The sequence below is a fragment of the Absicoccus sp. genome, from assembly GCF_034090965.1.
Classification (GTDB): domain Bacteria; phylum Bacillota_I; class Bacilli_A; order Erysipelotrichales; family Erysipelotrichaceae; genus Absicoccus; species Absicoccus intestinalis.
In genome coordinates this window covers 1-54161 of sequence record NZ_JAXDRQ010000047.1, presented here as the reverse complement: position 1 = coordinate 54161, position 54161 = coordinate 1, and the positions used below count along the sequence as shown (strand labels likewise).

Here is a 54161-nt window from a genome sequence, read left to right as displayed (position 1 = left end):
CCTGACATCGTTTGTTTCTTTCTCGAAATTGACGTGTTTCTTGGTTTCCTGTTCAGTTTTCAAAGATCGTCGCTCTCTCAAGCGCTTTTTAATTTAATCATATTTCTTACCTTTTGACAAGTATTTTTTTAAAAAAATTGTTTTTTTTCTTATAAACACCTTTTACAAACTGTTCCTTTTACAAAAATAGATATTGAATATCGTAAACTATTTCAATAACGTATCATCAACTTGTAAACAAAGATAAGATATTTCATCAAAAGTATAATGTTGAATGACACAAGCTTTCAAACATTTTGTTTGTTCTTCCTTTTCAAGCGAAAGGTTCATAAATGTTTCAAATGTTGGAGGATTGCTCATACCTACTTTGGCTCTTTGTACGATCCAAGTTCCCATATGCTTCTTTTTCGCAATCGTATAGGGCAATACACTTTTCATTTCATCATAACCTATGAGAATATTCATCACATGCTTATTTTGTATAGACCAAAATGCTGGATCTAAACAAATCGGAAAGTCCGGTTTTGTTTCTAATACTACTGGTTCATACGTTCCCCAAAATGCAAAGCTATAAACAGGATGCTTAGAACGTCGTACTTTGGGATTGCGTAAAAATTGGATGCCAAACGCATCACAACCCGTTAAACGACTTCGATAGCCCGGCTGGTCTTTACGCATTTCTTTCCATTGATCATAATTCAACCCATCCAAACAGCTAGGATCTAAGCATGAATCATCAAAAGTTGGAACAAAAATACATCCGGAATCGGTCACGACATGCATCAGAGCTTCGATACATGTTTGTCCTTTTCCTAAAATAGAGTCCATTGCATCTGTATTTGCTTGTAAACAAACGATGGACCCCTCTTGAATACCCATTTTTTGATAAATTTTGATCATGTCTTTCTTTGTTTGCATGCAAATATCTTAACATAGAAAAGGCACGTATTGAAATCATACGTGCCCATTGGTTATTTTCTTAATTGTGCGCCAAAATCTTTTTCTAACATATCGAGGATCTTATCAAATAATGTATTGATATCTTCATCTTTCAATGTTTCTTTGTTCGACTGGAATAAGATCGAGAAAGCCACCGATTTCAAATTCTTTGGCATTGGTGCACCTTGATATACATCAAAAACTTCTACATTTTGAATGATATTTTCTTTATGTAATCGGCCATTTCTTTGAATTGCTGTCACAATGTCACCAACTGGAATCTTTCGCTCGATCACACAAGCTACATCGCGTGTAACGCTTTGATATTTACTTATTGGTGTAAATTTAATTTTCGATTTTTTTACGTTTATGATAGCGTCTAGATCCAATTCAGCCATAACAACATCATCGCATTTTGTATCTTTGCCATATTGTGGATGAATTTGACCAATATATCCAATCATTTCTTTATCGATCCAAACTTCGCAAGAACGATATGGATGAAAATGCGTCATATCCGTATGATTTTCTTTATATTGAATTCGTTGATTGGACACTCCCACATGATCGAGTAATTCTTCTACCAGTCCCTTCGCAGTATAAAAATCAGCTGGAATGGAAAAAGAATCCCATCGCGTTTCTTGTAAGTTTCCCGATAAAATAAATGCTAAGTGTTTCTTGTACGTATCGATATTTTCTACATCACTTAACTCAAAGACATTGATATTTGGGATTGAATGTGCCTTATTATAAGCCACAACATCTAATAAACTAGGTAGAATGCTTGTACGGATCCAATGTCGTTCTTCACTAATTGGTAATGCTAATTCGGTTGCTGCACCAACTGGCAAAATGGCATTATCTTTCTTTTCAGTTGAAATCAAAGTATAGGTGATTGCTTCTTGCAGACCTCGTTGTGTCATCATGGTACGTACATAACGAACCAATTGTTGTTTTGGATTCAATTTTCCCTCGGTCATTTCCATCATTGGCAAGGTACTAGGTAAACGATCATATCCTAAAATACGAATGATCTCTTCGCTTAAATCTGCCATACCTTCCATATCGGTACGTGAACTTGGAATAGCACAAACAAATACATCGTTTTCTTTTTTGGGATCAAAATGTAATCGACGGAAAACATCAAAAACCTCATCGTCCGTAAAATCTGTGCCTAATCGATTATTGATTTGATTCAATGTACAAGTCAATGTTTTGGGCTCATAACCATTGTTCCCAAATATAACAGTTTCTTCAATTTCGGTTGCATCCGCGTATTCAATCAATAATTGTACCGCTCGATCCAGTGCCTTCTGACTAGCCAATGGTTCAATACCTTTTTGATAACGAATCGAAGCTTCCGTATTTAAATTTAATCGACGTGCAGTGTTTCGTATCGAAACATGATCAAACTGTGCACATTCGATGATTAATCCTTTGGTATCCTCTTCAATTTTGGAATCATCTCCACCCATGATACCGGCAATACCAATGGGCTTCCCTTGATTGGTGATTACGATGTCTTCTGGTTGTAAATGATAGGTAATGCCATCCAATGCGGTATACTCTTCATCAAAGCCATCAGCAACGGTAATTTCTTGATCATGAATGGCTTCCTTATTGTAAAAGTGCATAGGCTGCCCCGTTTCCAACATGACAATATTAGAAATATCAACCACATTATTGATGCTGTGTACACCACTCGCACGCAATAAGTTTTTCATCCATTGTGGACTTTCTTTAATGGTGATGGAACCAATGACTTTCCCTAAAAAAGAAGGACATTTTGGTGTTAAACTATCAATTTTTAATTGTGTAGCCATTCCCTGATCGGCAACGTGATCAAATTCAGGGAGTTGAACAGGGCGATCCAATATGGCACCTACTTCCAAAGCCATATTAAAAGCTGCTTGGCAATCGTTTCGATTTGGTGTCAACCCAATATCTAAGATCACATCATCCAAACCTAAATATTTGAGTGGATTGGTATTTCCAACCGGTGCATCCGATGGTAAAACTTCGATTCCATGGATTTGTTCTTCACTCAAACTATGTTTATCTACGCCTAATTCAGTTAAGGAACAAATCATACCGTTGCTTTTTTGTCCACGAATGATTCCGGCTTTAATTTCTCCATCTGGTAATTGTGCGCCAACACGAGCAACAATAACTTTTTGTCCAGCTGCTACATTGGGTGCTCCACAAACAATATCCAGAACTTCTTCGCCTACATTTACTGTAGTGCAATGTAAATGGTCACTGTCCGGATGTGGCTGACAAGTTAAAACCTCTCCAATGACAAGGTTTGTTCCTTGGCTCATGGGATACATAGCTTCCACTTCAAAACCTGCACTTGTTACTTTATCCGCAATTTCTTCCATAGAAAGGTCGGATATATCCATGTACTGTTCTAACCATTTTCTACTTATTAACATATCTTATATCCTCCCCATCTTATTCAAAACGATCAAACAAGTCACTAAAACGTTGATCATTCGTATAGAAATGACGAATATCATCAATGCCATATTTTAACATGGCAATTCGTTCAATTCCTACACCAAAAGCAAAGCCTGAACATTCATTAGGATCATAACCGGCCATTTTCAACACGTTTGGATGTACTTCGCCAGCACCTAAGATTTCGATCCATCCAGTTCCTTTGCATGTTGGACATCCTTTTCCATTACAAATATGGCAGCTAACATCAACTTCTACACTTGGCTCTGTAAATGGGAAATAACTTGGACGAAACCGTATCTGACGATCTTGGCCAAACATCTTTTTTGCCAAAAATTCCAATGTTCCTTTTAAGTCGGACAAGGTAACGTGCTTACCAACGACCAACCCTTCCATTTGCATGAATTGATGTGAATGCGTCGCATCATCATCATCGCGACGATATACTTTTCCTGGACATACGACTTTAATGGGTAGATTCGGTGCATTTTGTTCTAAAACCGCCATTTGTATAGCCGTTGTGTGCGTACGCAATAAGTAATTTTCATCAATATACAGAGAATCTTGCATAGCTCGGGCTGGATGATCCTTTGGGATATTCGCTCGTTCAAAACAATATTCATCATCTGTGATATCTGCTCCTTCGATGACTTGATACCCTAAACCAATGAATAAATCTTCTAATTGTTCAGTTACTAACGTTAATGGATGAAGATTGGCAGATCGTGTACGACGACCTGGTAAAGTGATATCAATTTTTTCTTTTTCAATTTTGTGATTCATTTCCAAGATGGTCAATTCATCACGTTTGGCTTCAATTCGTTGATTCAAATCTTGCTTCAGTTCATTGACTTTTTTTCCAAAAGCCGGTTTTTCTGCTTTTGGAAGATCTTTCATGTTTTTCATCAAGGCTTGAACAGGACCTTTTTTTCCTAAATAATACACACGTAGATCATTGAGATCTTTTAAATCTTTCGCATCAAGTATTTTCTTCTTCGCTTCTTGATGCAAGTCATCAAAATTCATCATCTTATGTTCCTTTCTAAAATAAAAAAAAGACGTTACAGGAACGAATTTGATTCGCGGTACCATCCTGTTTCGTCTTTTGCGCACTTAATTGCCATGATAACCGTATGAAACGGAGAAGGTTTTAACTTCTACTCCAAGGTGAATTCATTGCCGACTCATGATCAAAACTTCCAGCCAAGGTCTTGACTCTCTTCCATGGTAGAGACAATTACTACTCCTTTTCATCGTTTTAACGTATAAAATTATACAAAATTTTAAACAACGTTTCAATAAAATGCTAGAATTATTTTATGCAGATCATTACTTCAACACAAAACAAACGAATCAAAGAACGAGCAAAATTACTGAAAAAGAAAGAAAGAGATCAAACGGGCTGTTTCTTGATTGAAGGAAGTCACATGATCCAGGAAGCTTTACGCGCCCAAGTCCTGGATGAATTGTATGTTGTCGAAGGTTCTTCTCTAAGCATCGACTTTCCGCAAATCATTTGTACGCAGCCCGTTATCAATCGGTTAAGTCAACAAAAATCCGATGCGAAATATATTGGGGTTTGCCACAAAAAAATCAATACTGAAAAAGATGTGAAACGTGTTCTTTTATTAGATGATGTACAAGATCCAGGTAATGTGGGGACCATATTTCGGACTGCCTATAGTTTTGGATATGATAAGATATTTCTTTCCAAACATTGTGCAGATGTCTATAACCCTAAAACCATTCAATCCACACAAGGTTCTTTGTTTCATCTGGATTTTGCTTATGTAGATCTTGTGGATACCATTCAAAAATTACAGAAACAAAACATGCAAATATTTGGTTCGGCGCTCCACAAAAATTCGCAAAGCTTACAAGACATTACCGTTCCCAAAACATTTGGAATCGTCTTAGGACATGAAGGCCATGGCATACATGAAGCAATTTTAGATCTTTGTGATCAATGGGTCCATATCGAGATGGACCAATTTGAAAGTTTGAATGTAGCTGTTGCAGCTGCTATTCTTTGTTATGAAATGCGATACAATAAATAAGGCACTTTACGAAAAAGTGCCTTATTTATTAATTGGTTTTTTATTGGTTCGACCTAAAATATAATCCACGCTTAGATCATAATAATCTGCCAAACGAATGAGTTGTTCTAATGGGATAGAGCGCTCCCCACTTTCATAACGTGCATAAGTTCGCGCACTGACATGGATCAGTTTAGCGATATCTGCTTGCGTTAAATCGTGGTCTTCTCTCAGATCCCTTAATCGTTTGAGTTTCATACTGACCACCCTCATTTATTATCTGATGCACAACATCATTCTCTTCCTATAACTATTTTAGCATTCCTTTTCATAAAATTCAGGATAGTGGCATAATTGTATAATTTAATGTAATAAATGGAAAGATGTTGCAAAAAAAATCGATTAGGCTTCCCTAGTCGATTTCATGAATATAAATATTATTGACACGATCGGGACCAACCGATACCATCGAAATCCGCACACCGACAAATGACTCAATGAAAGAAAGATAATCTTTGGCTGCTTGTGGCAATTCATCGTAGCTACTCATTTTAGATATATCTTCGGTCCAACCTTTAAATTCTTTATATACTGGTTTTGCTTTCGCAACATCCGCTTGATCACTTGGGATATACTCATAAACTTTGCCATCGATTTCATAACCAACACAAGCTTTTATGATATCCAGTCCGGTCAATACATCAATTTTTGTGATCACAATATCGGTTAAACCATTCATCATATGCGCATGTTTGACAACTAATAAGTCCAACCAGCCACAACGTCTAGGTCTTCCTGTTGTAGCACCAAATTCAAAACCGTGCTGACGAATCCATTCGCCTTGTTCGTCTAACAATTCGGTCACAAATGGCCCTTCTCCTACACGTGTCGAGTACGCTTTAACAACACCAACAACGGTTTTAATTTTACTTGGAGCCACACCAGCACCTGTTGTTACCCCACCAGCTGTTGGGCTTGAAGAAGTAACAAATGGGTAGGTTCCATAATTAATATCCAACATGGCTGCTTGAGCACCTTCAAATAGCACACGCTTGTTTGCATCGATAGCTTCATTGACCATATGTGTTGTTTCTTTAATTCTTGGTACGATCAAATCATGGATTTTTTCAAAAGAGGCAACCATCTCATCATAATCCAAAGGCTCTGCTCCGTAAATTTTTGTAAAGAGCTTATTTTTAAAGGTCAAACATTCTTTTAGGCGGGCTTTAAAAGTTTCAAAATTGATAAATTCATGAAAGCGAATTCCTGTACGTGCGTATTTATCTGCATAACAAGGACCAATTCCACGTTGTGTCGTACCAATTCGATTACCACTGGCTTCTTCTTCTAATTTGTCTTGATATTTATGATAAGGCATTAACATCTGGGCACGATCACTAATGATTATATGATCCGTTGACAAACCAGATGCTTCTAATGTTTTCATTTCTTCTAATAATACAAAAGGGTTACAAACGACGCCTGGCCCAATAATACAGATTGCATCTTCATGCAAAACACCACTAGGTAATAAATGCAAAACATGCTTTTTGCCATTGACTACAACTGTATGACCGGCATTATCACCGCCTTGGAAACGAACGATCATATCTGCTTTTTCAGCTAATACATCGACGATTTTTCCCTTTCCTTCATCTCCCCATTGGGTACCTACTACGACTTGGCTCTTCATAGAATAGCCTCCTTTTTCTGACAAATTAAAGTATACGGTATAAATAAGTTCTGTCAACCAAATCAAGATTTACTTTCCAATTCAAAAGAATACTTTTCTTCATAATGATGGATCATGTCACGATATCCATCTTTGTTTTGTTCTATATATTTATGTAAAAATCGATGAACATTAAAATCTTGCTCTGCTTCTTTGATCACATCCAAAGCCAAAGAGGCACAATGCTCACTCATTCGCAACATACAATTTAATAAATCATATAATTCATACCCTTTGGATTGGTCGCATTCACCACTCTTGATTCGCAATACATGCTGCTTTTTGGCTTCGTTACAATCCAATGTGATCAATTCTCGTAGAGGAAATACTTTCTTCATAGATTCATCATCATTTTCCAAAAAACCATCCACAGTAATTGTAACAATTTCTTTTGTAGCTTCCATGATCACCGTAACTTCATCCATTGCTTGTAAAGAAAAAGTTCTTTTCGTATTGTGCAAATGACGAACAACTTGTGCAAAATCTAAAGCATAATCCGAAATTTTCTCAAAATCACTGATTGCTTGTAATGATTTGTTGATCATTTTGCTTTGTTCTAAATTCACACCAGCAGACATGAGCTTGACGAGATAATTTCCTAGTTTATCTTCATATTTATTCAAAGAGGATTCCAGTTCTACCGTACGTGTATAATTATGTTCATCATAATGATGCATTAATGAAAACGAACGATTCACATTTTTTCGCGTATCATTGGCCATGTCCGCCATCACGATCATGCTTTGTTCATAAGCAACGTCTGGATTGGATAAAAACCGTTCTTCCAATAAATCAAAATTGGCACGACTTTCTTTTTCCTCATCTGTAATTGGAATTATTTTATAAATCAAATATTCAATTCCTTTCACAAATGGTAACATCATCGTCATGACAACCATTCGATATATCGTATTGAGTGCAGCAATTGAAAATGGATTCATGATGGCCGTATACATTTCAAAATGCATAAATGCATCCACAGGATAATAGAGGCATCCCAAGAGCATACCAATTGTACAAACGAGCAAATATACCAATGATGTCCGATGGCCGTTTCGATTGGCACCAATCGCAGCTAATAAGATAGGAGTGGAAGCCCCTATTCCCATTCCTAAAATCATGGGGAATGCTGCTTGAAAGGAAATGGCACCAGTTACACTTAGAGCTTGTAAAACACCAACCGATGCGGATACACTTTGTAGGAGTGCAGCAAAGGCTATGCCAAATAAAATACCAAGTATCGGATTGGTTAATGAAGTCATCATAGAGATAAAAACCGGATTGGTTTTTAGTGGTGTAACAGCGCTTGACATCATCGACATACCTGTCATTAGAACAGCAAATCCTAACAGGATGGTTCCTAAATGGACGAGGGTTTCGCGTTTTGCGAACATATGCAAAAGAATGCCAACAATCGCAGCCACAGCAGCAATTGTTGCACTTGATATCAATGCTGCAATGCCATTTCCTGCATCAATATAAGATAAGCAAACAACCCAACCGGTAATGGCAGTACCGATATTTGCCCCCAAGATGACACCAATGGCTTGTGACACTTTCATCATTCCTGAATTCACAAATCCGACAACCATAACTGTAGTCGCCGATGAAGATTGAATCACACAAGTAACGGCCGTTCCTAATAAAAAGCCTTTCCATGGAGAATTGGTCAAATGATATAAAATCAACTCCAATTGATTACCAGCAACTTTTTTTAGGCCATCTCCCATCTCACTCATGCCATAGAGAAATAAGGCCACGCCACACAAAAGGCTTAAAATCATAGTTACATTTTCCATACATATCTCCTGTAATTTAATTCGATTTTACATTGATTTTATATTTACTTTATATTAAGAATAGCATACTTTCGCAGATCCCGAATAAAAAAATCAAGATACAATAAAATAAGCAGTTTCTATTTGCACTCATTTCTAATCTATGATAAAATAAACAAGCACTTAGGGGTATAGTTCAATGGTAGAACAGCGGTCTCCAAAACCGTTGATGTGGGTTCAACTCCTGCTACCCCTGCCATTTTATGGTCATCTTGTCCAGAAATGCTTTATGTAAAGTATTTCTGGTTTTTTTATACAATGTACTTCATCGTGTTGAATTGGACATATTTTATTATGGAAATGAATTCAAAAAAGAGCGGATGAATGCCGCCCTCAATCGATCTTTGAATAAAAATCGTCTTTTAAAAATTTGTTAAATACGTTTCTTTATGATAACGCCTCCCAAAGCAGCCAAAGCTGTCATCATTTCGCTCATAAATAGATTCATCTCAACACCAGTATCTACACTTCTCTGTTTCTGAGATATTTTCGAAACGGGCGGTTGCTCAGATGTAATCGTTGTTTCCACCTCATATTTTGGAACGGATACTTCTATTTCTGGCGGTGTTACAACACCCTTTTCAAAAGCCAATTTGATTTCTTCCGGTTGCATCGCAATCATGGAATCTTCACCAAAAATACCAGCTACTATGGATGAATTATTTCCCGATGTGGAATGACTTCCCACAAAGGATCGCTTTGCAGATTGATTCCAACTCCAACGAACACTATTTGAATCTAAGATATTCCCTGAAGATTGTGATACATCTCCACTACCCGCAGAATAACCAGCATTCGTATGTTTGACATTTTTTCCTGCTTCTATATTTTTTGCACTTTCCATACCACCTAGATTGGAAACTAACTGATCATTATCTATGTCATTAAAAGTAAAGGTTGCAACTTCACCAGTTGTTTCTACTTTAAAATCATAAGAACGCACAAAGTCTAAGATACGGCCCGATCCAGACCATCCTCCACTTGTATTTCCACCTTCTCCAGTATTACCACTGCTTCCTGTTCCCGAATAGGTTGCAAACACGCCCCAAGCAATGGCACCATTATTTTTGCCCCATATCGCAACATACGTTCCAGTATTGTTTGGTGCTTGAATATTACTAAACGTTAATTGAACATCGCCATTGGATGTATTGCGAACCATTACGGAACCACTGCCATTGATCTTGAAAATGTTATTGAATTCAGCATCTGTATTTTGATTCAAAGCATTGGATTGAATCGCATATCGCGCTGCATCTTTTAATGATCCACTCGCAAAATCAACAACATTTTCATTTCCTGTCATCTTTTGAGCGGTCTTGGCCACGACTGTTGTGTTATCTGTCCATTGAACTCCACTTTTCTTTGCGGATTCACCCGATTCATAGTCGGCTAATGCTTGACGATACGTCTCCAACTGTTGTCGTAAGCTTGCTGCCAATTTATCTTGATTTGCGATTGCTTGTGAAACAGCTGCTGAATAGGCCAATTGATTTTGATGAATGGCATCTCGCAAAGCCTGGCCGGTCAATCCTTCTAAACTTACATATTCCGGTGTATAGTCTTTGTCAGGTAGATTCAAAAGTACGATCTTCGCCTGTAGATTGTTTGCTTTACCTTTGTTTTCTTCAATCAACTTTAACGCATCATGACGTATCGTATCCATTTGTTCGGTTGACTCTTGTAAAGCTTTTTGATCAGCATGGATAATATCCATAGCTTCTTTTGCTTCCTTTACGCTAAGAGCTGCATCATTCAATTCCTTCAACATTTCGTTTGTCTTTTTTGTCGCATTTTGATCATTGATGGTTACCTTCTCTGTATCTTTTTGATGAATGATGACATCACTCTTTTTGGCAACTTCTACATCTTTGGCCAGTGTATCCTGCGCATCGTCTATCGTGGATACAGCCTGATCTTGGGTAACATGATCGACAGAGGCTGGAATCTTGGTATCTTGTTTTTCAGTTGTCTCTATCGTAGTATTGCTTTCTAGATCTAAATTTTCTTCTAATGGAACCGGTGCCTGATTAACTTCATCTGCATGTACCATGACATTGGTTCCTAGCCCAATTGCAGCAAAAGCACCAGCAATGGCCAGCATTCTTGTACAAGCTTCTACATTTGATTTTCGAATTTCCCAATTTTGTTGTGTATACATTTCTTTTTCTCTCTTTCTATCTTACTTTTCGCTTCTTTGAAAGTAAGTAGAGGTCCGCACCTTATTTCGTTTCATTTTCTTCCTCCTCTATATTCATTTACGTGAGCTTTTTTAAAAAGACAAAAAAAACCGTATAAGTATTTAACCCATACGGTAGAATCGTCCATTTTCTATATACAAATTCATGTCAGCCCGAAAAGAATGATGAGAAACCACTTCTATATTGTATTTATCACTCTTTTCATAAAATTTTATAGCTTCTGCTTTTCCCAATCCTCCTTGGATTTTTCTTTGAATCAATCTTTGCTTCAAAATATTGGCATCTTCTTGCAGTAACATGCTTGTATCACATAAGGAATATAATTTATTCCAAGGCTTTTGATCCAGCAACAAATAATTTCCCTCAATAATGATGATATCTTTGGTCACATGAATCTGGTCATTGATCACATCATGAACCTGACGATCATAAATTGGCCATAGTACGTCTTGTGTTTTCATTTGTTTAATTTTTTCAAACAAAGCATCGACATCAAAAGTTTCTGGTCCACCTTTAATGGATCGTAATAAAAGAGATTTTCCATTTCGTTTGGTCGTGTGTGTTTCTAAATAATGATTAGGATAATGAAAACCATCCATTCCTAAACCTTGGATATGACTTGATAAGTGTTCAAATAAGAACATTAAAGTGGATTTACCAGCTCCTGGAGGAGCTGCTAAAAAAACTATCGTTTTCCCTGATCTTGATTCTAAACTTTGAATCCAAGGTTTCCAAATTGTTTCAATATCGTTTTGATCATATTGAGCATGAACCGGTAATCCATTGACCATCCAATCAAACTGTATGATCGTCAATTTTGTTCCTCCATCATTGTGTTTTACTAAAAAATATCACAAATCGAATTTCCTTTCCATAAATAACCATCCATGATTTTTTCAAATTATTCGTGTCACAATGACCTTGTTTAGAAAAACATAATAAAAGGGCATATCAACAATAGATATACCCATGTACATTAATTAGAAGAAGTTTGAATAAATGGTTGAATAGCTTGTGCTAAGTTATGAATATTTCGCGTTTGGATCAAGACTTTGCCCTTGCCATGAAATTCATTGACCAAGCCTTCACCGGTAGTGAATCCAAACGCACCACTTGCAATACGAATTGCATATTCTAAAGAAGTATCCCAAGCTACGACATGTTCATTATCAATCGTTAGCGGACAATCGAAAGTGACATCTAAAACCAAAAGATCACCAAATGCATTGACCATGACATCGCCGTATCCTTCGGTTTCCATGATGAAAAATCCTCCAGTGCCACCTAATAAAGCCTTACCAACCGATTGTTTTTTCATCACATAGGAAACGCTATCATCACAACAAAGAAAAGCACCTGTATTTAAACAATATTGATGGTTCTGATCAACTGTTAAACATTGTATTTTTCCAGGCGTCGAAGGTGCAACGCCAATACAAGCATCATCGCTTAGTCCTTTCGCGTGTGTCATAAATAAACTTTCGCCACTGGTCAAGCTACGTCCCATGGCGCTGATCAAACCGCCAACACCCTTCTTTTTGGAATTCATCTTACCACTTAATTCAACATTTGAAAGATAGGCCATGGCCCCTCGTTCAATTTTTATTACCTCATCTCGATCCAAATGGATATGAACCAACGGACAATCCGAATCACCTTGAATTTGATATTTCATATTTTCCTCCACTGCCTGTCTTCTAAATTATTATATCATGTAAATGCTTTCATCCGCATTCTTCTTTTTCTTTTTTATAGAAGCGATTATAATATAAAAACAGGAGGATATTTAATGAATCTAAATATAATACAAAAACAAGTCGAACAAGCTGTTAAAGAAGTTTGTGATGCCGCTCATTTACACGAAGGGCAACTTTTTGTCGTTGGTTGTTCTTCTTCTGAAGTATTAGGTGAAATGATTGGCACACACACAAGTGTGGATGTAGCAAAAGTGGTTTATGAAGGAATCATTCAGGTATTAGAGCCAAGAAAAATCGATCTGGCCGTTCAATGTTGTGAACATTTAAATCGTGCGCTTGTTGTTGATCAAGCCGTCATGAAAAAATATAATTTAGAACAAGTCAATGCAATTCCTCAACCCAATCATGCTGGTGGTGCTTTAGGGACTGTTGCATATAAAGAAATGAAAGAGGCTGTTGTTGTCGAAGACATTCATGCCCAAGCCGATGCAGGAATCGATATTGGTAGTACCCTCATTGGTATGCACATTCATCCGGTTGTCGTTCCTTTACGAATTTCCATAGATACCATTGGACAAGCTCGTCTGACTTGTGCACGACGTCGGCCTAAATATGTTGGTGGTGCGCGGGCCATCTATGATGAAAGATTAATGTAGAAAATTTTCGCATCTAAACAAAAAATTCACTTTGTATTGATAAGCTATCAATCGAGGTGATTTTTTTATGCCAAATTTTATTTACTATGATTATATGACCAGCCGTGTTTGTCTTGTTAAAGAAGATCAAACGACCTATGAAACAGACAAAAATATCAAAAAATATCTGGATCGTATTTGTTTGGAAAATGGCTCCACCCTGAAAGGGCGAATCGAGGCTTATAAATACAATATGTCTCGTTTTCGTCGTGTTCCGATCCTTGTCAGTCCGCATTTACTGTATTTCCCCGTTTCTACGGTCGAACATATGGAAGATACATATGTCAATATGTATGCCATTTCCCATATTGAATATCAAGAAAAAAAGTGTACGATCCACTTTTTAGATCATACACAATTACAATGTAAGAATCCCAAACAAATCGAGAAAACCTACTTCTATTCACAACAATATGCTTTACATTTTTAGCATCCGCCACAATCTGAACAATGCGAATCTTTCATGGATTTCTCATAGCGCAATGTATTCAAGGCAAATGCCTCAATTTGTACTAATGCATCTTCTTGAAGATGGTCCACGCCAATGATCGTACAAGCTGGATAAGGTGCCTCAAAAAATTGTTTATAAACTTGCAAGAAAACCTCACGATCTTCTAAATGTTTCAAGTAAATGGTTGTCTTTACAATGTGGCGCATTTCCAAATGCATCAAAGATAGTTGTCCATCCAGTTTTTCACAAGCGGTTCGTGCTTGCTGCTCAATTGTCTGTCCTTGGCCAGTTTGTCCACTCACAAAAACAAAGTCGCCCAAGCTCACGATATTTGAAATACATTCATCTTGTATATTTTTTCCATGTAGAAATACATTCATAAGAAATCCTCCACGATCATTATACGGATTCTGATTCATCTTCCAAAGTATTATGCACTAAAATCTTTCGTGGCTTGCTTCCATTTGCTGGACCAATGATTCCTTCTTTTTCTAAAGAATCCATCAATCGGGCAGCACGGGAGTATCCCACTGAAAAGCGTCGTTGAATCAACGATGTACTTGCTCGATTGGATTGGATCACAAATTTTTTTACATCTTCGTACATAGGATCCGATGAAACAGCTTGTACTTGTCCTCCTTGTGAAGCAAGATCTTTGAGCTGAATAAAGGCATCATCATATTGAGGACGTCCTTGTGATTTTACGTATTCAGCAATACGATTCACTTCTTCATCCGTAATAAAGACACCTTGTATTCGATGACAGGTTGTTTCTCCATTAGGTTTATATAACATGTCGCCATAGCCTAACAATCGTTCCGCTCCGACTTGATCAATAATGGTTCGAGAATCGACAGCTTGTGACACTGCAAACGCAATACGACTTGGAATATTTGCTTTGATGACTCCCGTAATAACATCTACACTAGGTCTTTGCGTGGCTACCACCAAATGAATACCCGCAGCACGAGCCAATTGCGTAATTCGTTGAATACTTGCTTCCACTTCTTTCGCCGCTACTAACATTAAATCCGCCAACTCATCAATGATCACCACGATACTTGGCATCGGTTGCAAGTGTTCTTCCGGATGAGCGGCTACCATTTTATTATAAGCAGCAATATTTCGAACTCCTGTTTGTCCAAATACATCGTAACGATGATCCATCATATTCACGATTACTTTTAATGCTTTATTGGCCATGTCCCCGTCTGTGATCACCGGCGCTAATAAGTGAGGAACATCTTGATAAGGGGTGAATTCAACTTTTTTTGGATCAATCAAAACCAATTTTACTTCATCGGGACGAGTTCGCATCAACAATGAACAAATAATAGAATTTACACAAACCGATTTACCGGATCCGGTAGCGCCAGCAATCAATAAATGAGGCATACGGTTTAATTGTCCATAGACATTGGTTCCCATCAAATCTTTTCCCAAACAAAACAATAATTTTTTATCTGCATATTTTGTTGGGATCCCACGCATCAAATCCTTCATTTGTACACTGGTCTTCTCTACATTCGGGATTTCAATACCCACTGCATTTTTTCCTGGAATAGGAGCTTCTACGCGAATATCTGTAGCTGCTAATCCCATTTTAATATCATATTGTAGATTTGAGATCTTATTCACACGTACCCCTAGTTCGGGTTTGATTTCAAACTTGGTCACACTTGGACCAATATGGATCTGTACCAATTCAGCACCAACACCAAATTCATTCAAGATTTCAATCAATTTTTTTCCTTGTTCTTTTGCAGTCGATGCATTGATATTATTTTTGGATTTCTTTTCGATGGGATTCAGAACATTTAGAGAAGGAAGTTTATAGTCTTTATATAGATCTTCGCCAAATTGAAAGGTTGTCCTTGGTTGTTCAACGGGTTGTGTTTCGATCATAGGTTTGACATCGGCTGAATCGATAGGTTCAGGAATGGATACTGATTTTGATACTTCTTTTTTTGAATCCGCATCAATAAACAGGGATTCGGGTTCATCTTCATCCATCTCTTCATCATTCCATGTCTGGTCAATAATTGGCTTTCTTTTCTTTTTTGGTTTCTTCTCTTTTTTTGGTTCATTCACAAGGTTAGCGAGAGAATCATAGCTAAACAATAAAATGCTCATCAATAAAAACAAGATTGCAAATATATAAGAACCAACAACATCAAACATCGAACCTAATAGACCAAACAACAGCGTACCAATCAATCCACCTTGCGTCATAACTTCTCCAGCTAGAATAGAAATGAAATGGCCAAATATAAATTGAAGGCCAAACCAATCGTTGCGACCCAATTCGGCAAACTCTTGAATGGACACAAATAAGAGGCCAGCCATCAAGAATAAACCAGTTGCGATCCAGTATCTTGGCTTGATTCGTTCAAAAGAAAAACGAATGAGTTGCAATAAACAAACAGCGATAAGAAGAATCAAAACGGGTATGGTAAAAATACCCACAAAAAGAGCAACCAAATGGTATAGGAATGCACCAACGATACCCACTTGGATCGTCGCCAAAATGGCCATGGTCGCAATGAAAAGTAGAAGACACATTCGAAGTGCATTCGATTGTGTCTTCTTTGTTGATTGATTCTTTTTCGTGGTCTTTTTTCTTGTTCTTTTTTTTCGTTTGGCATTGGCCATCGAATCACCACCTTTATTTTTTACTATTGATCTCCATGATGACAGGAAGGATCATAGGACGTTTCTTTGTTTGCTTTAAGAGATATTTTGTCACTTTATCACGAATATGATTTCGGGTTTCCATATTATCATATTTTTTCTTTTCAACATCCGATGCAATGGTATCTTCCATGATTTTTGCGACATCTTTTGTGATATATTCGGCATCTCGTAAATAGATCAAACCACGGGTCTGTACATCTGGACCGTTGATGATCTTTTTGGTTTTCGCATCAATACCAACAGCTAAGATGATCACACCATCGGTGGATAAAATTTCTCGATCTTTTAATACGACACCGGCCATATCCCAATCTTTATTCCCATCAATTGGTGTTTCTTGCAGTTCCATTTCCATCCGACAAGAAACCAATCGACCATTTTCAAATTGAGCAACCTGACCATTATCTAAAATTAAGATATTGTTTGGATTATATCCCATATCCATCGCAAGTTGTGCATTAGCATACAATAAACGATATTGCCCTTTGACTGGAATATAGTATTTTGGTCGCAATAAAAACAACATCATCTTAAGATCTTCGATTGAAGGATGCATAGAGACCATGTGACTGGTCAACACTTCCATTTCACCGCCTTCTTTATAAAGATCATTCTCCATGGAGCTAAAGACTCGTTCTGCACCAGGCACGATGGGACTGGCGATACAGAGAATATCATCTTCATGAAATTCAAAAGGTTTCACTTCATTGTTGACAATATTATTGATGGTTCGAAATAGGATGGGACCTTGTTGAGCAATAATAACGACAATATCTTTTAGATCATTCGTGAAATGTTTTTTATCAATGATCAATTCTTCTGGCACTTCATAACCAATAGCCTTTAAATTTTGCATCATTTCTTGTTGCTCTTCTGTAAAGAACATCATCTTGCGTCGATATTTGATACAAGTCTGGATCACTTCTTGCATCCGATAAATACTTTGTAGGTAAACACTCACAAATACACGACGATGGTCATTTTGCTCCAATATTTGTGAAAAATAAGGCGTCAATCGATGATTTGGTGATGTATGACCCGGACGATCTGCACCTTTACTTTCTTGAAGGAGCACAAATACACCTTCTGTTCCTAATTTAGACAAAGCAGACAAACTTCCACGATAATTATTGCTGAGATCATCGTAATCTTCAATAAATTCACCTGAATAAACGATATATCCCTGTTCAGTTAGAATGGCAACACCAAAAGTACCTGGATAGGCATGTGTGATAGGGAAAAAGACGACTTTTCTTCCGCCAATTTTACGCGTATCATGGCGTTTGACCGTATGAATATGCGAGCCCTTCACTTTCATCTGGCGATTCTTTTTTTGAATTTGTCGAGCAGCTAAAGGACAAGTATAGACATGTGAAGGAACTTCAGCCAACAAATATGGTAAAGCACTGACCACATCATCGTGCCCATGAGTGATAAATACACCAACCACTCGATCTTTGTGTTCCACTAAATAGGAAATATCTTGAATCACAAATTCGATTCCTAATGATTCTTTTGGATCCGGAAATTTGATGCCAGCTTCAATGACATAGATATCGCCATCAATTTCAACACACATCATATTTTTTCCATCTTCATCTTGTCCACCAAGCATGAAGATCCGAATCGTTTCTTTCTTTGCATTTGGCTTATGAGTAGGCATAAACCCTCCTTACTTACTTATTTGTTTTTATTATAGCACAATGCTTTTCCATCCATAGAGAAGGTTTTTGCTCTTTCAATATAAACATCCACAAAATCACCAGCTTTGATGTTTTCACCCGTAAAATTGATGATCTTATTTTCCGGTGAATAACCTGTAAAAGTAGAAGGATCTTTTTTACTTGGACCATCCACTAATACTTGTACAACTTTTCCTTCATATTGTTTATTTTTTTCTAATGCATATTTATTCCATGTCTGATTCAAGATAGCCAATCGTTTGGATTTCACTTCAGATGGGACGGTATCCTCCATTTTCGCAGCTGGTGTTCCTTCTCTTGGTGAGTAAATAAAGGTAAAACAATTATCAAATTTACAATAATTGACCATGTCTAATGTATGTTGAAATTGCTCATCTGTTTCATTGGGGAACCCAACAATAATGTCTGTGCTAATGGCTACACCAGGGATACGATCTTGAATTTTATCAAATAACGTCTTATAGGATTCAGCTGTATAGCGTCGTCCCATCTTCTTCAATACATCCGAATCACCGGATTGCATCGGTAAATGGACAAAAGGCATAATGTTGTCATATTTTGCAATCACATCAATCATAGCATCGGAAAAATCCCAAGGATGACTGGTCATAAAACGAATACGGGGAATTTCGGTTTCGGCTACTTTTGCAAGCAAAGTCGCAAAATCATAATTGGTAGCCAAGTCTTTTCCATAGGCATTGACATTTTGTCCCAACAATGTAATTTCCTTATATCCATCTTTCTTCAGTTCATTGACTTCTTTTAGAATTTCTTCCATTGTCCGTGAGCGTTCTTTTCCCCGTGTGTAAGGGACAATACAATACGTACAGAACTTATCACATCCATACATGATATTGACCCATGCCTTGTCATTCCCAAAACGATGAACAGGTAAATTTTCATATACCTCTCCTTCTTTGGAATAGACCTGGATCAGGCGCTCATGCTGATAAATCACTTTATAAAGCATATTTGGCAAATCCTGGATGTTGTGGGTTCCAAACATCAACCGAACTTGTGGATATTTATCAATGATGGTATGGACTAGTTTTTCTTCTTGTGCCATGCATCCACAAACGCCAATCACAAGATCTTTATTTTCTCGATATACACGTTTTAAATTACCAATTTCACCAAGAACTTTTTCTTCGGCATTTTGACGTACGGCACACGTATTGATCAATACAACATCGGCTTGTTCTGGCTTTTCACTTGGCTCAAAATTCATCGCATCCAGAATACCAGCTAATGTTTCACTATCACGTTGATTCGCTTGGCAACCAAAGGTAGAAATATAATACTTTTTCCCTTTGCCGATATATCGTACATAGTCTTCTAATTCAAAATGATTAATATAAGGTACAGCGTTTTTTGTTCGTTTTTGTGCTGCTTTTAAATCGGGTAAGATCCAATCTGATTTAATTTTCATATGTCTTTCCTTTCTTGCAAAAAAAAGAAGGAGTCAAGCTTTGTGGCCTGACTCCTAATGGATACGAGAATTCTTATTGAGTAATTGCGCTAACTGGGCAAGTTCCTACACAAGAACCACAATCGATGCAAGTACCTGCATCACATTGAGATTTTCCTTCATCATCCATTGAAAGTGCTCCAACTGGGCATCCTCCCACGCAAGCACCACAACCGATGCAAGTATCCTTATCAATAGTTACAGCCATAATTATGTCCTCCTTTAAAATTTCCTCTAGAAACAGTATAGAACAAATAGAAAAGGATTCAAGTTAAAACGGTAATATGCAACTAATTAAATTAGTTAATTTTATTTAGCGATTTCTTGTGCGCGAACTTCACGAATAATATTTACTTTGATCTGTCCTGGATATGTCAATTCATCTTCAATCTGATCCTTGATATCACGTGCTAATTTAATACATGTCAAATCATCGACATCTTCTGGATTGACCATAACACGAATTTCTCGACCCGCTTGGATCGCATACGCCGCCTTCACACCTTCATGTTCTTTTGCGATTTTTTCTAGATTCTCTAAACGTTCAATATAGGCTTGCGCACTTTCTTTTCGTGCTCCTGGACGAGCGGCACTGATGGTATCCGCAGCAATGACCAAATGACTGGTTAAATATTTAGGTTCCACATCCCCATGATGTGATTGAATCGCATTCAATACAATATCTTTTTCACCATGCTTCTTACAGAACTTATATCCCAATTCCACATGTGATCCATCATGCTCTTCCACATTCAATGCTTTACCAATATCATGAAGCAAACCAGCCCGTTTCGCAATGTGTTGATTTAAGCCTAATTCAGCTGCCATGCTGCCAGCTAAATAAGCAACTTCCATAGAATGCTGTAAAGCATTTTGACCATAAGAATATCGATATTTCAACACACCCAACTGCTTTACAATTTCGCGATCAATACGACCAATTCCAAGCTTATAAACCGCTTCTTCTCCAGCTTTTAAAATTTCCTGATCCACTTCTTTTTGATATTTTTTTACAACATCTTCAATTCGTCCAGGCTGGATCCGACCATCTCGAATCAAATGTTCTAAGGCTAGACGTGCAATTTCACGGCGAACTGGATTAAAACATGTAATGGTGATCACATCTGGGGTATCATCAATATTCAATTCGACACCGGTCATTTTTTCAAATGCACGAATATTTCGACCTTCACGACCAATGATACGGCCTTTCATTTCTTCGCTAGGAATGGAAACAACACTGACCGTACGCTCCTGCGTTTCGTTTTGTGACATACGTTCGATAGCTAAAGCAATAATTTCCTGGGCTTTTCGATTCGCCGTTTCTTTTGCTTCATCTTCCTTATCCTTGATGTACGCAATGGTTTCGTGCTGCATCTTCTTTTCAACTTTTGCGAACAATTCCTTCTTGGCATCTTGACTAGACATTTTAGCCACGCCCTCTAGGACATCAATTTGTTTATCAATTTGTTCTTGTAATGTTTTCTCTTTTTGATCTAGTGATGACAGTTTATCAGTTACTTTCTGCATCTTGTCATTAACCTGGCGTTCTTTTTGCGACAACGCTTCATCACGGAAATTCAAACTGTCTTCTCGACGAATCAATTTGTTCTCAAAATCCGTGTTTTCTTGTTTTCGCTCTTTGATTTCCTTTTCAGCTTCCACACGCAAATCATGTGCTTGCGTTTTTCCATCTAAAACCGCCTGTTTAATACGAGATTGTGCCTCATTTTCGGCATCTTTTAAGATTCTTTCGGCATTTTGCTGATTCTTATTCAAACCTGCTTTGGAATAAATCACCATCGCGATAATTCCAATCACAAGTCCTGCTATCCCAGATAAAGAGATAATAGCTATATTACTCATACTATTCCTCCTTGAATCTAAGCCAAACATAATTATACACATTTTTTAAACAAGTTACAATGTCTATTCTTTGTCCATGTAACCGTTATCATATCTTTGACATCCATTGTTTTGAAAACTATAATAAACGTATGAAATCGCTACAACGATATGAACAAGTAAAAGATTATGTCTATACAAAATATACAAAAATTTATAACGAGCCATTACGTCAAGAAGCTTTGACCCATACCGCGCAAGTGGATACATGCATAACTTTATTGGCCATGTCTCGTAATCAAGATATTGAAATCGCCAAGATCATTGCTTTGTTTCATGACTTTGCTCAATTCACCCAGAATTGTTCCCATGAGGAACATGCTCGTTTGAGTAGCATTTTGGCCAATCGATATCTGACCGAAACCGGAATGTTCAAAACAAATGAAATTGATGATATTTGTTATGCCATTGCCCAACACAGCCATAAAGAACAATATGATTCACCTTATTGTGAATTGATCAAAGATGCAGATATCTTAGCTCGTTTTTTTACGGATCCCACAATGGAACTGAATCACAATCGCAAACAACGATTATTAGATGCTTGTGACGATATCCATAGCTAAAATGGCTGATAATGCAATGTTAAATTTTCACTTAATTTTCCCTGGAGATCTTGCAGGGCTTTTTTAAACGCTTTCGTATCATAAACGATCCAATCTATATAAGCATAGCTTTTACCGATAGCTCCACCGATGACTTTGGCAACCCCAATTTTTGTCATTTGTTCATCCAATTGTTTAGATAAATTTTGGCGTAATAATGCATCTTCCTTCGAATGAAATGGATTTAAATAATAAATATATCCAAATTCACCATCTTTCGCTTTCAAATCTGCCACCACATCGTGTTGCTGCGAAATGGATTCTTCAATCAGTAAAGGATGTGTCGTGAAAATATATTTCATATCCTTTCGTAAGGAATCATCAGCAATTTCTTTGATGGGTTGATACACGGAATAAATATCGGTCGGATGTTCATAGGTAGGCCAGTTTTCTTTTTTTACGATTTGATCAATTTTTTCATAAAAATCAATCAAGTTACAAAAATCTCTTTGATCATCTGGTGCATCAATAAAATCTACTTTGGAAAGATAGGCTTCATATATATTCTGACCAATCGCCAATTCCACAAGGTACATGCTCATTTCTTTTTTTCGTTCCGTATTATCAATTAATGAATAACTCGGATTATACACATCACAAGCAATCATTTTATTTTTAGGATCGATTGTATAAAAGACAAAAAAATCATTTAAATAATATTCTTGATCTTTGATCTTGACTTGTGCTTCTATCGCTTTTTGCGACATGGGCGGCAATACATCATTACATATCCATTTTGAACGAATATCTTGTGGAGCTTGTTCTACACAATATCTAGTGAGATATTGACTCGTTTTATTGGGTCCGGGATCAAATACTAATTCTAGATATTCACTACTATCTTCTACAAAAAAATGAGCACCAAATTTCTCCATAGCTTCATCATCTAATTCTTCAATGATGTGACGTAATTGTGGATATTCTTTTGCTTGTAAACTTTGAATGATCGGATCTTCTACTTTTTTAAAATGTTGCCAAAAGGATCGTACATTACTTGTAACCGTCATCGTAATTCCTCAATCTTTCTTTTTAATATTTGTGCTAATAATATATGGCCTTCTTCATTCATATGGATACCATCATAGGCTCCAGCCATCAGATGCGGTGTTTCTACATAGAAAATACCATATTCCTTTGCCACCTTTTTGAGATGAGTACCTGCTTGTTCCATCATCTGATAGCCTTCTTTGCCAAAACAAATATCTTTTTCATGATCTTTTATATAATCCGGATGCATACGAGCAGGCTGAACAAGCAGGATCTTTGGCATCGCATAGCCACATTCTAGTAGACGAGGTTGAAAAACCTTATTCAAAAGGGTTCGCATTCCTTTTTCTATGGAATATTCATTGGTAGAATAAATACGTTTCGCATCATTGATTCCCAGATTGATCACTAACAGATCGATGGGCATATGCGTCTTGATCACAGAACGAATACTTTTCGCTCCATTTCGCCCTGGCTCGAATGGATCATCTAGGGCAATGGTCCGTCCATTGAGTCCACTTTCGATGATCGTATCATTCGGTAACATGTGTTGAAGGATTTGTCCATATCGATTCTCATATCGAGAAACATGGATCGCATCATATCCCCATGTATTGCTGTCACCATATAATAAAATGCGCATTTTACCTCCTTAAAAAAGTCCATCCCAAAGATGGACTTTGATTATCCAATCGAATTGGACATATCTAACTTTAACAATTGATTCAATTCAACTGCATATTCCATTGGCAATTCACGCGTAAATGGTTCCAAGAATCCCATTACGATCATTTCTGTTGCTTGTTGTTCCGTCAATCCACGTGACATCAAGTAGAAAAGTTGTTCTTCATCTACGTTGGAAACAGTTGCTTCATGCTCTATTTGCGAAGTTTCGTTCTGCAAAATATTTAATGGAACCGTATCACTTCTTGACTGATCATCTAGGATCAATGTATCACATTCTACTTTACATTTGGAATAGGCCGCCTTCTTGTTCATTCGCACCCAACCGCGGAAATTGACTTCACCGCCATTACGAGCCACCGATTTTGAGATCATCGTACCTTTCGTATGCGGAGCCAAATGGATCATCTTGCTACCGGTATCTTGCTTTTGTCCCTGAGAACCCACTGCGATAGAAATAGCGGTTCCCTTCGCATAAGGTTCAGCCAAAATTGTACAAGGATATTTCATATTGATATGGGAACCAATATTTCCATCCACCCATTCCATATGGCCATTTTCAGATACGATGGCTCGTTGTGTAACTAAATTCAAAATGTTGCTTGACCAATTCTGAACGGTTGAATAACGGCAATGCGCATTCTTTTTTACAAAGATCTCGACAACAGCTGCATGCAAAGAATCTTTGGAATAGACAGGTGCTGTACAACCTTCTACATAATTGATATCCGCCCCTTCATCTACAATGATCAGCGTTCTTTCAAATTGGCCCATTTGCATCGTGTTGATTCGGAAATAAGACTGTAACGGTTTTTCAAGATGCACTCCAGGTGGTACATAGATAAATACGCCACCAGACCAAACCGCGGTATTTAATGCCGCATACTTATTATCCGTATAAGGGACAACTTTACCAAAATATTCCTTCACAAGATCAGGACATGTTTTTACGGCTGTATCGGTATCCAAGAAAATAACCCCATTTTCTTGCACTTCTTCTAGCATGTTATGATACACAACTTCGCTTTCATATTGCGTAGAAACACCAGCCAAATATTTTTGTTCCGCTTCTGGAATACCTAATTTATTAAACGTATTTCGAATCGTTTCTGGCACTTCATCCCAATTGTGTTCTTCTTTATCACTTGGTTTAATATAATAAATATAATCATCAAAATTGATATGACTTAGATCCGGTCCCCAATTTGGATTTTCTTGTTCAACAAACGAATGATACGCCTTTAAACGAATATCTAACATCCATTCTGGTTCCTTCTTCGCTTTTGAAATCGTGCGAACGACTTCTTCACTTAAACCTTTACCGGTATTAAAGACGCTAACGTCTTTATCATGAAAGCCATATTCATAATCGGTTGATAATTTAAACTCTTTTTCGTCTGCCATTACTTCTCCTCACTTTCCGTGATGATATCACGCAATGCCTTCCAACCAATTGTGGCACAATTAATTCGATTGGCTTGCTTACCAACATTTTTAAACGCAATGGCTTCTTCCATCATATCGCTATCATATGGTCGATCATCGATCATCGCAAAATAATTGTCGATGATTTCTTTAGCTTGATCAATGGTTTTACCTTTGACAAGTTCTGTCATGATCGATGTAGATGCTGTAGAAATTGTACAAGCAACACCATCGAAGCGGACATCTTTGATCACGTTGTTTTCGATATCTGCTTGTACAGTAATATCATCAATACAAGATTCACTATCCATATGTTTTGATAGATATTTTCCATCATTGGTTAGTTCATGATTACGTGGATACTCATAATGATCCATGATGATCTCACGCATTAAAGTCGGATCGATTTCCATGTTCTGTCCTCCTTAAAAGAAAATATTGATACATTTTTCTAAGGTAGCTTCTTTCAAACCTTCAACCAATGCATCCACTTCTTCGATCGTATTGTAGAAATAGAAACTCGCTCGTACTGTTCCGAAAGCATTGATCACTTCTGGTAATAGCTTTGCACAATGCGTACCTGAGCGCACAGCTATACCACGTGTATTTAAAAAACTTGCCACATCTTGAGCTGGTATCATCTTGCCATGATCATATACATTAAAAGTGACAATCCCCGTTTGTGCATGGGCATTGTAGATCTTTACACGATCACAATCCGCTAATTTTTCCAAAAAATGTTTCTTTAACGCAACTTCATGTGCATGAATATCATCAAATCCAATACCTGAAACATACTTCATAGCCGCCGCCATTCCAATGGCTCCTTCAATGGGTTGAGTCCCACTTTCAAATTTCAATGGTGATTTCTTTAAAGTCACCGTTCCATCTTTATAGAAACGAGCATTGGATTCGCCACCATAAAATACAGGTTCCAACACATCAAAATATTTTTTCTTGCCATACATGATGCCTATACCGGTTGGACCACATAATTTATGTGCCGATAAGACAAAGAAATCTACATCCAGATCTTGCACATCGATTCGCATATGAGGTGCGCTCTGTGCCCCATCCACAATTATGATCGTGCCATTTTCATGACACAATCTTGTCATTTCTTTAATAGGTGCTTCAAAGCCCAACACATTGGAAATTTGGGCAACACAAACAACTTTAATATTCGGCTTCAAAGCCTTTTTAAAATTATCAATAGTAATCTTGCCTTCATTATCCAAAGGAATATATTCTATATCTAAATCTTTCTTGGCCTTGAACCAAGGCAAGACACTTGAGGCATGTTCAGCTTGATCGGTCAATACACCATCGCCGTCTTTTAGAACTTGATCAACCAACATCAAGGCAATTTCATTCAGCCCTTCACTGGAACCCGATGTAAAAGCTACTTCTTCACGATATTTCGCATTGATAAACTTTTTTGCAGTATCACGAGCACCTTCAAAAGCTGCATCAACTTGGGCACTCATCTCATAATCACCACGATGAGCATTGGCCCCTAAATACGTATAATAATGTACAACAGCATCAATGACGGGCTGAGGCTTTAATGTGGTAGCGCTATTATCCAGATAAATCATTGGGTGATTTGACATCTCTCTTTGAAGAATCGGAAAATCTTTACGAATTTTATTGATTTCCATAAAGTCCCACCTTGCTTTCCATCTCTTGTTGGAGCTGTTGTTTCAGATCTTTATCTTCAATTAAATCTAAGACGGGCAAAAAATAACCAACACTTAACAAACCAATAGATTGTTTTTTGGTTAAGCCCCGCGATCCTAAATAATACATTTGGTCTTCATCCGGTTGACCAACCGTTAAGGCGTGACTTGCTTTCACATCATTTTCATCAATCAATAATAATGGAATACATTTTGTTGTATGATCTTTTCCCAACGTTAAAACCCGAGTAGCTTGATGAGATTGTGCTTTTGTACATCCTTTTAAGATATTGCCATTGGCCACCATTTCATAATGTCCATGTTCCAACAAAACCGCAAAATTTTTGATTTCTCCCGTCGTATAGGGTGCATCATGACGCACTTCCATATCACAAATCTTTGCTTGATTGGACATACACAATTGCCCTGATAAAATTTCGTATCGCGCACCCGGTTCAACTAGATCAACGAAATGATGCCAATCAACAGGTGCATCTTCCATATCCAAAAATCCCATCTGACAAACGGCATCTTGATACATGTTGACTTTGATATTTAAATCGAAAGCTGATCGTGCTTGATTATAAATAAAAACTTTTATGTTTGCACTTGCTTGAACGTTCATTTGGAGTGCATACGCACGTGCATCGGAAGCGATAGTTACAAGCAATGTTCCCTTACTATGTGGTTGAACAGAAACAATATGTTCTTGGTTCTGATGAATGGAGATCGTTTCATAAAAGCTATCTTTTAATACGGTTTCCATATTTTACACCCCTTGCTTAACGGCACATGCACCTAGGGATACTGGTTGTTTCTTTTCTTCTTTCCTTGCTTGAACACCCACTTTTTCTTCAATCCACTCATATCCTTCTTTATCGACTTTTTCAACCAATGTGGCATCACCACTGGCCACGATTTGACCATCAATCAAGATATGAGCATGTGTAGGTTGTAGATATTCTAAAAATCTTGCATAGTGAGAAACAATGATCAAACCAGAATCACATTCATCTTGTGATTTCATGACCGCATCGGCAACAATTCGCAATGCGTCGACATCCAAACCGGAATCAATTTCATCCAACATCGCAATCGTTGGTTTCAACATTGTCATTTGAACAATTTCATTTCGTTTCTTTTCACCACCAGAGAAACCATCATTCACAAATCGATGAGCTAGATCTGGTTTCATTTGAAGCGTGTTAATTGCACCTTCCATTTGTTTGATAAATTGGAATAAACCAATTGGTTTTTCGCGCCGTGCATTGATGGCACTACGCAGAAAATCAGAATTTGTCACCCCTGAGATTTCTGGTGGATATTGCATGCCTAAGAACAATCCTGCTTTACTCCTTTGATCAACAGGCATCGATAAAATATCCTTTCCATCTAAGGTAATTGTTCCTTGAGTAACTGTATATTTAGGGTTTCCCATGATGGCAGCCAACAATGTACTTTTTCCATTTCCATTGGGCCCCATTAACGCATGGCGTTCACCACTTTGAATGGTAAGATCTAATCCTTTTAAAATTTCTTTTTCTTCAACGGATACATGAAGATCATGAATTGCTAATTCTGCCATTATTCTTTCCTCTTTTCACTGGCTTATCATACCAAAGTTCCCTATAAATCTCAATTATTACGCACATTGCAATTTAAACCTATTTCCCGTATAATTGAAAAGACTTTCAAGGAGGTTATGACATATGGGTCAATTTCTTAGAGACAATTGGTTTGTCGTTGTCATTGCCATTGTGATCATTGGTTTTGTTTCCTATTTTATCTATGACAGCAATAAATATAATGTTTCATCGATGAAAGACGGTAATTCTGATGTCGTCATGAGCGTAACAGGTGGCAATGTAACAGCAGATGAAATATATTCGGATCTTTCCAAAGATGATGGGGAACTTCTCTATAATTTATATAAGAATGCAGTGGTTTCTCAAACCGTGAAAGAGACCGACTCTATTAAAAATGATGCAAAAACATTGCAAGACAATATTGTCAGCTATGCCAAACAGCAAGATTCAAATAATTATGAACAAGTCATTGAACAAGAATTATATGCATATGGATATTCTAGTTATGATGATTTAAATAAATACTGTTTAGAAAGCGTAAAAGAAGCAAAGATGAATGAAGACTATGTCAATGACCATTTTGCAAGCTTATCTAAGGCTGTTGTCGCAAAAAATCCACGTACCATCTCTATCATTACCATGTCGGTATCGGATGCAAGCAACTTAACATCGGATGAACAAAAGAAAAAAGATAATATTGATAGTGCTTTGCAAAAACAAAGCTTTGCGAAAACCGCAACGGCTTACTCAGAAGATACAACGGCTAGCGATAAAGGAGTTTATGGCTATATCGATGAAGACGATAAAGACAGCAGTAGTAGCAGTTCTTTAGATTCTAGTGTCATTGAAGCGGCTTTAAAATTAAAAAAGGGGGAAACATCCGATTGGATCACAGTTACAGATAGTGATGCAGGAACAACAACTTTATATAAGGTTCATGTCAATGAAACGGATGTCAATACGATCCATAAAAGCAAGAATACAACGATAAAACGTCAATTATTGAATGCCATTTTAAATAACAATACTGGATTATCCACAAAAATTGTTCAAACCAATGCAAAAAAATTAAAAATCACGATCAAAGATAAAAATACGAAGAAGAAACTAAATGCTTATATCAATGAGCAATTGAAAGGAGATGCTTCCAATGAATAAAAAGCGTATCCTATCCTTAAGTTTATGTGCATTGATGCTTACTGGATGTTCTGGTCATAATACTTCGGTTTCCAATGGTGATTCCACACTTATGACAGTTGGCGATACATCCTATACAAAAAATGATGTCTACACGTTATTAAAAAATACGAGTGGTACATCGGATGGTATCACTCATATTCAAAGTATTATTTATAATAAAGAAGTGGGTAAAACCAAAGCGATGAAAGAAGAAGCAGAAAAACAATATGAAGAATATAAATCAGCTTCCGATAGTTTTGAAAGCCAAATAAAAGCACAAGGATATACAAAAAAGACTTACATCAACAAAGTACTATTGCCTACGATTCAAGCAGACAAGCTATTGGATAAATATTTCCAAGACAATAAAAAAGCCATTAAGAAAAAATATAAACCTTCCATGGCCATCATCATTGAATGCGATAGTGAAAAGAAAGCAAAACAAGCTTTAGCCGAATTAAAAAAAGGGACAACTCAAAAAGATGTTATCTCTAAATATCAAAGTTCGGATTCGAACTTTTCGGATAGTGCTACCTTGATCACAACAAAAACAAGTGGTGTGCCCACTCGATTAGTGAAGACCTTGTACAATCAATCAAATACGGGTCTTGTTGATGAAGTATTTACAAGTGACGATGATAGTTCCAATACAGCTTATGTAGCCATCTTACAAACAAATTCATATGACAAACTTGTTTCAAAATTAAAAGACAGTTTGTCATCGGATTCTGATCTAAGTTCGGCATGTATGCAATATTATTTAAAGAAATACAATTTCGAAGTACATGATCAAGACATATTCGATTATCTACGTTCAAATAATCCGGAATATCTAGTGAATCATCCAGAACTTGCGAAAAGCAGTAATAGTTCGTCCAATTCGTAAATGAGCACATCTGACATGAAAAGTCAGATGTGTTTTTTATGGTTGTTTACTTACCATTATTTTTTTGTTGTTCTTCAAGCACATATCGATAATTGAATTCCTCTGTATCTTGCAATCCAATGAAATATAGAGTTTGGATATCTTCATCGTTAAAAAGATAGAAATGCGTTGAATCCAAAACACCTTCCGGCCATAGAACTGCCGCATAATCATAGATTTTTTCTGTACCCACTTGATTTTGTAAACGGCCAACGATCATCAAACGTTTTTTCCCTTGTTTTAAGGTAATAACAGTTCCCAAAGGCAATAACTCTTTCATCCAAACCTCCTTTTAATATTCTACCTTCACTTTAAATCCCAGACCACAAATAAAGCCAAGTTTAGACCCAAATTCCCATTCTTTCGTTTTATGATGATAACTGAAATTGGCTTGTGCACTCCCAATCGATCCGGAACCGGTCAGTGTTATCTTTGCGTCAAAAAAATGAAATGAAGATCTTACTTCGCCTTGTAAGGCAGCGGCACCCACATCCATTTCCAACGTTTGCTCTCTTGCATTAAAAACAGCTTTAGCTTTCGCATATACCACACCTACTTGTCCCGACGCAGAAACATCACCATGAATCATTGAATTGCCAATGCGAGCAGAAACCTTTCCACTGAAAAGACTTAAACTTGTTGATCCATAAAGATACACACTTGGATCAATGATCTTGTTTTTCCACATATGAAAATTGATCGTTCCATCTGCTTTCCATTGACCAATATCTGCATCTAAGTTTATATATCCATATGCATTGCTCTTGGTATATGCATATTGACTGGCTGCATATCGAATTTGACCAGAAGCACTGATCGTCTTTCCTGCCTTTTTGTAAATATTGTCAAACTGTGGATGAATGGATCCTGAATAGGTGAAATAGCCTTTTTGAATATGTTGATTCGATAAGGATACTTCTTTTTGTTCATACAAATTTGCACTTTGTGAACAAAAAGAAGAGATCTTTTGAAGACGTGACACAATATCTTGATGTCGAATCGAGAGATTTGTTTGGGTAAAAGATAAAGGAATACAATACTTTATTAATTGATTCGATACATGTCGATAGACTTTTGTATCAATTTTCATTCTTCAACTCATTTAATTGTTTTTTTGCAAGAATTATTATTTGTCCAATCGCATTTTGAATGGCCATTCTCTCATCATCTGAAAAACCATTAGCGACTTCCCTTTGCAATGCAATTAGTTCTTGAATCAGTGATTCATAATACGACAACGATTTCATTGCACACGACTCGCCAATTGTTGTTCATTTTCTTGATAGGATGCAGCCGTTTGCTGTAAATATTGTACATATGCATCAATCGCCTGAATATACGATTGAAAGACTGGACGTAACGATTGAAATTGACTTATCAAAGATGCAGAGGCAGGCGATGTCCAGACTCCATTCAAATCATTCATTTTTGCGTCCACCTCCTGAAATAGAGTTTGAATCTGGTTCTCACTCGTCTTTAGTCGATTTGCATAATTCAATACATCATCCGCAGAAATTTGTACATATGCCATAATTTAAGCCAACCTTCCTGCAGCCATTGCTCGTTCTTGCTGTAACTGTTCATATTGCATCGCACTGGAACGAATAAACGCACTGTATTGCTCAATGATCGATGTCATACGTTTCAATTGTGGTTGAAACGCATCTACTTTTGCTATAAATGCTTCATTATCTTTTCCTTGCCAAACGTTTTGCATTTGATGCATCATCTGATTCATTTGAATGATAGCTTGATCATACGCTTCCGCTTTTTGTTTTAAAAACATGGCACTTTGATACACTTCCTGAATTTCTACTTTAATTTTCATTTTATTCCTTTCTAGATCAAAATAAGATGATCACCCGATCGAATACCGTTCGTTTTACTGTCTGTACGCATATCCATAAAACGTTGAGTATCCAAGCAATAAAAACATCTTTGATACGAAACTTGGTGTTTCCAAAACTTCTGTGTTTCATCCAGAAACTGCGATAATACATATGTATCCGTGATATAAAAAATCAACCATTTCGATCCATCAAATTCACGAATATAAATCAATAATTCATTCATATTGAAAGCTCCATACATATCGATCTTGCCAAAAATAGACATCTCCCTCTTCGTCTGGTGACAGTCGATGAATCAAATAGGAGTATTCGCGATACCCCAAACCAACCCACATTAGATCCAAATCATATTGCTTCTGGATAAAATGGGCATCCGTAAGAACAGACATAGATTCCAATACACCGCAAATATAAATATCAGCTTCTACCTTCAAATCATTACTTATTTGTAGAAGCGGATCAATCAACAGCCAATTTTGAATACGTTGTTGGATCCATTCAAAACAAGATTGCTGTACATATAGAATGAGCAAAGGATGATGATGTTGCCAGTCAATTTGTTTTTGCATACGGATGGTCCGTCCGACTCGCAAGGAGGTTTGCTTTCTACCTGATTTACTTTTGATCATCGGTATTGCCTTCCCATAATAGAATTGTGCCAAGCGATCATTCATCCATATCAATCCTTGATCTGCCTTAGGTATTTGAAACGTATGAAATACACTACGAACCATATCAAGATTTTGCCAGGATAGACAAATTATATGGTCCCATTGTCTTCGGAATGTATCTAATGCCATCCAATACGAATGAATGCAAAGAATCATTCCCATTGAATTTGACATATATTCGGTGATATCCATATGATCAAAGACATCAATAAAGTAAAAAGATGCCTTTTCGTTTGAGCCATAAGATTCTAATGATGGTAAATGAATCATACCTACTTCTTCATCTAATTTTGTCAAAATAGTTAATAACCATTCATCCCGTTGTTTTTCTTGTTCATAGTACAAGAGGATTTTTTCTCCATGTTTTGGATGCCAAACGATTTGCTGCTGCTTCCATGGAAGATCGATCATCATATCTGACAAAGATCGTGTTTTTAGATCTGGCTGGATGATCCAATGATGCTTTTGTGATTTGGACAACAGCTGTTCGGTGAGAAATTGAAATGTTGTCTCATCTTTTCCAATCGTTTGGGCGATTTTTTTACCATCCTCATAGCCAAACCAATGATCATCAACTTTTTGTTCATGGATCCAATAGCCTTGTCCTTGTATATACAAATCATCCACTAGACCAATAAAAGCGCCTGCTTTTTTTAAATGGGCTGCTTGGGTATTTTGCAACACTTCTCGACTATCGGATTCACTATTGACTTTTAAACAAATACGTAGACGAAAGTTGGATACGATTTGCTCATCGACGATCCCCATCGGTTTTTGTGTCGCTAAAATCAAATGAATACCAAGAGAACGACCAATACGGGCAATCTCTTTGATTTCATTCATTGCTTCTGGATATCGCATTTTAAACTGAGCAAATTCATCCATTACGATCAGTACATGACTCATGGATTTTTTATGGATTCGATTGTATGCATCAATATGAGCAATTTGATGTGGATGTACTTTGATAAAATCACGCAATACACATTGACGATGCTTCATTTCGGCACGCAAGCTTTCAATCCATCGTTGTACCGCATTTTCTTCAAGATTTGTAACCATACCCGCACAATGTGCAAATTGATAAAAAGCTTGTCCGAAAGCACCTCCTTTGAAATCAATAAGAATATACTGCAATTGTTCTGGACTGTTTCTAACGATTAATTGCATCAATAACGTAGAGATCCACTCCGATTTGCCCGATCCAGTCATTCCTGCTACTAAAATATGTGGGCCTTGTTTCTTTTCATCTAAATCAATCCATATTTCTTTGCCATTACCGTTCAAACCTATAGGAATACGTAAACAACAATGGGACTGATGCGATACCCCTTTGATGCTCCTATAAAAACTTTGTGTGCACGTCATGCCCCAAGCAATCGGACGAAGATCAATTTTTTTTGGTGAGACATGTGATATTTTCCAATCGATCGGTATTGATATTTTCTGTGTGGTACAAAAAATAAGTGTTGCTTCTCTTTTGATTTGGAGTGGAATGGTTGAAAAGATCCAAAGATGATTCGCTTCTACTTTCGAGACAATGTCCAGCAATTCTTTTTGTGAAGAAGCCAATAATAACTGATGATGCCATTGACAATGTGGAAAGCCAAAACAACGATCTTCTTTTTTCATATTCGGATCCACCCAGATCCATTTTTCATCTTGAGATGGATGTTGCCAAATCCATTGAGCAAACAAATAGGAACCAATCAAAGGATCATCAGCAACGATCCATATGGTTTGCCCTTTTTTAAGAAAAACATGACGATATATGTTTTGTGAACATTCCTCTATGTGTGCTTGCAAGGTTTGGTATAAATGATGATTCGCTTGATCATAAGCCGGTTCTGGATAATTAAATGAGATCCATGATTGTAAATTTTCTCCTACATACAGCGGATGACGAATGCCATAGGTTTCTTTTTTACATGTACATATTTGCATATATTTTTTCTCTTGGCGTTCCAGATCTTGTAAAGCTTGTTGTACTTTACTTTTCATTGTCGCAAGATAAGACAAATACTTTTGATCATTTTCAATATATTCCTTTTGGCTCTGCTTCCATTGCGAACGATAATTCAATGTGCCACAAAATAAGAATGCGATAAACATCGATAAATTTGTTAAAAGCATCGTTGATATTTGATGCTTTTGTTCCGGTTGAAATAGATAATATCCCAAACTTAACAAGCCGCCAGACAATAAAATGGATAGGGACGGTACGAACATTTGGATTCGTTTTGGTTTCATGGGTGGCTGCATACAATGTGGCACTTGAATAGACATCGAAATATGTGTGGGTGAAAAAGTATATTCTTCATCCTGTATCTTCCAAGATTCAACTTTTTCTATGGGTTGATATACACAATGTTGTATTGCTTTCTTTATTCGCGTATTGATCAAAAGAATTGAACCAAATACATACATGCAATATTCAGCCACCTGGATCCAATCCCCATCCTGTATTATTTTTTCTTTTACTTTCTGTCCATTTACATATGTGCCATTCGTACTAGACAGATCTATCAAATGTTTATCTTTGATACGAAAATGATGAAAAGAAACATGAGCGGACAATCCAAGTTCGCGACCAAAGGAAAAGAGTGGAGCAATGGAGACCATATGCCAATCCTCTTTGATCCAGAGAATGCGATATACACCAATGATCAAACTCTGATTCTTTTTTAAACATTGATGATCAACATAAACCTTTCCTTTTGTTTTCACAAACTCTAGCCCACGAAATACTTGCATTGTCTCCAAAAAAATCATTTCACATCGATCATCATAAAATAGGACAATTTTATCCATGCAGCCATTTCATCCACAAGGTTTTTAACCATAATTCTTGTTTCGAAATTTCCCGTTTTCTCAAAACGGGAGCAATCACTTTTTTTATTTTTCTTGTATGACGTTTTTCATCGATTACTTTAACCTCAATAACACATTTCTTTTTTGAAACTCTGAATTCCATGTACGATTGATGGAGACGATCAAGATGACTCTTTGGTGTATGTATTTTTTTACCATTGATCTTGATCCAAATTACCTTTTCAGGTGGATCGAATACAATACGAATTTTACGATCATTCATGGTGACGATGTTACAGGAAGGTGTTTCAATTTGTTGCGACTTTTGCTCGAAATGAATTTGCTTCTGGTCATCAATGATCCACGTTCGATCTTGTACTTCTAAATGGGGTGTCAAAGTTTGCGCAAAGATCCATTGTTTGGTTTTTATCGTTCCATCTTCTGCCAACGACTTTTTTAAAGTGGTCTCATTCCCAAAATCATCGATATTTGAAGTCATTTCTTTCAAAGAAATGGAATCTGTTTTCTCCTTTTGATTCCAATCATCATTCATTGGTTTTTCTTCCCTTTGGGGAATCGTAAAATGAGATGTTTCCGTTGCGGCAACCGTTTGTTGATCAATAGCGACCGCAACATTAGCCGATATCATATTATTTTCTATGGTATCGTTCCTTTCAATATTTGAATTTTCAACCATTGTTCCATTCGTTTGGAAGGGCAACTCGATTTTCTGATCATCTTCATTCATAGAATGAAGGTTTTCTGTTCCTTTCGTATCCTCCACCATGCTGTTTCCATGATCTTGCTCATTTTGTTGCACCATCTGCATCTGTAACTTTTGATCAACATAATGCCATGAGTGGACATCACTTTTTATTTCCTGCGTTTGTAAGTATGCAAAATATGTACCAACCTCTTTACATAAATACGTCATATCTGCTTGGGCTTGTACAATTTCTGTTTGTTTATTATGTTCCACGACCAATGATGATTGATCGAATGCAAGACCGGTACAATGTATGTTGATTGTTGGGTCTAAAGTATACCCATTATTTTCCACTGAAAATCTACAATGTTTTTCTTCTTTGCTTCTGTCTATCGTTTCCGTAATCTGTACCACATTTTCTTTTTCGGATTCTTGCTCGATGGGTGCAATCTCGACTGTATTTTGATGCATTGGAACGAAATCGACTTGCACCATTGGGTTTGCCAACATGAACATGGGCATCCAAACTGCATTCATTTTATTTGCCTCCATAATTGATAGAATTCACTATCATGTCTATCTTGTTCAAAAAAATGTACTAATGTAGATGGGATTTGATTGATTGCTCTTTTTTGAGAGCGTAAAAATAAACAATATTCAAGAAAATGATTCGCAAAAGAATCCGAAATAAAAATACGGTTTGGCCATTGATACATTTGTTTCCAGGCTTTTGGAGATACCATGATACGATGTTTTAAGCAATAAAGAACAAACGTATCCATCTTAGATACGGATGGTTTCTGAGATAGATGATCCACATAATGATCGATCCAATTTTGTGATGGCCTCATTTCCACCCATTCAAGTAGATCAGCCACTTCATCAGGAATCTGTTGTTTTGTAGAAAAGGGAATCTGTTGATAAATATATTCACAAATGGAATGATTTTTGGTTTGGATGGCTTGATAAATCAAAAATTTAGCCGTTTTGGGCTCTTTATAGACATCTTTTGAAATCCATCCATTTTCTATCCATATGTATAAATTTGGATGGTCTTGTGCTTTGTAAGAGGCTATAAAATCTTGACTTGATCCAGAAGATAAGTAGATATCGATGGTATTGGATTTCGAATGAAAAGAAGTAGCTACAAAGAAGACAGACAGACTAATCAAAAAAAGTGCAACTACAAATCTTTTCAAACGAAGCGTCCATAAAAAGAAAGCTTTTGAGGCAGGCAACAAACAACCCATTGGATAGAGAAAACAAATCATCTTTTTCAATCCCATTCGATCGATATTTTCCGTTTTCTTTGCGAAATGATTCCATCGAAGATCTTGATTAAATGCAGATGCAGACAATATGGTTTGATCCCCTATTTCAATACATGAATTAAAATCAATCAAATAAATATGAGATCGATCCACTAAAAGATTTTGTGGTTTAAGATCCACATAAACATATCCAAGTTGATGAAGAGATTCCATCCAATGCATCATTTGACAAATAAATCGTTGCCGATCCCGTATTTTCCTAAATGGATGTTTTGATATCCACACATCGAGTGTTTCTGCCTGAATGTATGTTTCTATCAGTGTGAATGCCCGATCATTTTCTTTTACATCGACCAGCTCTGGAATATATGGATCTTGCCAATGCGTTAGTACATCAACTTCTTTTCGCCATTGATGAATCAAAATGGGATTTGCACTTTTTAGCACACCTTTTTCCACATATTTTTTTCCCGTTCGCATATCTTCAACCAAAACCACCCATGAAGTTTCGGTCTGTTTAAACAGACGAATCCATCGATACTTCATGGAACACACCTACTTGACTCGCAAAACGTAGGATCATGCCATCTTTTAGGCGCATTTTTCGTTGTACTCTTTTATCGTTCAGAAAAGTCCCATTACTTGATTTGAGATCCATGATATAAAATCGATCATTTTGACGTAAGATTTTTGCATGTTTCATGGATACTTCTACGTCGGTTAGACGAATATCACATGCCATAGAGCGACCAACCAAATTCACTTCATGAAGTAAATCATATCGTTGATCATTCATAGAAAGATAAGCCATCGGATGGTTCGGTTGCCCGAGAATATGCGTTTGGTTATCCATCAAATCAAGAGTGACTTCTGGTTCTTTCTTTGCGGTATACAAGATATGCATGGGCTCTGCTACTTTAAATATTTGATGTTTTTTTCTTCGAAAAAAGCGTGTTGGATAATACTTATGACGAATCGCATCAAGTCCCATCACTAAATTTGTTAGGGACATTTCCTTGCTTTGTGAAAATTTCATTAAGAACCCAATAATTTCAAAAGACGTTGTGGTCTGCAAATGTTCGCATAAATACGGAATCCATACATTACAAATATCTTTTTGTTGCATCCATTGTTCAACACCTACCGGTGCAACGATATATCGAAACGCATCTCCATATGGACTAACAAACACAAAATCAGGTTCCATGATCACTGGTTTATTCCGATTCGCATTGATCATATCTTCGAATAAATGATGTAAGAATATGTAGCCTTCTTGTTCTTCAAAAACATGTTGTGCAAAAACATCGTCTAAGCGAAGAAAATCATCCATTCTATATGTGATGATTTGCGACTCAGCTTCCCACAAACCTGTAATACAATTTTGATCCACCTCCATTTTATGAAAAACACCCATATCTAGCCACGTTTGATCTTTTAGTTTGAGCTTCATCATCTGTGGAGATGAATATACGATATCGATCCAATCTTTCATCATCTTCACCCTCTTATGTGTTTTCTATATACTTATACGGGTGGAATCGACAATAGAACCAAATTATTCTAAAATATTTGTATGCAAAAAAAATGGAATACGATCCACACCTTTTTGATCAATCCGCTACTTAATTTTTTCAGTCTTATCCTGATCAACATTTGGTATGATAATTTCACCTATATAGCGAATACTTTGCATTTGCGATTCTATGTTTTCTTATGGGCATGCAGTACTTTATATGGTTTCTTATGGTATGCAATGACTATTTGGGATGCCTATGATATTGCTTATCATAAAAAAAGACATGTCCTTTCGTGTTTTGGCATGCTTATGTGTGTATTCATCCCCTACTTTCCTTCCTACCCTTTTTGGATCAACGATCTACATGTTTGGTTATTTATTGTTTGTTTTGGAATCACAATCTACGAATGGCTCCATGCATTACCTATTCTATTGGTCGTAAATAGAAAATGGAGCCTAGCGCTTGGGACAACTTTTATTATTTGTTTGCTGACCTATACTGGTATTGGTCACATGACTGCTTTTACGGAATCGTTGGCATCCATCACATTAAATATTGTTCTGTATCTTATGCAAAAAGACCTACCCTATAGTGAGAATAGGTAGGTCTTTTCTTTACACTTGTTCTTCAGCTGGATCAATATTCATTTTTGATAATTTTTCTAAATATCCCTGTGCCTTGGATACAAAACACATCTTATTTCCCATGGCAACAACACGTTTAAAATATACATCGGCCAATGGATAATCTTTTTCAACAAATGAAATCAATCCAATATAATAACTGGCATCTACTTGTTGGCAAGTCACTTGAGCAGTTTGTAGCTTTTTTAAATAATATTTTCGACAAGTATTTAATTCACCATTCATCAAATCAATTTTATTCTGGATCGAAGCCATTTCGTCGCTTGTTGTGATCACACTGGAAAAAGCTGTTCGTTGCGTCGCTTTTTTCAATTCTTCTTTGCATCGCTCAATGGAATGCTCATCTTTTAATAAATAATAAATATAAGCCATCAATGTCCAATATTGAATGATGCTCATTTTATCTTTTTTCGGAAATCGCGTTAATACATCTTGGGCAAGTTCCGGCTCATCCATATAGATCAAACATTGCGCTAATATGGTATGCATCTGTAAATGAACCTTTTTTCCTCTTGTTGAAAATAGGATGATAGCAGATGCACATGATTCTGGATCACATTGATCATACAACAAAGAAATAATAGGTACGATATTCGAAGCCCGGTAACGTGATAGGATATTGAAAGAAAACAAAAAAATCAAAAAGCCAATGATCAATATCCAAATATTGCTGACTAAGAAAATCACACAAATTACGGCAATCAATCCCAATGTATAAACCATCTGAATTTTTTGTGAAGTCTTTCGACAAGTTTCAGCTAATTCTTTGACTTCCATTTTTAATGGATGTCGCAATGTATACATACGAACCAATTCCTGATCGGGCGTTAATACCCCAGAAGTAAAATCACCCGTCTTGCCAAGCTTGAGTTGGATCATGCCAACCAAGCAAACGATCACTACAGGAATGACTAATGCAATACCAATATATAAAAATACTTCAGGCACAAATATCATTAACATGATGATAATAAATGGTGAAATATTCCATTTCTCACCTACAAGTTCCATTAATCGAATAATATTAACGATACCGGCAATGGACAATCCGCTCATCGCATAAAAAAATAGTTGATTTTTTTGAATATAGGAAATGACTTCACTCGGATATAAAGACATATACACATCCATATGTTGATTGACAGATATATAAGCAATCAAACACCCCACCGCAAAGCCAATCAACATACTGATCAAATGCGATTTACAACGATATCTCCACATAGAACCTCCAACTGTATGATATAGGATTTATTCATAAATAAATCCTTAAATACACATGCATGAACATAGACTCATCACTTTTTAAGATTCGAGGATTCCCCATACTTTTTATCATAGCAACATAAAAAATAGACCTCAATTTTGCGGCCACACACATGCAAATGATTCGAAAAAGAACAATGTCTATCTACAAGAAAGTTTATGTTATTTTATTTGAAAATGCAAGAATGTCACTCTTTTGTCAACAAAGATTTCCTTATTGAATCCTGTATGCTCGATTTCCATTTTTTGTCACTTGGATCACAAAGTCAAAATGATCAACATTTGTACACAATGCGAAATCAGCTTCGGGAAAAATAAGATTTGTGGGATCAAAAAATTTAGCACCCGCTCCCTTTTTCAACGCTTCTACTTCCTGATCGATCCTAAATTCTTTTCTTTCTAACAATGCTTTAATATACTGAGCACATAACAGATCTTCATCAGCACGACAAACACCTTGATTTCCCATCGCAACAATCGAAACAAGATCTGGATTCTTTTGCTGGATATACCTTGCCACTGCTTTGGCATTCACCAACGATGCCGTTACAATTTCATCCGCACCCTTCGCATTCACAATACCCTGTGTTCCTGCTGAAGTTGTATGAATGATCGTTTTATTTGAAAAATCAAGATGAGCAATCTCATTTGGCGAATTTCCAAAATCACATCCATCCACTTTTGCCCCTTTTCGTTCACCAAATAAACACCAATCGGGATGTTCTGCTTTTAAGGCAAAAGCTTGATTTAGATTGCCAATGGGAATAATGCGTTTGGCTCCTTGATGAAACAAATAACACTCCAAACTAAACGCACGAAATACATCAATGATGACTGTTAATCCCTGGGCTTGTTTTGCCCCTTCAATACATTCTAAAATATTGATTTCCATATTTTTTCACCTACCAATTTGTGGCAACATCTAATTGTGTGGCATTGTTTTGTGCAAACGATCCAGTATCACATACAATGCCCATTCCTAAAGAAGTTGGGATCAATGTACCATAGGGTCGGATGCCTAAATGGGCTGCCACCATCACATATGCCCCATACATTTTAGCACCATCTGCTCTTTCCCAATAGTCCCCTTGTACACCATGAGCCTTTAAATTTGCCACAACCCCGGACATATCTAAATTATAATATGTTTCTTTTCCAGATGGTCCTTCGATTGAACCAGCACTTGCACTTAATACCGGCCCCGTCCAAGTCGTTGTTGCTTCTATGTTCCATTCCGCTTTTTCTGCTTTCATGGCACATACTGTCTGACCATTGACTCCAAGTGTATATTTCTTATTGGCTTGACTCGTCACTTGATAATGACCATCGACTTTTTCAATGATCCATTGTTGTTTCTTTGAATCATCCGCTTCTTTCATTTGCACATTCTTCTTTGTATACGTTAGTACTTGTTGACTCGCTTGATTTTTGATCAAGAAAGTTCCATCTCCACGATTGATGATATCCCATTTTTGCGAATTACCATTATCAAGCGTGGATAATTGTATATTTTGATTCATCATCAATACATCATTGGAAATATGACTGATTTGATAGGAACCAGAAGGTAAAACATCTTTTGCCGAAACAATAGAAACTTGCGAAAAAAAGCAGATGAAACACATCACAAACCATGTGATCATTCGTATATTTTTAGTATTCATAAAGGTATCCTTTCCATACATAAAAAAACTGAATGATGACCATTCAGTTTCCATGTGTATGATAATACCTTAAAATCGGCTTATTTGTCAAATCTGGCGGAGCCGGAGGGATTCGAACCCTCGGGGCCGTTAAGCCTACCCGAATTCCAATCGGGCCCGTTATGACCACTTCGATACGGCTCCATAGCCACTTTATTCTACACAAATAAAGTGGCTATGTCAAACAGAATCAAATCACATTCGACAATATTTTGCCAATGGAATCATGAATAACAAGATCCGCTTGATCATCCATTGGTGTAACATCCCGATTAATTAAGACCAAATGCTTGCCATGAAAATAACGAATCAATCCAGCAGCCGGATAAACCACTAAACTGGTTCCCCCAACAATCAGTAGATCCGCCTTTTCAATGGCATCCACCGCAGCATAGATTGTTCTTTCATCCAATCCTTCTTCATATAAAACAACATCTGGTTTGATGATATGACCGCACTTTGGGCAACGAGGAATGCCCTTATCATCCCGTGCAGCCATCGTTTGCTCTAAATCATAATGAGCATGACAATGCATACAAGTATTTTTTAAGACCAATCCATGCAATTCATACACCACTTTGGATCCCGCCTTTTGATGTAAACCATCAATATTCTGCGTGACGACTGCCTTTAATTTTCCTCTTTTTTCCAGTTGGGCCAAGGCTTTATGGGCTGCATTTGGCTGTGCATCTGGAAAAATCATTTGATTAAAATAAAATTCATAAAATTCTTCTGGATTGGAAAGAAAAAAAGAATGACTGATCATCTGTTCTGCTGGATAACGATATTGTTTTTTATATAAACCATTATCACTGCGAAAATCCGGAATATTACTTTCGGTTGAAACACCAGCACCACCAAAAAATACAATATCATTTGAGTCATCGATCCATTGATGCAATTGCTCAATATCTGTCATACAAACACTTCCTTTTCATTATTTATATTATACGCTAAAAAGGCGTAAACGTTTTGTTTACGCCGTCATTTTTGAAACACCTTGTACCGCAATTTGATATTGACCATCTACATAATCAACTTGAATGGTCGCATCTTTGATCGTACCGGTTTCAATGATCTTTTTCGCAATCTGTGTCTCAATTTGTCGTTGAATATATCGCTTCATTGGACGAGCGCCAAATACGGGATCGACACCCATTTTCGCAATTTGTTGATAAACAGCATCACTTACTTCTAAGTGAATATCTCGTTCGGATAAACGATGAGACAATTCATTCATAAATTTATGAGCAATTTGGATGAAAGCACTTTCGTCCAAAGCATTAAATACCACAATTTCATCAATACGATTGATGAATTCTGGTTTAAAATGACGTTTGACTTCATTCAAATATTTATCTCGACGCTCTTCATTGCTGATATTTTCAAACGCATATTGACTACCCAAATTACTTGTCATGATAATGATCGTATTCTTAAAGTCTACCGTTACACCTTTGGAATCTGTGATTCGACCATCATCCAATACTTGCAACAAGACATTGAATACATCGGGATGGGCTTTTTCAATCTCATCAAATAAAACAATACTGTATGGATTTCGACGAACAGCCTCCGTCAATTGTCCACCTTCATCATAGCCCACATATCCAGGAGGCGCACCAATCAAACGGGAGACACTGTGCTTCTCCATATATTCAGACATGTCGATACGGACAATGTGACGTTCATCATCAAACAATTGTTCCGCCAAAGCTTTGGCAACTTCCGTCTTACCTACACCCGTAGGACCTAAGAACATGAATGATCCAATTGGACGATTCTCATCCTGAATTTGCGCTTTACTACGCAAAATGGCATCCGTAACCAACTCTAACGCTTCGTCCTGACCAACAACACGTTTGGATAGATTATCCTTTAATCGTAACAATTTCTTACGTTCCGATTCGACCAAACGGCTGACTTCAACACCCGTCCATTTCGAAACGATTTTTGCGATCATTTCTTCATCCACCGTTTCTTGGATCAATGCGTTATCATCCTTTTTCAGATTATCGGCTTTTTGGATCTTTTTCTCTAATTCAGGAATGACACCATATTGAAGACGAGCTGCCTCTTCATAACGAGCATCGTTTTGCGCTTGTTGCAAATCCAAACGAGCTTTTTCCAACGCCTTTTTGTCTTCTTGGGAATTGGCCAAGGCTTCTTTTTCATCTTCCCATTTTGAACGCATAGCATCTCGTTGCGCCTTCAATTGACCCAATTCCTCTTCAATTTCATCACGACGTTCGATGGCTTTTTTATCCGTTTCTTTCTGCAGTGATGTCTTTTCAATTTGCAGCTGTAAGATCTTACGCTCTAACTCATCCAACTCTTGTGGCATACTTTCCATTTCTACCTTCAAAGTTGCACAAGCCTCATCCACTAAATCGATGGCTTTATCTGGTAAGAAACGATCGGTAATATAACGATCCGATAATGTAGCTGCACTGATCAATGCTTCATCTTTAATTTTAACACCATGGAAACTTTCAAAACGATCTTTCAAACCACGTAAGATACTAATGGTATCTTGAACACTTGGTTCTTGTACCATGACACGTTGGAAACGACGTTCCAAAGCCGCATCTTTTTCAATATATTTCCGATATTCATCAAATGTTGTCGCACCAATACAATGCAACTCACCACGTGCTAACATGGGTTTCAACAAATTGGCTGCATCCATAGAACCTTCTGTTTTACCAGCGCCTACTAAATTGTGAATCTCATCAATAAATAATAGGATCTGACCATTGCTCTTTTTCACTTCATCCAAAATGGATTTTAATCGTTCCTCAAATTCGCCACGATATTTAGCACCTGCAATCAATGATCCCATATCCAATTCGATCAATCGTTTATCTTTTAAAGATTCGGGTACGTCCCCTTTCATGATACGCCAAGCCAATCCTTCAACAACAGCGGTCTTACCTACGCCCGGCTCACCAATCAAAACTGGATTATTTTTTGTCTTACGCGACAAGATCTGCATCACTCGACGAATCTCATCATCACGACCAATAATAGGATCGATCTTTCCATCACGAACTTCTTGTACCAGATCACGGCCATATTTCTTTAAAGCTTCGACATTATCTTCGGCATTCGGTGAATCATATTTTTTACCATTTCGACGTTGCAGTTCTGCTTCTTGACAAGCCTTTTCATTCAAATGAAATTCACGCACTAATCGTTTTGAAATATACGATTCATTAAACATCAAAGCTAGCCAAACACTCGCCACCGACAAATAGGTCTCATCATGTGCGTTTGCCCATTTTTCAGCCTTGTCCAAAGATCTTTGAACCGTCGTTGAAAAATTAAGATTCTGTGTCGGACTTGACGCAATATGACCTTCTTCTTCACCGATGATTTCTAACGCTCTATTTTTATCGATACCGACACGCTCAAACAAGCCATCTAGAATATCATCTTTAAAAATAGCGGCTAATAAATCAATCGTATCCACGCTTGGATGTTGTTTGGATTGAGCATCATTCGCAGCATCCATCAATACTTTCTGTAATCTCTCTGACATATGTTCATAATCCATAGGGCACACCTCCTTTAGCACTCTACTTATCCAACTGCTAATTGTAGTATAGCACAATAGTTAGCACTGTCAATATAAAAGTGCTAATTTTTTATATTTTATTTCTATCCCCATTATGGACATTTTAAACAAAAAAGCCTACACTAAAAAAAGTAAAGAAATGAGGTTAAAAAATGAAAAAAGCAAAACAGCTCATGGATTCAGTATACTGGGTTGGCGCCCGTGATATCACCAATCGTTATTTTCACGGTGAACTCTATCCTATTGATGAAGGTTGTACGTATAATGCTTATTTGATCGTGGATGACCAAGTTACACTAATTGACACGGTCGAAGAAGAATTTAGTCAAGATTGTTTAGAACGCATTCAATCTGTATTAGGTGATCGACCTATTGATAATATCATCATGCAACATGCAGAACCCGATCATTCCGGTGGCTTATTGGAAATCAAAGCAATTTATCCAAATGCCAAAGTATATGCATCGGTTGGTGGTGTACGCAATATCAAAGCCCAATTTCCAATCGACTTTGAAATTGAAGCATTGAAAACAAACGACACCATGACAACGGGAAACTATCATTTCCAATTTGTTGAAATGCAAATGATCCACTGGCCAGATAATATGTTGACCTATTGTCCTGAACTAAAAACCGTCTTCTCTAATGATGCTTTCGGCCAACACATTGTCAATTATCAATTGACCGATGAAAACTTAGATCGATCCTTCTGTCTTGATAAAGCCAAGGAATACTTCGCAAATATCGTGCTTCCTTATACTGCGCAAGTCAATGCTAAGCTCAACTTTATCAACAATTTACATTTAGAAATTGAAACCATCATGCCAGCACATGGTATCATCTGGAAACAATATGTACCTGATATTCTAACCGCTTATGAAGACTTTGCACATTTAAAACCATCCAATAAAGTGGTCATTGTGTATCAATCGGTATGGAAGCATACCCAACAAATGGCAGAAGCATTAGCCGAAGGATTTGGCGATGCCGGCATGGATGTAAAAATCTATCCATTAGCGGATACGAAATCGACGATCATTTTTAAAGAAATCGTGGATGCCAAATTGATTTGTGTTGGTTCAGGCACATATAATAACGATATTTCTTATAGTGTTGGTGCATTCTTAACTCACCTTCGTGCGGCTAAATTAAAAGGTAAAAAAGGATTAGGCTTTGGTGCCTTTGGTTGGTTCCCAAAAGTACCTTCTCAAATTGATCAAGCCTTAACGGACGCTGGATTAGAAAGTGTACACGATGCGATATCCCATGTATTTAGTCCAGATACAACCGATCTAGAAAATTACTACAATATTGCACAAGAAATCGCAAAAGAATTATAGATCCAATCAAGTAGCATCTTTCAAAAGGAACATGCTACTTTTTTTCAGGACTGGATTCTGCCATAATAAACAAAAAAGGAGAACATGGATGAACGAAACCAAAACAAAGTGGCCAGGCCCACCTGGTTTAATTCCAGTGACAAGTGGCCGAGCCGATGATGCCAATCAAATCAATCGCCACTATTTGGATCGATTGATGGTTGAAATGCGCGTTATCGATGCCAGAATACCCGATTTACATACAGAAATATTCGGAAAGTTATACGACAGTCCGATAATGATGCCTGCTTTTTCTCACTTAAATAAAGCAGGCATACAAGATCGTCAACCCATGGAAGAATACGCCAAAGCAGCCACCATTCTAAACATCGTAAATTGGGTAGGCATGGAAAGTGATGAGGAATATGAAAACATCGCAAAATATGCACCCGGATCCATTCGTATCATCAAGCCCTTTGCCGATCATCATCGCATTCGGTCCGAAATACAATTTGCGAAATCGCAGGGGGCTATTGCTGTAGGCATAGATATCGATCATATTGCCGGCAAAGATGGAAACTTTGATATTGTGGATGGTATTCCCTTAGGCCCCATCTTTCAAGCAGATTTGAAGGCTTATGTCCAAGAAGCAGGCATCCCCTTCATCGCCAAAGGTGTATTAAGTGTGCAAGATGCCTGTATAGCTGCAAATGCTGGTTGCGCAGCCATTGTTGTCTCTCATCATCATGGACGCATTCCCTATGGCATGCCACCACTCGCGCTTTTACCAGGCATCAAAAAAGCCTTGCAGAAAACAAATGTAAAAATATTTGTAGATTGTGGTATGGATAGTGGCTATGATGCTTATAAAGCGCTAGCCCTAGGTGCTGATGCCCTTAGTGTGGGAAGAAGCATCCTAAAACCGTTATTAAAAGATGGTTCTAAAGGGGTCGTCTCCAAAATCCAACATATGAATGAGGAACTGAAACAACTCATGTTATATACAAGTATTGCAAACACCTCATCTTTTGATCCTAGCGTCATTCATTACATGAAGTAGTATCACAAACAACATCGATTAATATGTGAATTAGGGAGCAATCGCAAGCCTTTTGGAATCTTATTTTTTATATGTTTCCCATCACTTTTTCCAAAGCCAAATGGATATCCATCCACACAAACCGCAATATATCCTTTTTGGCTTGGATGCTCAATTTCTAGACCATGCATAAAAGCATCCACTTCATCCAAAGAAAGATTTGTTTTCTGCTTATAGACATGGATCCATTTCGCATTCATATAAAAAGCATGAGCGGGTTCAAATCGTTTTTTTATACGCTCTCCTGCAAAGATTCCTTGCCGTAAACAATGCAATCCCTTGGTTTGAATAAACGATTGATCCATAACATATATTTTATCGTCTTGCTGATCATGGTATTTTGGAATAAAGCCCAATTGATCCATGAAAAAAGTTTTTGTGATTGAATCAATCGCTATTGATTTTTGAACAGGTAACCTTTTGACGGGGCCCCCTTTTTTATGTAGTTTGGCAACAAAATGCCCTTCCCCTTTATCCATTGGAAAAATACGTATCGTATTCTTCATAAATCCAGGTCGTCCAAAAGAAACATTTGGATCGACCAATTCCATATCTGGATATGTATCGAGGAACCATTGCATCACATCTTCATTTTCTTCTTTGGCATAGGTACACGTCGAATACACCATGAATCCATTTCCCTTTAACAATTGATAGGCACTTTCGAGAATTTGTTTTTGTCGCTTTGCACAAAATTGGATATGCTCAACCGACCAATGATTCATCGCTGCATCATGTTTTTTCATCATACCTTCTCCACTACATGGAGCATCTACTAAGATTCGATCAAAACAATGCGCATATTTGGAAACAAGTTGCGATGGCTCATTATTCAAGACCATCATGGAATCCACTCCCATGCGTTCCATATTGGACAATAAAATTTGTGCTCGTTTTTTATCAAATTCATTGGCCACTAAAAAACCTGTATCTAATTTTGCAGCTATTTGCGTACTTTTACCCCCGGGTGCTGCACATAGATCTAAAACCACATCATCGGGTTGAACATCTAAAATTTCCACAGCACTCGATGCACTTGGTTCCTGCAAATAAAACAATCCCGCCAAATGATAGGGATGATTTCCTAAAGCCTCATTCACATAATATTCATCATTCGAAAAGGGGGTCTTTGGGAAAGAAATTTGTGCATCTTGCCATTTTTTTGGATTGATTCGTAATCCACGATACATGGGGCGTTCTAAAGAAGATAGAAAGGCTTCCATTTCGTTGGGTATATAAGATTGAATACGATTTAAAAAGTCAGGATTCATAATAATCTCCTCAAAATACAGTTTCTGGGCGAATTCGACAGGCAATATCGGAACAAGTCGCTGGTTGATCCCATCCACAGCCCCACGCAAAATCAGCTCCTTGGCGAAATCGTTGAACCGCTTCTTGCACGGAAATATTTAATTGAAAAAGCTCAATATGTGTGTGCGGTCCCGTCGAATTTCCACTGTTTCCTGATTTCGCGATGATATCGCCTTGATGGACTTGTTGCCCAGCCACCACATATATTTGATTGGACAAATGATTCAAGCTGACTGCATAGAGTTGATCATTTACCGCCATCAACATACATATGGTGTTGCCTCCTCCATAAGGCCAACCACAATAATTACCTAAATAGCCACAATTGGTTGGTACACAAGCATCGGCATAGAGCACAAGTCCATTGGCACCAGCCTGAATAGGACTATATAAAGGAGCGGCAACATCCAACCCCAAATGAAGTCCACCATGGGGATAGGACCACGTACCTGCGCTTATTGTACCATTTTGAATAAATGGAATCCAACCTTGGCTGTAGCCATCAACATACAGTGTTTCATCCAATGGACAAGCATAATTGGTAGTCTGTTTTTCACTCGTTACAAAGCCATAAGCGGGAAGATCATGATCACCCGGAATCGTTTGTTCCCAATGAGGTGTTCCTTCTTCCTTCATGTCTTGAAATTCATTTTGAAAACGCCTAGCCAATTGAGCCTGACATCGGTTTAAACGCGATATCCAAGAATCATACTTCTCTCTCTGTTTCTTGATCTTGCGGATGCGCAATCGGTTTCTTTTCATCTGCAACATGATTTTTTGGTGTTTTTGTTTCATGCATGATATATCCTGCTCGGCCTTGCGAAATCGTAAATACGTGCGAAACCCTGTCACCGATATGGTATTTCTTTGTTGCGCTAGGATAATTTCTTTTTGCAATTTTGAAGCTCGTTTATCTAAACCTTTATTTTGTTGCTTCAATTTTTTTTGTAGCTGAACACATTCCTTATTTTCATCTTGCAATTCAATCCATACATCACGTATCTCTTTAGAAACTGTAGAAGCTTGTGCTTTAGATACTACATGAACCATTTTTTCATAATAGGTAACCTTCGATTCATGATCGATCGTGGCACCAATGGTAAATGGAATCAAAAAAAGACAGACAAAAATCTTCCGTATCATGTACGACTCCTTTCCTGTCTGTCTTCCTATTATTTTTTCATAGAATAACTTGTTATGATCATCATAAAAAACATCATGGTCTTCAATGGCTCGATCGTCCCGTCAACCAGACCCATAATAGCAATAATACTGGTTAGTGCCAAGATCAAACCAAATAAAGGCCGACTAGATGTATATAATTTTCTAATATTTTGAAATTGTACACCAACATATCCAGCTAAGATGCCCGTACCAATAATTCCATGTGATAAAATGAGATCAATATATATATTATGAGCATGGGATCCAATGTGGTTCTTATAAATCGGATGCAATAAATGAAAAGTCCATGGTCCCCGACCAAACAAAGGACGTTGTTTGATACCTTCCCATGCATATGACCAGATTGTAAAACGACTCGTGATGGTACTCGTATCATTGAATCGAGGAATCAATGTAGGCATTTGGATGACCAATGCCAATAAACCAGCCAAACAAATACAATACATGCTCAATATGATTTTTTGTCCAAAGCAAATCAATAAAATCGGGATTACAAGAACCAAAGGGACCAATGCCGATCGACATCCCGTCAATAAAACTAAACCAAATTGAAACAAAGCAATGATCACATACCATATTTTCAAAGAGATTTTTCGGGTTTGCAGAAACCGATATAAAATGCATGCCAATACCATATCCAACATCAAAGCATAGATATTTGCATTTTGAAACGTTGTCATGATCCTTCGTTTGGGACTATTAAAAATATGAAAAGCAAAAAAAGAATATCCACCCGCATGAGATATTTGGGCAAATTGCACCAAAGCATAGATTCCATTGATCAAAGAACAAATAATGGTCCACTCAATCACATACATAAATAATTTTTCATGAATATGCCCTTGATAATATCCAATGAATGAAAACAATCCCAAAAAGCCCAACGTGATCGTCAAACCATACCCATTGACATTGATCAAACTGATGATTCCCGATAGGAACAAGAATAAATAAATATACTTTTTTCCCGTTTGATGTTCCATAAGTGTGGGGATCATCTTATCTTTCCATAATATATATACGTCCAATAGCGTTAATACAACCAAAAAAAGCGAATGAGGAAGGAATATACTGGTAACCATCGCCAAGATGATCCAATCATGGATAGAAAAAGCGTGCAAATCATTACGAATCGTTTGCATTTCTATTCTCCTCTTGATTTTCGACTTGCCGCAATGACCGCTTCCATCACACTCGATCGGAATCCATTAGCTTCCAAAGTACGAACCCCTTCAATCGTCGTACCAGCTGGAGAACATACTTGATCTTTACAAACACCTGGATGATTACCTGAAGCAAGAACCATTTTGGCAGAGCCTAAAACGGTTTGCGCTGCAAATTGATAGGCCATTGCCCGAGGCATCCCTTCATGAACGGCGCCATCCGCTAATGCTTCAATAAACATATAGACAAAAGCTGGAGAAGAACCCGATAGACCGGTTACGGCATCCATCAAATCTTCATCTACACAAGAAGCAATGCCAAAACAAGAAAGTAATTTTTCGATCATTTGTTGATCTGCTTGATCACAATGCGTATTCATCACATAGGCGGTACAACCTTCATTGACCATAGCGGGTGTATTTGGCATACAACGTACGATCTTGTGCACCCGCTCAAATTGCGTTTCCAATTGATGTAAACAAATTCCTGGTGCGATACTGACAATCAATGTTTCTGGCTTAACGACTCGACGAATTTCTTCAATGATCATCGAATATACTTTTGGCTTTACACATAAAACCAAAATATCACTGTTTCCAGCCACGACACAATTATCCATCGTCGTACGCACTCCATATAATTCTTTTACGTTTTCCAATTTTTTTGATGTATGATTTGATACAAGAATATCTTCGTTTTGTATCCATTTTGCAGCAATGATTCCCTTTATCATCGCTTGGGCCATATTGCCACAACCAATAAATCCAATTTTCATATTGTCACTTCCTTATGTTGGTATCTTAACATAGACTGAAAACGAAAAGCATGAATTCTCATAAAAAGACGAAGGAAGTCCTACCAAACAAGAATTTCAGATCCGCTCCAAGCTCAAAGAATCGCCCCAAAAATATCTGTCTATTTATAAAACATTCACCATAACCAAACTAGCAGAGTGAGATTTCCCATAAACAGTAATCTGTTGCGAATATAGTCAAAATAAAAAAGCCCTTGTGAAAAGGGCTCATGATATACGAATGGTGCCGAAGAGAAGATTTGAACTTCCGACCTACGCGTTACGAATGCGTTGCACTACCGCTGTGCTACTCCGGCATCTGTTCATAATAATACATGAAACCGGACAGTATTTCAAGATAAAATTAGTAACCCGTATCATA

At 37.2% G+C, this 54161-nt stretch carries 49 protein-coding genes, 3 tRNA genes and 1 other annotated feature; of the genes, 9 read left to right on the top strand and 43 right to left on the bottom strand.

Features of this window, described 5'->3' with window-relative positions:
* Positions 1-207: 207 nt before the first annotated feature.
* From SOS22_RS06935 to pheS, 3 genes are read right to left on the bottom strand one after another with little or no spacing between them, the layout of a single operon-like run.
* On the bottom strand, positions 208-918 hold the full coding sequence (locus SOS22_RS06935; protein WP_320596757.1) for an AAC(3) family N-acetyltransferase: 711 nt from the start codon (positions 916-918) through the stop codon (positions 208-210).
* 53 nt (positions 919-971) lie between these two features.
* The gene (gene pheT / locus SOS22_RS06930) at positions 972-3374 is read right to left on the bottom strand and encodes a phenylalanine--tRNA ligase subunit beta (RefSeq protein ID WP_320596756.1); all 2403 of its coding nucleotides are present in this window, start codon (positions 3372-3374) and stop codon (positions 972-974) included.
* A gap of 19 nt (positions 3375-3393) precedes the next feature.
* Entirely contained in the window at positions 3394-4428 is a 1035-nt protein-coding gene (gene pheS / locus SOS22_RS06925) for a phenylalanine--tRNA ligase subunit alpha (protein WP_320596755.1), read from the bottom strand.
* 33 nt (positions 4429-4461) lie between these two features.
* Positions 4462-4662 (bottom strand) — a binding site (T-box leader).
* Between the two features lie 56 nt (positions 4663-4718).
* On the opposite strand from pheS, the gene SOS22_RS06920 reads away from it, so the two are divergent.
* On the top strand, positions 4719-5456 hold the full coding sequence (locus tag SOS22_RS06920; RefSeq protein WP_320596754.1) for an RNA methyltransferase: 738 nt from the start codon (positions 4719-4721) through the stop codon (positions 5454-5456).
* Positions 5457-5477: 21 nt separating this feature from the next.
* Here the strand turns inward: SOS22_RS06920 and SOS22_RS06915 are convergent, their stop codons facing one another.
* The 3 genes from SOS22_RS06915 to SOS22_RS06905 all read right to left on the bottom strand — a co-directional run bounded on the left by SOS22_RS06915 (position 5478) and on the right by SOS22_RS06905 (position 8966).
* Entirely contained in the window at positions 5478-5693 is a 216-nt protein-coding gene (locus tag SOS22_RS06915; RefSeq protein ID WP_320326439.1) for a helix-turn-helix domain-containing protein, read from the bottom strand.
* A 154-nt stretch (positions 5694-5847) separates the two neighbouring features.
* The gene (locus SOS22_RS06910) at positions 5848-7128 is read right to left on the bottom strand and encodes an adenylosuccinate synthase (RefSeq protein ID WP_320326440.1); all 1281 of its coding nucleotides are present in this window, start codon (positions 7126-7128) and stop codon (positions 5848-5850) included.
* A gap of 62 nt (positions 7129-7190) precedes the next feature.
* Complete coding sequence (locus tag SOS22_RS06905; RefSeq protein ID WP_320326441.1) at positions 7191-8966, bottom strand: Na/Pi cotransporter family protein; 1776 nt, start codon at positions 8964-8966, stop codon at positions 7191-7193.
* Positions 8967-9130: 164 nt separating this feature from the next.
* On the opposite strand from SOS22_RS06905, the gene SOS22_RS06900 reads away from it, so the two are divergent.
* Positions 9131-9204, top strand: a tRNA-Trp gene (locus SOS22_RS06900).
* A gap of 174 nt (positions 9205-9378) precedes the next feature.
* Here the strand turns inward: SOS22_RS06900 and SOS22_RS06895 are convergent.
* From SOS22_RS06895 to SOS22_RS06885, 3 genes are all read right to left on the bottom strand, one after another.
* Entirely contained in the window at positions 9379-11166 is a 1788-nt protein-coding gene (locus tag SOS22_RS06895) for a hypothetical protein (RefSeq protein ID WP_320596753.1), read from the bottom strand.
* 141 nt (positions 11167-11307) lie between these two features.
* Positions 11308-12021 (bottom strand): nucleoside/nucleotide kinase family protein, encoded by a 714-nt coding sequence (locus SOS22_RS06890; RefSeq protein ID WP_320596752.1) that lies wholly within the window; start codon positions 12019-12021, stop codon positions 11308-11310.
* A 161-nt stretch (positions 12022-12182) separates the two neighbouring features.
* A complete protein-coding gene (locus SOS22_RS06885) occupies positions 12183-12881 on the bottom strand; it encodes a TIGR00266 family protein (protein WP_320596751.1) in 699 nt (232 codons plus the stop codon).
* A gap of 114 nt (positions 12882-12995) precedes the next feature.
* On the opposite strand from SOS22_RS06885, the gene SOS22_RS06880 reads away from it, so the two are divergent.
* Both SOS22_RS06880 and SOS22_RS06875 read left to right on the top strand, forming a co-directional pair.
* Positions 12996-13559: a TIGR01440 family protein gene (locus SOS22_RS06880; RefSeq protein WP_320596750.1), complete on the top strand. Its 564-nt coding sequence runs from the start codon at positions 12996-12998 to the stop codon at positions 13557-13559.
* 67 nt (positions 13560-13626) lie between these two features.
* Complete coding sequence (locus SOS22_RS06875; RefSeq protein ID WP_320326446.1) at positions 13627-14028, top strand: competence protein ComK; 402 nt, start codon at positions 13627-13629, stop codon at positions 14026-14028.
* On the opposite strand, the gene SOS22_RS06870 is transcribed toward SOS22_RS06875, so the two are convergent.
* The 6 genes from SOS22_RS06870 to rny form a co-directional block, all read right to left on the bottom strand.
* Positions 14025-14429 (bottom strand): RidA family protein, encoded by a 405-nt coding sequence (locus SOS22_RS06870; RefSeq protein WP_320326447.1) that lies wholly within the window; start codon positions 14427-14429, stop codon positions 14025-14027. The two genes, SOS22_RS06875 and SOS22_RS06870, sit on opposite strands and share 4 nt — an antisense overlap.
* 19 nt (positions 14430-14448) lie before the next feature.
* On the bottom strand, positions 14449-16701 hold the full coding sequence (locus SOS22_RS06865; RefSeq protein ID WP_320596749.1) for an FtsK/SpoIIIE family DNA translocase: 2253 nt from the start codon (positions 16699-16701) through the stop codon (positions 14449-14451).
* Between the two features lie 13 nt (positions 16702-16714).
* The gene (locus SOS22_RS06860; RefSeq protein WP_320326449.1) at positions 16715-18406 is read right to left on the bottom strand and encodes a ribonuclease J; all 1692 of its coding nucleotides are present in this window, start codon (positions 18404-18406) and stop codon (positions 16715-16717) included.
* A gap of 17 nt (positions 18407-18423) precedes the next feature.
* Positions 18424-19875: a tRNA (N6-isopentenyl adenosine(37)-C2)-methylthiotransferase MiaB gene (gene miaB / locus SOS22_RS06855; protein ID WP_320326450.1), complete on the bottom strand. Its 1452-nt coding sequence runs from the start codon at positions 19873-19875 to the stop codon at positions 18424-18426.
* Positions 19876-19948: 73 nt separating this feature from the next.
* Positions 19949-20122, bottom strand: coding sequence for a 4Fe-4S binding protein (locus tag SOS22_RS06850; RefSeq protein ID WP_128519966.1), 174 nt, complete (start codon positions 20120-20122; stop codon positions 19949-19951).
* 101 nt (positions 20123-20223) lie between these two features.
* Complete coding sequence (gene rny, locus SOS22_RS06845; RefSeq protein WP_320326451.1) at positions 20224-21780, bottom strand: ribonuclease Y; 1557 nt, start codon at positions 21778-21780, stop codon at positions 20224-20226.
* A gap of 131 nt (positions 21781-21911) precedes the next feature.
* Between rny and SOS22_RS06840 the strand changes: the two genes are divergently transcribed.
* On the top strand, positions 21912-22385 hold the full coding sequence (locus SOS22_RS06840) for an HD domain-containing protein (protein WP_320596748.1): 474 nt from the start codon (positions 21912-21914) through the stop codon (positions 22383-22385).
* On the opposite strand, the gene SOS22_RS06835 is transcribed toward SOS22_RS06840, so the two are convergent.
* The 7 genes from SOS22_RS06835 to sufC are packed head-to-tail and all read right to left on the bottom strand — an operon-like array spanning position 22382 to position 28784.
* Positions 22382-23431, bottom strand: a complete 1050-nt coding sequence (locus SOS22_RS06835) for a hypothetical protein (RefSeq protein ID WP_320596747.1) — start codon at positions 23429-23431, stop codon at positions 22382-22384. The two genes, SOS22_RS06840 and SOS22_RS06835, sit on opposite strands and share 4 nt — an antisense overlap.
* Positions 23428-24054 (bottom strand): GDSL-type esterase/lipase family protein, encoded by a 627-nt coding sequence (locus tag SOS22_RS06830; RefSeq protein WP_320326454.1) that lies wholly within the window; start codon positions 24052-24054, stop codon positions 23428-23430. The genes SOS22_RS06835 and SOS22_RS06830 overlap by 4 nt, the downstream gene beginning before the upstream one ends.
* A gap of 41 nt (positions 24055-24095) precedes the next feature.
* Positions 24096-25499: a Fe-S cluster assembly protein SufB gene (gene sufB / locus SOS22_RS06825; RefSeq protein WP_320326455.1), complete on the bottom strand. Its 1404-nt coding sequence runs from the start codon at positions 25497-25499 to the stop codon at positions 24096-24098.
* Positions 25499-25933 (bottom strand): Fe-S cluster assembly sulfur transfer protein SufU, encoded by a 435-nt coding sequence (gene sufU / locus SOS22_RS06820; protein WP_320326456.1) that lies wholly within the window; start codon positions 25931-25933, stop codon positions 25499-25501. Before sufU ends, sufB begins: the two co-directional genes overlap by 1 nt.
* Positions 25934-25945: 12 nt before the next feature.
* Entirely contained in the window at positions 25946-27181 is a 1236-nt protein-coding gene (locus SOS22_RS06815; RefSeq protein ID WP_320596746.1) for an aminotransferase class V-fold PLP-dependent enzyme, read from the bottom strand.
* On the bottom strand, positions 27168-27965 hold the full coding sequence (locus SOS22_RS06810) for a SufD family Fe-S cluster assembly protein (protein WP_320596745.1): 798 nt from the start codon (positions 27963-27965) through the stop codon (positions 27168-27170). Before SOS22_RS06810 ends, SOS22_RS06815 begins: the two co-directional genes overlap by 14 nt.
* 3 nt (positions 27966-27968) lie before the next feature.
* Positions 27969-28784, bottom strand: coding sequence for a Fe-S cluster assembly ATPase SufC (sufC, locus tag SOS22_RS06805; protein ID WP_320326459.1), 816 nt, complete (start codon positions 28782-28784; stop codon positions 27969-27971).
* A 124-nt stretch (positions 28785-28908) separates the two neighbouring features.
* On the opposite strand from sufC, the gene SOS22_RS06800 reads away from it, so the two are divergent.
* Together SOS22_RS06800 and SOS22_RS06795 are read left to right on the top strand one after the other, a co-directional pair.
* On the top strand, positions 28909-29943 hold the full coding sequence (locus SOS22_RS06800; protein WP_320326460.1) for a peptidylprolyl isomerase: 1035 nt from the start codon (positions 28909-28911) through the stop codon (positions 29941-29943).
* Complete coding sequence (locus tag SOS22_RS06795; RefSeq protein ID WP_320596744.1) at positions 29936-30850, top strand: hypothetical protein; 915 nt, start codon at positions 29936-29938, stop codon at positions 30848-30850. The genes SOS22_RS06800 and SOS22_RS06795 overlap by 8 nt, the downstream gene beginning before the upstream one ends.
* A 46-nt stretch (positions 30851-30896) precedes the next feature.
* Here the strand turns inward: SOS22_RS06795 and SOS22_RS06790 are convergent, their stop codons facing one another.
* The 16 genes from SOS22_RS06790 to SOS22_RS06715 all read right to left on the bottom strand — a co-directional run bounded on the left by SOS22_RS06790 (position 30897) and on the right by SOS22_RS06715 (position 46887).
* Entirely contained in the window at positions 30897-31169 is a 273-nt protein-coding gene (locus SOS22_RS06790) for a DUF4176 domain-containing protein (RefSeq protein ID WP_320326462.1), read from the bottom strand.
* A 12-nt stretch (positions 31170-31181) separates the two neighbouring features.
* On the bottom strand, positions 31182-31979 hold the full coding sequence (locus SOS22_RS06785) for a hypothetical protein (RefSeq protein ID WP_320596743.1): 798 nt from the start codon (positions 31977-31979) through the stop codon (positions 31182-31184).
* Entirely contained in the window at positions 31969-32136 is a 168-nt protein-coding gene (locus SOS22_RS06780) for a hypothetical protein (RefSeq protein ID WP_320596742.1), read from the bottom strand. Before SOS22_RS06780 ends, SOS22_RS06785 begins: the two co-directional genes overlap by 11 nt.
* Positions 32133-32420, bottom strand: coding sequence for a WXG100 family type VII secretion target (locus SOS22_RS06775; RefSeq protein WP_320326464.1), 288 nt, complete (start codon positions 32418-32420; stop codon positions 32133-32135). The genes SOS22_RS06780 and SOS22_RS06775 overlap by 4 nt, the downstream gene beginning before the upstream one ends.
* 3 nt (positions 32421-32423) lie before the next feature.
* On the bottom strand, positions 32424-32717 hold the full coding sequence (locus SOS22_RS06770) for a WXG100 family type VII secretion target (RefSeq protein ID WP_320596741.1): 294 nt from the start codon (positions 32715-32717) through the stop codon (positions 32424-32426).
* A gap of 11 nt (positions 32718-32728) precedes the next feature.
* On the bottom strand, positions 32729-32962 hold the full coding sequence (locus SOS22_RS06765) for a hypothetical protein (protein WP_320326466.1): 234 nt from the start codon (positions 32960-32962) through the stop codon (positions 32729-32731).
* Positions 32955-36164, bottom strand: a complete 3210-nt coding sequence (locus SOS22_RS06760; RefSeq protein ID WP_320596740.1) for an FHA domain-containing protein — start codon at positions 36162-36164, stop codon at positions 32955-32957. Before SOS22_RS06760 ends, SOS22_RS06765 begins: the two co-directional genes overlap by 8 nt.
* A gap of 49 nt (positions 36165-36213) precedes the next feature.
* Positions 36214-37464 carry a hypothetical protein gene (locus tag SOS22_RS06755; protein ID WP_320596739.1) on the bottom strand — a complete coding sequence of 417 codons (1251 nt, stop codon included), beginning with the start codon at positions 37462-37464 and terminating at the stop codon, positions 36214-36216.
* Positions 37461-38744 (bottom strand): protein kinase domain-containing protein, encoded by a 1284-nt coding sequence (locus tag SOS22_RS06750; protein ID WP_320596738.1) that lies wholly within the window; start codon positions 38742-38744, stop codon positions 37461-37463. The genes SOS22_RS06755 and SOS22_RS06750 overlap by 4 nt, the downstream gene beginning before the upstream one ends.
* Positions 38716-39696, bottom strand: a complete 981-nt coding sequence (locus tag SOS22_RS06745) for an FHA domain-containing protein (protein ID WP_320326470.1) — start codon at positions 39694-39696, stop codon at positions 38716-38718. Before SOS22_RS06745 ends, SOS22_RS06750 begins: the two co-directional genes overlap by 29 nt.
* Positions 39697-40332: 636 nt before the next feature.
* Positions 40333-41586, bottom strand: a complete 1254-nt coding sequence (locus SOS22_RS06740) for a hypothetical protein (protein ID WP_320326212.1) — start codon at positions 41584-41586, stop codon at positions 40333-40335.
* Positions 41587-41842: 256 nt separating this feature from the next.
* Positions 41843-42520 carry a 2-phosphosulfolactate phosphatase gene (locus SOS22_RS06735; RefSeq protein ID WP_320326211.1) on the bottom strand — a complete coding sequence of 226 codons (678 nt, stop codon included), beginning with the start codon at positions 42518-42520 and terminating at the stop codon, positions 41843-41845.
* A gap of 10 nt (positions 42521-42530) precedes the next feature.
* On the bottom strand, positions 42531-43292 hold the full coding sequence (locus SOS22_RS06730) for an RICIN domain-containing protein (protein ID WP_320326210.1): 762 nt from the start codon (positions 43290-43292) through the stop codon (positions 42531-42533).
* 94 nt (positions 43293-43386) lie between these two features.
* Positions 43387-43475 (bottom strand) — tRNA-Ser (locus tag SOS22_RS06725).
* A 46-nt stretch (positions 43476-43521) separates the two neighbouring features.
* Positions 43522-44250 (bottom strand): NAD-dependent protein deacylase, encoded by a 729-nt coding sequence (locus tag SOS22_RS06720; protein WP_320596737.1) that lies wholly within the window; start codon positions 44248-44250, stop codon positions 43522-43524.
* Positions 44251-44307: 57 nt separating this feature from the next.
* A complete protein-coding gene (locus tag SOS22_RS06715; RefSeq protein ID WP_320596736.1) occupies positions 44308-46887 on the bottom strand; it encodes an ATP-dependent Clp protease ATP-binding subunit in 2580 nt (859 codons plus the stop codon).
* A gap of 173 nt (positions 46888-47060) precedes the next feature.
* Between SOS22_RS06715 and SOS22_RS06710 the strand changes: the two genes are divergently transcribed.
* Together SOS22_RS06710 and SOS22_RS06705 are read left to right on the top strand one after the other, a co-directional pair.
* The gene (locus SOS22_RS06710; RefSeq protein WP_320596735.1) at positions 47061-48248 is read left to right on the top strand and encodes an FprA family A-type flavoprotein; all 1188 of its coding nucleotides are present in this window, start codon (positions 47061-47063) and stop codon (positions 48246-48248) included.
* An 88-nt stretch (positions 48249-48336) separates the two neighbouring features.
* Positions 48337-49287: an alpha-hydroxy-acid oxidizing protein gene (locus tag SOS22_RS06705; protein ID WP_320596734.1), complete on the top strand. Its 951-nt coding sequence runs from the start codon at positions 48337-48339 to the stop codon at positions 49285-49287.
* 2 nt (positions 49288-49289) lie between these two features.
* On the opposite strand, the gene SOS22_RS06700 is transcribed toward SOS22_RS06705, so the two are convergent.
* The 5 genes from SOS22_RS06700 to SOS22_RS06680 form a co-directional block, all read right to left on the bottom strand.
* Entirely contained in the window at positions 49290-50597 is a 1308-nt protein-coding gene (locus tag SOS22_RS06700; RefSeq protein ID WP_320326205.1) for an RsmB/NOP family class I SAM-dependent RNA methyltransferase, read from the bottom strand.
* A gap of 10 nt (positions 50598-50607) precedes the next feature.
* Positions 50608-51780 (bottom strand): M23 family metallopeptidase, encoded by a 1173-nt coding sequence (locus SOS22_RS06695; RefSeq protein ID WP_320596733.1) that lies wholly within the window; start codon positions 51778-51780, stop codon positions 50608-50610.
* A gap of 29 nt (positions 51781-51809) precedes the next feature.
* The gene (locus SOS22_RS06690; protein ID WP_320596732.1) at positions 51810-52964 is read right to left on the bottom strand and encodes an O-antigen ligase family protein; all 1155 of its coding nucleotides are present in this window, start codon (positions 52962-52964) and stop codon (positions 51810-51812) included.
* 2 nt (positions 52965-52966) lie between these two features.
* Positions 52967-53761 (bottom strand): pyrroline-5-carboxylate reductase, encoded by a 795-nt coding sequence (gene proC / locus SOS22_RS06685; protein ID WP_320326202.1) that lies wholly within the window; start codon positions 53759-53761, stop codon positions 52967-52969.
* A 260-nt stretch (positions 53762-54021) separates the two neighbouring features.
* A tRNA-Thr gene (locus SOS22_RS06680) sits at positions 54022-54096 on the bottom strand.
* Positions 54097-54161 lie beyond the last annotated feature (65 nt).

Excerpts from the sequence above, each read along its gene's own strand:
- SOS22_RS06905 (WP_320326441.1), bottom strand. The coding sequence starts at position 8,966 with ATGGAAAATGTAACTATGATTTTAAGCCTTTTGTGTGGCGTGGCCTTA.
- pheS (WP_320596755.1), bottom strand. The coding sequence starts at position 4,428 with ATGATGAATTTTGATGACTTGCATCAAGAAGCGAAGAAGAAAATACTT.
- SOS22_RS06690 (WP_320596732.1), bottom strand. The coding sequence starts at position 52,964 with ATGCAAACGATTCGTAATGATTTGCACGCTTTTTCTATCCATGATTGG.
- rny (WP_320326451.1), bottom strand. The coding sequence starts at position 21,780 with ATGAGTAATATAGCTATTATCTCTTTATCTGGGATAGCAGGACTTGTG.
- SOS22_RS06810 (WP_320596745.1), bottom strand. The coding sequence starts at position 27,965 with ATGGAAACCGTATTAAAAGATAGCTTTTATGAAACGATCTCCATTCAT.
- SOS22_RS06830 (WP_320326454.1), bottom strand. The coding sequence starts at position 24,054 with ATGCGCATTTTATTATATGGTGACAGCAATACATGGGGATATGATGCG.
- SOS22_RS06865 (WP_320596749.1), bottom strand. The coding sequence starts at position 16,701 with ATGGCCAATGCCAAACGAAAAAAAAGAACAAGAAAAAAGACCACGAAA.
- SOS22_RS06780 (WP_320596742.1), bottom strand. The coding sequence starts at position 32,136 with ATGAAATCGTTGTCGTATTATGAATCACTGATTCAAGAACTAATTGCA.
- SOS22_RS06715 (WP_320596736.1), bottom strand. The coding sequence starts at position 46,887 with ATGGATTATGAACATATGTCAGAGAGATTACAGAAAGTATTGATGGAT.
- SOS22_RS06765 (WP_320326466.1), bottom strand. The coding sequence starts at position 32,962 with ATGAATGAATTATTGATTTATATTCGTGAATTTGATGGATCGAAATGG.
- SOS22_RS06935 (WP_320596757.1), bottom strand. The coding sequence starts at position 918 with ATGCAAACAAAGAAAGACATGATCAAAATTTATCAAAAAATGGGTATT.
- SOS22_RS06915 (WP_320326439.1), bottom strand. The coding sequence starts at position 5,693 with ATGAAACTCAAACGATTAAGGGATCTGAGAGAAGACCACGATTTAACG.
- SOS22_RS06750 (WP_320596738.1), bottom strand. The coding sequence starts at position 38,744 with ATGAAGTATCGATGGATTCGTCTGTTTAAACAGACCGAAACTTCATGG.
- SOS22_RS06705 (WP_320596734.1), top strand. The coding sequence starts at position 48,337 with ATGAACGAAACCAAAACAAAGTGGCCAGGCCCACCTGGTTTAATTCCA.
- SOS22_RS06755 (WP_320596739.1), bottom strand. The coding sequence starts at position 37,464 with ATGAATGCAGTTTGGATGCCCATGTTCATGTTGGCAAACCCAATGGTG.
- SOS22_RS06835 (WP_320596747.1), bottom strand. The coding sequence starts at position 23,431 with ATGACGGTTACAAGTAATGTACGATCCTTTTGGCAACATTTTAAAAAA.
- SOS22_RS06795 (WP_320596744.1), top strand. The coding sequence starts at position 29,936 with ATGAATAAAAAGCGTATCCTATCCTTAAGTTTATGTGCATTGATGCTT.
- SOS22_RS06760 (WP_320596740.1), bottom strand. The coding sequence starts at position 36,164 with ATGCAAGTATTTCGTGGGCTAGAGTTTGTGAAAACAAAAGGAAAGGTT.
- pheT (WP_320596756.1), bottom strand. The coding sequence starts at position 3,374 with ATGTTAATAAGTAGAAAATGGTTAGAACAGTACATGGATATATCCGAC.
- SOS22_RS06775 (WP_320326464.1), bottom strand. The coding sequence starts at position 32,420 with ATGGCATATGTACAAATTTCTGCGGATGATGTATTGAATTATGCAAAT.
- SOS22_RS06870 (WP_320326447.1), bottom strand. The coding sequence starts at position 14,429 with ATGAATGTATTTCTACATGGAAAAAATATACAAGATGAATGTATTTCA.
- SOS22_RS06790 (WP_320326462.1), bottom strand. The coding sequence starts at position 31,169 with ATGAAAGAGTTATTGCCTTTGGGAACTGTTATTACCTTAAAACAAGGG.
- SOS22_RS06785 (WP_320596743.1), bottom strand. The coding sequence starts at position 31,979 with ATGAAAATTGATACAAAAGTCTATCGACATGTATCGAATCAATTAATA.
- SOS22_RS06815 (WP_320596746.1), bottom strand. The coding sequence starts at position 27,181 with ATGGAAATCAATAAAATTCGTAAAGATTTTCCGATTCTTCAAAGAGAG.
- SOS22_RS06735 (WP_320326211.1), bottom strand. The coding sequence starts at position 42,520 with ATGGAAATCAATATTTTAGAATGTATTGAAGGGGCAAAACAAGCCCAG.
- SOS22_RS06880 (WP_320596750.1), top strand. The coding sequence starts at position 12,996 with ATGAATCTAAATATAATACAAAAACAAGTCGAACAAGCTGTTAAAGAA.
- SOS22_RS06720 (WP_320596737.1), bottom strand. The coding sequence starts at position 44,250 with ATGACAGATATTGAGCAATTGCATCAATGGATCGATGACTCAAATGAT.
- SOS22_RS06875 (WP_320326446.1), top strand. The coding sequence starts at position 13,627 with ATGCCAAATTTTATTTACTATGATTATATGACCAGCCGTGTTTGTCTT.
- SOS22_RS06695 (WP_320596733.1), bottom strand. The coding sequence starts at position 51,780 with ATGATACGGAAGATTTTTGTCTGTCTTTTTTTGATTCCATTTACCATT.
- SOS22_RS06770 (WP_320596741.1), bottom strand. The coding sequence starts at position 32,717 with ATGAAAATTAAAGTAGAAATTCAGGAAGTGTATCAAAGTGCCATGTTT.
- miaB (WP_320326450.1), bottom strand. The coding sequence starts at position 19,875 with ATGAAAATTAAATCAGATTGGATCTTACCCGATTTAAAAGCAGCACAA.
- SOS22_RS06860 (WP_320326449.1), bottom strand. The coding sequence starts at position 18,406 with ATGCCTACTCATAAGCCAAATGCAAAGAAAGAAACGATTCGGATCTTC.
- SOS22_RS06885 (WP_320596751.1), bottom strand. The coding sequence starts at position 12,881 with ATGAAATATCAAATTCAAGGTGATTCGGATTGTCCGTTGGTTCATATC.
- SOS22_RS06700 (WP_320326205.1), bottom strand. The coding sequence starts at position 50,597 with ATGAATCCTGACTTTTTAAATCGTATTCAATCTTATATACCCAACGAA.
- SOS22_RS06850 (WP_128519966.1), bottom strand. The coding sequence starts at position 20,122 with ATGGCTGTAACTATTGATAAGGATACTTGCATCGGTTGTGGTGCTTGC.
- proC (WP_320326202.1), bottom strand. The coding sequence starts at position 53,761 with ATGAAAATTGGATTTATTGGTTGTGGCAATATGGCCCAAGCGATGATA.
- SOS22_RS06840 (WP_320596748.1), top strand. The coding sequence starts at position 21,912 with ATGAAATCGCTACAACGATATGAACAAGTAAAAGATTATGTCTATACA.
- sufC (WP_320326459.1), bottom strand. The coding sequence starts at position 28,784 with ATGGCAGAATTAGCAATTCATGATCTTCATGTATCCGTTGAAGAAAAA.
- SOS22_RS06920 (WP_320596754.1), top strand. The coding sequence starts at position 4,719 with ATGCAGATCATTACTTCAACACAAAACAAACGAATCAAAGAACGAGCA.
- SOS22_RS06745 (WP_320326470.1), bottom strand. The coding sequence starts at position 39,696 with ATGATGAAAGATTGGATCGATATCGTATATTCATCTCCACAGATGATG.
- SOS22_RS06710 (WP_320596735.1), top strand. The coding sequence starts at position 47,061 with ATGAAAAAAGCAAAACAGCTCATGGATTCAGTATACTGGGTTGGCGCC.
- SOS22_RS06800 (WP_320326460.1), top strand. The coding sequence starts at position 28,909 with ATGGGTCAATTTCTTAGAGACAATTGGTTTGTCGTTGTCATTGCCATT.
- sufB (WP_320326455.1), bottom strand. The coding sequence starts at position 25,499 with ATGGCAGACGAAAAAGAGTTTAAATTATCAACCGATTATGAATATGGC.
- sufU (WP_320326456.1), bottom strand. The coding sequence starts at position 25,933 with ATGGAAATCGATCCGACTTTAATGCGTGAGATCATCATGGATCATTAT.
- SOS22_RS06910 (WP_320326440.1), bottom strand. The coding sequence starts at position 7,128 with ATGAAGAGCCAAGTCGTAGTAGGTACCCAATGGGGAGATGAAGGAAAG.
- SOS22_RS06895 (WP_320596753.1), bottom strand. The coding sequence starts at position 11,166 with ATGTATACACAACAAAATTGGGAAATTCGAAAATCAAATGTAGAAGCT.
- SOS22_RS06730 (WP_320326210.1), bottom strand. The coding sequence starts at position 43,292 with ATGAATACTAAAAATATACGAATGATCACATGGTTTGTGATGTGTTTC.
- SOS22_RS06740 (WP_320326212.1), bottom strand. The coding sequence starts at position 41,586 with ATGTGGAGATATCGTTGTAAATCGCATTTGATCAGTATGTTGATTGGC.